This is a genomic window from Pseudomonas sp. MB-090624 (assembly GCF_003205245.1).
Taxonomy (GTDB): Bacteria; Pseudomonadota; Gammaproteobacteria; order Pseudomonadales; family Pseudomonadaceae; genus Aquipseudomonas; species Aquipseudomonas juntendi.
This window is the reverse complement of the sequence record NZ_QJRK01000005.1, coordinates 56,041-112,636: the sequence shown is the minus strand read 5'-3', so window position 1 is coordinate 112,636 and position 56,596 is coordinate 56,041. Positions and strand designations below refer to the sequence as shown.

General features: G+C 61.7%; 50 protein-coding genes and 5 pseudogenes (2 of these 55 running past the window's edge). 28 read left to right on the top strand and 27 right to left on the bottom strand.

Annotation, left to right across the window (positions count from 1 at the left end):
* From DMX12_RS04240 to DMX12_RS04225, 4 genes are all read left to right on the top strand, one after another.
* On the top strand, positions 1–91 hold the 3' end of the coding sequence (locus DMX12_RS04240; protein WP_054911559.1) for a histone-like nucleoid-structuring protein, MvaT/MvaU family. Its footprint begins 275 nt before the window's first position; the window shows 91 of its 366 coding nt (coding positions 276–366); its start codon lies beyond the left edge, outside the window; the stop codon is at positions 89–91.
* Between the two features lie 598 nt (positions 92–689).
* On the top strand, positions 690–1,205 hold the full coding sequence (locus DMX12_RS04235; RefSeq protein ID WP_029886101.1) for a sigma-70 family RNA polymerase sigma factor: 516 nt from the start codon (positions 690–692) through the stop codon (positions 1,203–1,205).
* A complete protein-coding gene (locus DMX12_RS04230) occupies positions 1,202–2,125 on the top strand; it encodes a FecR domain-containing protein (protein ID WP_110676434.1) in 924 nt (307 codons plus the stop codon). The genes DMX12_RS04235 and DMX12_RS04230 overlap by 4 nt, the downstream gene beginning before the upstream one ends.
* A 108-nt stretch (positions 2,126–2,233) precedes the next feature.
* Positions 2,234–4,657, top strand: a complete 2,424-nt coding sequence (locus tag DMX12_RS04225) for a TonB-dependent receptor (RefSeq protein ID WP_110676432.1) — start codon at positions 2,234–2,236, stop codon at positions 4,655–4,657.
* Positions 4,658–4,686: 29 nt separating this feature from the next.
* Here the strand turns inward: DMX12_RS04225 and DMX12_RS04220 are convergent, their stop codons facing one another.
* Entirely contained in the window at positions 4,687–5,691 is a 1,005-nt protein-coding gene (locus tag DMX12_RS04220; RefSeq protein ID WP_110676430.1) for a GntR family transcriptional regulator, read from the bottom strand.
* 299 nt (positions 5,692–5,990) lie between these two features.
* Between DMX12_RS04220 and DMX12_RS04215 the strand changes: the two genes are divergently transcribed.
* The 9 genes from DMX12_RS04215 (at position 5,991) to DMX12_RS04175 (ending at position 14,097) form a co-directional block, all read left to right on the top strand.
* Positions 5,991–7,349 carry an amidase gene (locus DMX12_RS04215; protein ID WP_110676428.1) on the top strand — a complete coding sequence of 453 codons (1,359 nt, stop codon included), beginning with the start codon at positions 5,991–5,993 and terminating at the stop codon, positions 7,347–7,349.
* Positions 7,350–7,412: 63 nt separating this feature from the next.
* The gene (locus DMX12_RS04210; RefSeq protein WP_009684840.1) at positions 7,413–8,294 is read left to right on the top strand and encodes a polysaccharide deacetylase; all 882 of its coding nucleotides are present in this window, start codon (positions 7,413–7,415) and stop codon (positions 8,292–8,294) included.
* A 56-nt stretch (positions 8,295–8,350) separates the two neighbouring features.
* A complete protein-coding gene (locus DMX12_RS04205; protein WP_054911555.1) occupies positions 8,351–9,709 on the top strand; it encodes an MFS transporter in 1,359 nt (452 codons plus the stop codon).
* Positions 9,710–9,724: 15 nt separating this feature from the next.
* Positions 9,725–10,486 carry an SDR family NAD(P)-dependent oxidoreductase gene (locus DMX12_RS04200; RefSeq protein ID WP_110676426.1) on the top strand — a complete coding sequence of 254 codons (762 nt, stop codon included), beginning with the start codon at positions 9,725–9,727 and terminating at the stop codon, positions 10,484–10,486.
* Between the two features lie 48 nt (positions 10,487–10,534).
* Positions 10,535–11,284, top strand: coding sequence for an SDR family NAD(P)-dependent oxidoreductase (locus DMX12_RS04195; protein ID WP_054911553.1), 750 nt, complete (start codon positions 10,535–10,537; stop codon positions 11,282–11,284).
* Between the two features lie 8 nt (positions 11,285–11,292).
* Positions 11,293–11,592 (top strand): hypothetical protein, encoded by a 300-nt coding sequence (locus tag DMX12_RS04190; protein ID WP_110676424.1) that lies wholly within the window; start codon positions 11,293–11,295, stop codon positions 11,590–11,592.
* A complete protein-coding gene (locus tag DMX12_RS04185) occupies positions 11,589–12,578 on the top strand; it encodes a GTP-binding protein (protein ID WP_047149573.1) in 990 nt (329 codons plus the stop codon). Before DMX12_RS04190 ends, DMX12_RS04185 begins: the two co-directional genes overlap by 4 nt.
* Positions 12,575–13,756 (top strand): PotD/PotF family extracellular solute-binding protein, encoded by a 1,182-nt coding sequence (locus DMX12_RS04180; protein ID WP_110676422.1) that lies wholly within the window; start codon positions 12,575–12,577, stop codon positions 13,754–13,756. Before DMX12_RS04185 ends, DMX12_RS04180 begins: the two co-directional genes overlap by 4 nt.
* The gene (locus tag DMX12_RS04175) at positions 13,753–14,097 is read left to right on the top strand and encodes a hypothetical protein (protein WP_009684848.1); all 345 of its coding nucleotides are present in this window, start codon (positions 13,753–13,755) and stop codon (positions 14,095–14,097) included. The genes DMX12_RS04180 and DMX12_RS04175 overlap by 4 nt, the downstream gene beginning before the upstream one ends.
* 43 nt (positions 14,098–14,140) lie before the next feature.
* On the opposite strand, the gene DMX12_RS04170 is transcribed toward DMX12_RS04175, so the two are convergent.
* Together DMX12_RS04170 and DMX12_RS04165 are read right to left on the bottom strand one after the other, a co-directional pair.
* Positions 14,141–15,166 carry a formylglycine-generating enzyme family protein gene (locus DMX12_RS04170; protein ID WP_110676420.1) on the bottom strand — a complete coding sequence of 342 codons (1,026 nt, stop codon included), beginning with the start codon at positions 15,164–15,166 and terminating at the stop codon, positions 14,141–14,143.
* Positions 15,163–16,839 carry an arylsulfatase gene (locus DMX12_RS04165; RefSeq protein ID WP_054911548.1) on the bottom strand — a complete coding sequence of 559 codons (1,677 nt, stop codon included), beginning with the start codon at positions 16,837–16,839 and terminating at the stop codon, positions 15,163–15,165. The genes DMX12_RS04170 and DMX12_RS04165 overlap by 4 nt, the downstream gene beginning before the upstream one ends.
* A 365-nt stretch (positions 16,840–17,204) precedes the next feature.
* Here DMX12_RS04165 and DMX12_RS04160 point away from each other — a divergent pair, with 365 nt between their 5' ends.
* Complete coding sequence (locus DMX12_RS04160; protein ID WP_110676418.1) at positions 17,205–18,443, top strand: OprD family porin; 1,239 nt, start codon at positions 17,205–17,207, stop codon at positions 18,441–18,443.
* Positions 18,444–18,601: 158 nt separating this feature from the next.
* Positions 18,602–19,093: a DUF1543 domain-containing protein gene (locus DMX12_RS04155; RefSeq protein WP_054911546.1), complete on the top strand. Its 492-nt coding sequence runs from the start codon at positions 18,602–18,604 to the stop codon at positions 19,091–19,093.
* 119 nt (positions 19,094–19,212) lie between these two features.
* Here DMX12_RS04155 and DMX12_RS04150 read toward each other — a convergent pair whose 3' ends face one another.
* Both DMX12_RS04150 and DMX12_RS04145 read right to left on the bottom strand, forming a co-directional pair.
* Positions 19,213–21,567, bottom strand: coding sequence for an FdhF/YdeP family oxidoreductase (locus DMX12_RS04150; protein ID WP_110676416.1), 2,355 nt, complete (start codon positions 21,565–21,567; stop codon positions 19,213–19,215).
* A gap of 125 nt (positions 21,568–21,692) precedes the next feature.
* Positions 21,693–22,817, bottom strand: a complete 1,125-nt coding sequence (locus DMX12_RS04145) for a mechanosensitive ion channel family protein (RefSeq protein ID WP_110676414.1) — start codon at positions 22,815–22,817, stop codon at positions 21,693–21,695.
* Positions 22,818–23,026: 209 nt separating this feature from the next.
* Here DMX12_RS04145 and DMX12_RS04140 point away from each other — a divergent pair, with 209 nt between their 5' ends.
* The 5 genes from DMX12_RS04140 to DMX12_RS04120 all read left to right on the top strand — a co-directional run bounded on the left by DMX12_RS04140 (position 23,027) and on the right by DMX12_RS04120 (position 26,419).
* Positions 23,027–23,740, top strand: a complete 714-nt coding sequence (locus tag DMX12_RS04140; RefSeq protein WP_110676412.1) for a DUF72 domain-containing protein — start codon at positions 23,027–23,029, stop codon at positions 23,738–23,740.
* 95 nt (positions 23,741–23,835) lie between these two features.
* Positions 23,836–24,249 carry a thiol-disulfide oxidoreductase DCC family protein gene (locus tag DMX12_RS04135; protein WP_033690796.1) on the top strand — a complete coding sequence of 138 codons (414 nt, stop codon included), beginning with the start codon at positions 23,836–23,838 and terminating at the stop codon, positions 24,247–24,249.
* The gene (gene folE, locus DMX12_RS04130) at positions 24,234–24,794 is read left to right on the top strand and encodes a GTP cyclohydrolase I FolE (RefSeq protein ID WP_009684855.1); all 561 of its coding nucleotides are present in this window, start codon (positions 24,234–24,236) and stop codon (positions 24,792–24,794) included. The genes DMX12_RS04135 and folE overlap by 16 nt, the downstream gene beginning before the upstream one ends.
* Before the next feature lie 34 nt (positions 24,795–24,828).
* Positions 24,829–25,287 carry a DUF3429 domain-containing protein gene (locus DMX12_RS04125; protein WP_110676410.1) on the top strand — a complete coding sequence of 153 codons (459 nt, stop codon included), beginning with the start codon at positions 24,829–24,831 and terminating at the stop codon, positions 25,285–25,287.
* 151 nt (positions 25,288–25,438) lie between these two features.
* Complete coding sequence (locus DMX12_RS04120) at positions 25,439–26,419, top strand: TerC family protein (protein WP_110676408.1); 981 nt, start codon at positions 25,439–25,441, stop codon at positions 26,417–26,419.
* Positions 26,420–26,501: 82 nt separating this feature from the next.
* On the opposite strand, the gene DMX12_RS04115 is transcribed toward DMX12_RS04120, so the two are convergent.
* On the bottom strand, positions 26,502–27,392 hold the full coding sequence (locus DMX12_RS04115; protein WP_110676406.1) for a LysR family transcriptional regulator: 891 nt from the start codon (positions 27,390–27,392) through the stop codon (positions 26,502–26,504).
* Between the two features lie 91 nt (positions 27,393–27,483).
* Between DMX12_RS04115 and DMX12_RS04110 the strand changes: the two genes are divergently transcribed.
* The 4 genes and pseudogenes from DMX12_RS04110 to DMX12_RS04090 form a co-directional block, all read left to right on the top strand.
* Entirely contained in the window at positions 27,484–27,984 is a 501-nt protein-coding gene (locus DMX12_RS04110; protein ID WP_110676404.1) for a lactoylglutathione lyase family protein, read from the top strand.
* The gene (locus DMX12_RS04105; protein ID WP_110676402.1) at positions 27,981–28,961 is read left to right on the top strand and encodes an alcohol dehydrogenase catalytic domain-containing protein; all 981 of its coding nucleotides are present in this window, start codon (positions 27,981–27,983) and stop codon (positions 28,959–28,961) included. Before DMX12_RS04110 ends, DMX12_RS04105 begins: the two co-directional genes overlap by 4 nt.
* A gap of 79 nt (positions 28,962–29,040) precedes the next feature.
* Positions 29,041–29,892 (top strand): ROK family protein, encoded by an 852-nt coding sequence (locus tag DMX12_RS04100; protein WP_110676400.1) that lies wholly within the window; start codon positions 29,041–29,043, stop codon positions 29,890–29,892.
* 329 nt (positions 29,893–30,221) lie between these two features.
* Positions 30,222–30,752: pseudogene (locus DMX12_RS04090) on the top strand (LLM class flavin-dependent oxidoreductase); the annotation flags it as partial.
* 36 nt (positions 30,753–30,788) lie between these two features.
* On the opposite strand, the gene DMX12_RS28920 reads toward DMX12_RS04090, so the two are convergent.
* Complete coding sequence (locus tag DMX12_RS28920; RefSeq protein WP_177411238.1) at positions 30,789–31,022, bottom strand: hypothetical protein; 234 nt, start codon at positions 31,020–31,022, stop codon at positions 30,789–30,791.
* Positions 31,023–31,145: 123 nt separating this feature from the next.
* Between DMX12_RS28920 and DMX12_RS04085 the strand changes: the two are divergent.
* Positions 31,146–31,414: pseudogene (locus DMX12_RS04085) on the top strand (ABC transporter ATP-binding protein); the annotation flags it as partial.
* Positions 31,415–32,361: 947 nt separating this feature from the next.
* Here the strand turns inward: DMX12_RS04085 and DMX12_RS04075 are convergent.
* From DMX12_RS04075 to DMX12_RS04015, 13 genes and pseudogenes are all read right to left on the bottom strand, one after another.
* A pseudogene (locus DMX12_RS04075) lies at positions 32,362–33,345 on the bottom strand (TonB-dependent receptor plug domain-containing protein); the annotation flags it as partial.
* A gap of 36 nt (positions 33,346–33,381) precedes the next feature.
* The gene (locus tag DMX12_RS04070) at positions 33,382–33,876 is read right to left on the bottom strand and encodes a RidA family protein (RefSeq protein WP_177411242.1); all 495 of its coding nucleotides are present in this window, start codon (positions 33,874–33,876) and stop codon (positions 33,382–33,384) included.
* A 20-nt stretch (positions 33,877–33,896) separates the two neighbouring features.
* A complete protein-coding gene (locus tag DMX12_RS04065) occupies positions 33,897–35,459 on the bottom strand; it encodes an FAD-dependent oxidoreductase (protein WP_110676392.1) in 1,563 nt (520 codons plus the stop codon).
* 558 nt (positions 35,460–36,017) lie between these two features.
* Entirely contained in the window at positions 36,018–37,118 is a 1,101-nt protein-coding gene (locus DMX12_RS04060) for an LLM class flavin-dependent oxidoreductase (RefSeq protein WP_110676390.1), read from the bottom strand.
* Between the two features lie 31 nt (positions 37,119–37,149).
* Positions 37,150–38,484, bottom strand: coding sequence for an LLM class flavin-dependent oxidoreductase (locus DMX12_RS04055; RefSeq protein ID WP_110676506.1), 1,335 nt, complete (start codon positions 38,482–38,484; stop codon positions 37,150–37,152).
* Between the two features lie 72 nt (positions 38,485–38,556).
* Positions 38,557–40,176: an ABC transporter ATP-binding protein gene (locus DMX12_RS04050; RefSeq protein ID WP_110676388.1), complete on the bottom strand. Its 1,620-nt coding sequence runs from the start codon at positions 40,174–40,176 to the stop codon at positions 38,557–38,559.
* Complete coding sequence (locus DMX12_RS04045) at positions 40,173–41,087, bottom strand: ABC transporter permease (RefSeq protein WP_177411241.1); 915 nt, start codon at positions 41,085–41,087, stop codon at positions 40,173–40,175. The genes DMX12_RS04050 and DMX12_RS04045 overlap by 4 nt, the downstream gene beginning before the upstream one ends.
* A 1-nt stretch (position 41,088) precedes the next feature.
* The gene (locus tag DMX12_RS04040) at positions 41,089–42,039 is read right to left on the bottom strand and encodes an ABC transporter permease (protein ID WP_110676386.1); all 951 of its coding nucleotides are present in this window, start codon (positions 42,037–42,039) and stop codon (positions 41,089–41,091) included.
* Positions 42,036–43,655 carry an ABC transporter substrate-binding protein gene (locus DMX12_RS04035; protein WP_110676384.1) on the bottom strand — a complete coding sequence of 540 codons (1,620 nt, stop codon included), beginning with the start codon at positions 43,653–43,655 and terminating at the stop codon, positions 42,036–42,038. Before DMX12_RS04035 ends, DMX12_RS04040 begins: the two co-directional genes overlap by 4 nt.
* 68 nt (positions 43,656–43,723) lie before the next feature.
* Positions 43,724–44,518 (bottom strand): class II aldolase/adducin family protein, encoded by a 795-nt coding sequence (locus DMX12_RS04030; RefSeq protein WP_110676382.1) that lies wholly within the window; start codon positions 44,516–44,518, stop codon positions 43,724–43,726.
* 17 nt (positions 44,519–44,535) lie between these two features.
* Entirely contained in the window at positions 44,536–45,480 is a 945-nt protein-coding gene (locus DMX12_RS04025) for a D-isomer specific 2-hydroxyacid dehydrogenase family protein (protein WP_110676380.1), read from the bottom strand.
* Positions 45,477–46,610 (bottom strand): acyl-CoA dehydrogenase family protein, encoded by a 1,134-nt coding sequence (locus DMX12_RS04020; protein WP_110676378.1) that lies wholly within the window; start codon positions 46,608–46,610, stop codon positions 45,477–45,479. The genes DMX12_RS04025 and DMX12_RS04020 overlap by 4 nt, the downstream gene beginning before the upstream one ends.
* Positions 46,611–46,780: 170 nt before the next feature.
* Positions 46,781–47,671: a LysR family transcriptional regulator gene (locus DMX12_RS04015; protein ID WP_110676376.1), complete on the bottom strand. Its 891-nt coding sequence runs from the start codon at positions 47,669–47,671 to the stop codon at positions 46,781–46,783.
* Between the two features lie 198 nt (positions 47,672–47,869).
* Here DMX12_RS04015 and DMX12_RS04010 point away from each other — a divergent pair, with 198 nt between their 5' ends.
* Both DMX12_RS04010 and DMX12_RS04005 read left to right on the top strand, forming a co-directional pair.
* Entirely contained in the window at positions 47,870–48,835 is a 966-nt protein-coding gene (locus tag DMX12_RS04010; RefSeq protein WP_110676374.1) for an ABC transporter substrate-binding protein, read from the top strand.
* 15 nt (positions 48,836–48,850) lie between these two features.
* Entirely contained in the window at positions 48,851–49,807 is a 957-nt protein-coding gene (locus tag DMX12_RS04005; protein ID WP_110676372.1) for an aliphatic sulfonate ABC transporter substrate-binding protein, read from the top strand.
* On the opposite strand, the gene DMX12_RS04000 is transcribed toward DMX12_RS04005, so the two are convergent.
* From DMX12_RS04000 to DMX12_RS03990, 3 genes and pseudogenes are all read right to left on the bottom strand, one after another.
* A complete protein-coding gene (locus tag DMX12_RS04000; protein WP_256598387.1) occupies positions 49,804–49,953 on the bottom strand; it encodes an alpha-hydroxy-acid oxidizing protein in 150 nt (49 codons plus the stop codon). The two genes, DMX12_RS04005 and DMX12_RS04000, sit on opposite strands and share 4 nt — an antisense overlap.
* Positions 49,954–50,042: 89 nt before the next feature.
* A pseudogene (locus DMX12_RS30230) lies at positions 50,043–50,378 on the bottom strand (alpha-hydroxy-acid oxidizing protein); the annotation flags it as partial.
* A gap of 116 nt (positions 50,379–50,494) precedes the next feature.
* On the bottom strand, positions 50,495–52,972 hold the full coding sequence (locus DMX12_RS03990) for a TonB-dependent siderophore receptor (protein WP_110676367.1): 2,478 nt from the start codon (positions 52,970–52,972) through the stop codon (positions 50,495–50,497).
* A 400-nt stretch (positions 52,973–53,372) separates the two neighbouring features.
* Here DMX12_RS03990 and DMX12_RS03980 point away from each other — a divergent pair.
* A pseudogene (locus DMX12_RS03980) lies at positions 53,373–53,992 on the top strand (transporter substrate-binding domain-containing protein).
* Positions 53,993–54,385: 393 nt separating this feature from the next.
* On the opposite strand, the gene DMX12_RS30225 reads toward DMX12_RS03980, so the two are convergent.
* The 4 genes from DMX12_RS30225 to DMX12_RS03965 all read right to left on the bottom strand — a co-directional run.
* Complete coding sequence (locus DMX12_RS30225; RefSeq protein ID WP_371928250.1) at positions 54,386–54,523, bottom strand: MBL fold metallo-hydrolase; 138 nt, start codon at positions 54,521–54,523, stop codon at positions 54,386–54,388.
* A 233-nt stretch (positions 54,524–54,756) separates the two neighbouring features.
* The gene (locus DMX12_RS29755; protein WP_256598386.1) at positions 54,757–55,206 is read right to left on the bottom strand and encodes an aldehyde dehydrogenase family protein; all 450 of its coding nucleotides are present in this window, start codon (positions 55,204–55,206) and stop codon (positions 54,757–54,759) included.
* A 28-nt stretch (positions 55,207–55,234) separates the two neighbouring features.
* Positions 55,235–56,161, bottom strand: a complete 927-nt coding sequence (locus DMX12_RS03970; protein WP_256598385.1) for an aldehyde dehydrogenase family protein — start codon at positions 56,159–56,161, stop codon at positions 55,235–55,237.
* Positions 56,162–56,189: 28 nt separating this feature from the next.
* A protein-coding gene (locus DMX12_RS03965; RefSeq protein ID WP_256598389.1) for a glutathione S-transferase N-terminal domain-containing protein crosses the window boundary here: on the bottom strand, positions 56,190–56,596 show its 3' portion. It continues 91 nt past the right edge of the window; only the last 407 of its 498 coding nucleotides appear in the window; its start codon lies beyond the right edge, outside the window; the stop codon is at positions 56,190–56,192.

Sequence of the window (56,596 nt, the reverse complement as noted above, 5' to 3'; positions counted from 1 at the left end):
TATCGAGACCAAAGGCGGGAATCACCGCCAGTTGAAAGAGTGGAAGCAGCAATACGGCGCGGATGAAGTCGAAAGTTGGGTCGCCCGCTAATCCGTACCGCACACAACTGAGCAATTGGGGCCGTTCTGTGCCCCATCGCCGGCAAGCCAGCTCCCACAGGGATCGCCTCAGGGCTGACAGGTGTTTGCCACAAGGTATGGCAGCGCCTGTTAGAGCGAGCGCCGCCCGCGCGGCGCATCGCGAGCTGCGCTCGCTCCTACGTTTGTTTCGGGCCAATTATTCCTGTGGGATTTGCGCGCGAACGCCTTGGCGCATGCCTCAAAATCGCGTCGTACGAACAAGGCGGCCGCGCGCGCCTGTCACAGGCGTTACTGGCCCGAAACAACGTAGGAGCGAGCGCAGCTCGCGATTGCGCCGCGCGGGCGGCGCTCGATCTCACAGGCGCTGAAGATGCTCCGGCTACCCTTGCCAGGAACCATAGAATCTCCCACAGGAACAGCACAGCCCTCAAGCATTGCACGGTCCTGTAGGAGCTGGCTTGCCGGCGATTGGCTGCGCAGCAGCCCCATTGGGTGTTACTCACACTCAAGTGAACTACCCGCTAGCGGTGGTGCACAGCTTCCCAGCGAGATACAAGCCCATTACAATCGCGATGAATTCCTATTCTCGTTTTCGCGTGGGTAACAAGATGTCCGGATCGGTCACGGAAACGACGCACCATCAACACCTGCACAGGCTGTATCAGGATCACAACGGTTGGCTACGTGGCTGGTTGCGCCAACGTTTGAGTAATTCGGCGGATGCTGCCGATCTTGCCCAGGACACGTTCGTACGGGTAATGGTCGCGCGCACCGCCCATTCGCTGCAGCAACCGCGTCATTACCTGGCGACCATCGCGCGCGGGTTGGTCATCGACCTGTATCGCCGCCGCAGCCTGGAGCAGGCGTACCTGCAAGCATTGGCGTCCAGGCCGGACGTTCATGCGCCCTGTGCCGAAACCCGGGCAATCATTCTGGAAAGCCTGCTGGCCATAGACCGCATGCTCGACGGCCTGGGGCTGCGTACACGGCAAATATTCCTTGCTGTGCAACTGGATGGGCTGACGTATGAGAAGACCGCCGAGCGTTTCAATGTGTCGGTCAGCACCGTGCGCAAGCACCTGGCCAAGGGCCTGATGCACTGCCTGTTGATGGACGGCGAATGAACCAGGTACTGGCCCAGGCGGTTGAATGGCATGTTCGCCTCAATGACAGCAGCGCCACCCAGGCCACCCGCGCGCAATGGCAGGCCTGGCTGGATGCCGACCCCGTGCATGCACAAGCCTGGCAGCGTGTAGAGCGGTTGCAACAACGTTTGAGCCTGGCACCCGCTGGCGTGGTCTCCACCACCATCGAGCAGGCACGCCAGCATAGAAGGGCGGTACTCAAACAGCTGGCCGTGCTGCTTGGGGTCGGTGCAACCGGCTGGGCAGGCTACCGGGCTTCGCCCTTCGCCGCCGACTACAGCACGGGCGTCGGCCAACGGCAGCGGCTGACGCTGGCCGATGGCAGTGTACTGGTGCTGGATACCGCCACGCGTGTGGATGTGCTGTTCGATGCCCAGCAACGGCTGATCGTGTTGCGCCAAGGTGCCATTCTGGTCGATACCGCAAAAGATCCTCGCGCCCTGAGCGTGCAGACTGCGCAGGGGCGTGTCGAGGCGCTCGGCACCCGATTCACGGTGCGTCAGGACGATGGCACTACCCGGGTTGCCGTGCAAGCGCATGCCGTGCGGGTCAGGCCGCAACTGGGCCTCGGCCAGGCACTGCGCGCCGAAGCGGGGCAGGCGGTGAGCTTCAGCGCAACCACCATAGGCCCCCTGCAGCCAGCGCCAGAGCAGGGCTCTGCGTGGGCGCGCGGCATGCTGGTTGCCGTGGACTGGCGCCTAGATGCGGTGCTGGCCGAGCTCTCCCGCTATCGCCACGGTGTGCTGAGCTGCTCGCCTGATATCGCCGGCCTGCGGCTCTCCGGCACTTTTCTGCTCGACGATACCGAGGGCGCGCTGGCCAACCTCGAGGCCTCACTGCCGGTTCGGGTCCGCCGCCTGACCCGTTACTGGGTAAGGCTGGAGCGCCAGGCGGCATGACGGTGAATTGTTCTGCATAGAGGGGTAACAGATTTTCATTCCTGTTTCGGCTCTACCTGCATGTGCGCATCAGACGCACCCATTGCCAACGCTGACAGGAAACCTTTCATGCAAGTACGCCCCCTCTTTTCTGGCCTTTGCGGCCAACCCACAGCACGGGCCCTGTGCTTTGCTGGCGCCGTATTGGCGGTGACGCCTGCCTGGGCCAAACCGATCGACTATGACATCCCCGCTGGCACGTTGGCTGCCGCCTTGAGTCAGCTCGCTGCCGCCAGTGGCGTGATGATCACCTTCAGCTCGGAACAGACGGCGGGCTTGAGCTCGCCAGGGCTGCACGGTAGCTATGAGGTGGACCAAGGCTTCGCCCATGTGCTTCAGGGCAGCGGGTTGCGCATTGTGCAGGCTGGCGAAAAACGGTTCGTTCTCGCCAGCATGGAAGCCGGCGGGGCCCTGCAGCTGGGCGCTACCACCATCGATGCAGCAGGCCTGGGTGCCATCACGGAAGGGACCGGCGCCTACACCACGGGTGCCACCAACGCCGCCACCAAGCTCGCCTTGTCATTGCGCGAAACCCCGCAAACGGTCAGCGTGATGACACGCCAGCGCATGGAAGACCAGCAACTCACCACACTGAGCGATGTGCTGAAACAGACGCCAGGCCTTTCCGTGCAGAACATCGACAGTGAACGCGTGAACATCTATTCGCGTGGGTATGCCCTGGACAGTTACCAGTTCGATGGCATCCCGACCACCTTGATCGTGCAAACCAGCGCAAGCCCGCAGAGCCTGATCGATACCTCGGTCTATGACCGGGTCGAAATCGTCAGGGGCGCCACCGGTTTGATGACCGGTGCCGGCGACCCCTCTGGCAGTGTCAACCTGGTCCGCAAGCGGCCAGCCGCCGGGTTCCAGGGCTCGGTCAGCGCCGGCGCAGGCTCGTGGGACACGTATCGCACCGAGGTGGATGTGTCTGGCCCGCTGACCACCGATGCGCGCTTGCGCGGCCGCGCTGTCATGGCTTACCAGCAGGGCAACAGCTTCATCGACCACTACCAGCAGGAGAAGCAAACGTATTACGGCATTCTGGAAGCTGACCTCACCGACAGTACGCTGCTGACGGTCGGTTTCGACTACCAGAAGAATGACCCGCGTGGCGTATCCTTCGCCAGCTTCCCGTTGTTCTACAGCGACGGCGGGCAGACTGACTTCCCACGCTCCATCAACGCCGGGGCGCGCTGGAGCTATCGCCAGCAGAACACGCTCAATACCTTCGCGACCCTCGAGCACGGCCTGGCCAACGACTGGAAACTGAAGGCGGCCGTGAACAACATGTACAGCACCCGGGACTATTCGCTGGCTTCGCTCAGTGGTGGAACACCCGACCGTGAAACGGGTGAGGGCGCTTACCTTTATGGGGGAGATGGCTATGGCTCCCAGCGCCAATTAGGGATCGACGCCATGGCCCAGGGGCCGTTCCAGCTCCTGGGCCGCGAGCATGAACTGGTCTTTGGCCTGAGCGCTTCGCAGTTTAACGACTACAGCGACCCGGACGATGACGACCTGGAGATGCGCCCGGCCAATATCCATAGCTGGGACAACGACACCGAGCGACCGACATCGGTCGGTAAACTGATGAACGACGACACCACGATTCGCCAGGATGCGGCGTACATGGTGGCACGCTTCAAGCCGGCGGACGATCTGTCGCTGATTGTCGGTGTCCGTGTCGGTGACTACAGCTACAAGAAGAAAGCCATCTACAACCCGCCTTACACGCGTTCGTCCAGCACTGCCGAAAGCCGTGAAAGCGGCTTCATAACGCCTTATGCCGGGGTGGTGTATGACCTCGACGACATTCATTCGGTGTACGCCAGCTACACGACGATCTACAAGCCCCAAGCCCTACGAGAGCAAAACGGCAGGAACCTGGAGCCGAGGGAAGGGGACAACTACGAAGTTGGCCTGAAAAGCGAGTTCTTCGACGGCCGCGTCAACACGGCCATTGCCCTTTATGAAATAAAACAGGACAACCTGGGGGTTCCCACGGGCGAAACCGTGGAAGGCACGGTGCGCGAGTCGGCCTACCGCGCGGTGGCCGGCGCGAAAACGCGCGGTATCGACATGGAAATCTTTGGCGAAGTGCTCCCGGACTGGAATGTCAGCGCAAGCTACAGCCATAGCGTTACCAAGGATGCCGACCATGAGCGCATCAGAACCGAAGCACCGGCTAACCTGATAAAGCTCTGGACGACCTACCGTCTTCAAGGGGACCTGAACCCATTGACCATCGGCGGGGGCCTGAACTGGCAAAGTGGCATGAGCCTGACGACGAGCCAGGGCAAGGCAACGCAGGAACAGTATGCCGTGTTCAACGTGATGGCGCGTTATGACATCACCCGGCAGCTGAGCGCTTCTGTCAACGTCAACAACGTGTTCGACAAGCAGTATTTCAGCGCCCTGGACCCGACCTTCTTCACCGGCTACTACGGTGAGCCACGCAATGTCATGTTCAGCACCCGGTACGCTTTTTAACGCGGGGAGGGTGCAGGCCCGCCGACGCCTCAGGTCAGCCTTTGCAGATAGCCCGGCGCGTCAGGTTCGGGCAGCACCGACAGCACCTTGAGCCGCTGCAAGGTCCGTTCGCGGGCCTTGCACAGGTGGTCACGCAGGCATGAACAGGCAGTGTCGACGGTGCCGTACAGCAAGGCTTCGAAGACCAGGCGGTGCTCCACCAGCATGGCTTCGTCATTGCTGGACTGCAGGGCTTCGTGCAAGACCCGGCCGACATTCATGGGGATCTGACATTGGCGAATGACTGCTGCCATGCGGGTATTGGCCACGCCGGCGATGCAGGCCACATGCAGGTCCTGCTCGAGTTGTTCGATGTCGGCGCGCTTCACATCACGGCCGGCGGCCTGCGCACTGACTACGCGGTGCAGCATCGCTTCAAGATCACTGCGGCTGACATGCTCGACGCCTTGGCGCAGGGCATCCGGCTCCAGCAGCATCCGTAGCTCGTAATCGTGCTTGACCGCCTGGGCCGTCAGCGGGCCGGCGAGCCATTGCGAGTATGGCTCTTTTTCCACCAGCCCTTTGTCGCGCAATCGCATCAACGCTTCCCTGACGACATTCCGGCTGACGTTGAGTTCTTCGGCGGCACTCTGCTCATCGATTCGGTAATGACCAAAGACCATGAACCGCACAACCGTCTGGGCAAGGTGGTCGTAAATACGCTCACCTACCGGGCGGTAATCGATCAGGTCTTCTTGTGGCTCCAGCCCCAGGAGCTTGCGCGTGAGCGGTACGCGCAACGGGGTTTCGCTGGTGCCCTGGGGGTCGACGAGAAAGCCCCGGCCCTCGAAGCGGCGGATCAGCCCTTCCTCATGCAGCAGGTTCAGGGCCTGGCGAACCGGTACCCGGCTGGTGCCGAACAGTTCTGCCAAAGGCCCCTCCACCAGCACCAGCCCTGGCGCCGTCTGCCCACCCAGAATCGCCTCGCGCAGGGTGTTACGTATGATCTCGTAACGAGAGGCCGGGCGGTCTTCAAGGGGCTGGGTAGCAGACATCAGAGGGTTCTCATGAAGCGTGGGAGGCCAGTTTCGCACAAGCGAAGCAAGATGTGACCGGTCGCCGGTGACACCGCTGTGAACGGTTTTGGGGCAGGCTGTTACCGAACACCCCAAAATGTATCATCCAGTAAAACATACATTTAAGAGGTTTGACCTTGCTTGGCTATCACCGGCCATCGCCAGCCCTTGGCCGACACGGATCCGCGGCATTTCTATGAATCGCTGCACAAGGTTGGCACGACGCATGCTTGTCTAAATGTACGTATTACACAAATGTACATTTAAGAGGTTTTGCCATGCGTGCCGATGCGCTTTCCCTGGCCGGGCAGTTTGCCGCGGGAACCCACGACCCTGTCACTGCGATGGAAGCGGCACTGGTGAGCGCTCAGCAGGTGCCGGCTGCATTCATCACCCTGTGCGAGGCGCGGGCGCTGCGCGAAGCGGCTGCGGCCAAGTGCCGCTGGCAAGCCGGGCAACCGTTGTCTGCCTTCGATGGGGTACCGGTCGTCTGGAAAGACCTGTACGACCTGGCCGACCACATCACCACTGCAGGCGCGAAGGTGCGCTTGCACGCGCAACCGGCGCCGCGTGATTGCGCACTGGCCACGGCGCTCAGCCGGGCGGGCATGGTCAGCGTGGCAAAGACCAACCTCAGTGAGCTGGCGTATTCGGGGCTGGGCCTCAACCCCCATTTCGGCACGCCAACCAACCCGGAGTTCGCCGGTGCCGCACGCGCGCCGGGTGGCTCGTCATCGGGGTCGGCAATAGCGGTGGCCCAAGGTGTGGCCCCTATCGCCATGTCGACCGACACTGCCGGCTCCATCCGGGTGCCGGCGGCGTTCAATGGTTTGGTCGGTTACCGCAGCAGTGCCAAGCGGTACTCATTCGAAGGGGTCACCCCCCTGGCACGGTCACTCGACTCGCTGGGGCCCATTACCCGTAGCGTGCGCGATGCCATCGTCCTCGACAACCTGCTGCTGGGCGACCGGCTTGGCATGCCGCTAGACTCCGTTGCCCTGCCCATCGCCGGGCTCAAGCTTTGCGTGGATGCGCAGCTGCTGGGTGACGCACGCATTCAGCCAGAGGTCAGGGCCAACCTTGTTGCCGCACTGGAGCGGCTGGCTGCAGCCGGCGCGGTGGTCGAGCACAAAGCTGTCCCGGCCTTCCAGCAAGCACTGGAGGTGATCGAGCAAATCGGTTGGCTGGGCGGCGCAGAGGCATTTGCCCTTTACCAAGGGCTGCTCGACAGCCCGCAGGCCGAGCAACTGGACCCCCGGGTGCGCAAGCGGCTCGAGGGCGCCCGTGCCTACCCAGCCAGCAAGCAAGTGCTGCTGTACCAGGCTGCCGAAGCACTGAAAGCACAGATCGCGCACGAGCTGGACGGGGCCTTCCTGGTAACCCCGACCGTCGGCCATGTGGCGCCACTGCTGGCACCGCTGGAAGAGGACGCAGAGCTGTTCGTTGCTACCAACCTGGCAACGCTGCGGCTGACCATGCCGGGCAGCATGTTGGACATGCCAAGCGTTGCGTTGCCAAGCGGCAAGGGGGAGGCAGGACTACCTACCAGCCTGCTGCTTTCGAGTTCGAGTGGTAATGACAAGGCCCTGCTGCGAGCTGCATTGGCGATCGAACCCTACGTGCGCGCTGGGCTTTGAGCCAGCCCACCGGGCAGGCAGCGGCGCGCCTGCAATCAATTGAATAACCAAGAGGTCGAGATAATGACAAAAGAAATTTTTGTATCGATTGGCGTTGACGTGGACGCGGTAGCCGGTTGGCTGGGCTCCTACGGGGGTGAGGACTCGCCCGACGATATCTCGCGCGGTCTGTTTGCCGGCGAAGTGGGCGCGCCGCGCCTTCTCAAGCTGTTCAAGCAATATGACCTGCGCACAACCTGGTTCATCCCGGGCCATTCGGTGGAGACTTTCCCCGAGCAGATGAAGGCGGTGGTTGAAGCGGGGCATGAAGTGGGCATTCATGGGTACAGCCATGAGAACCCGATCGCGATGACGCCGGAACAGGAAGAAATCGTTCTGGACAAGTCGATTGAAATCATCACCCGGTTGGCCGGCAAGCGGCCCACGGGCTATGTGGCGCCGTGGTGGGAGTTCAGCAACGTTACCAACGAACTGCTGCTGAAGAAGGGCATCAAGTACGACCACAGCCTGATGCACAACGATTTCCACCCTTACTACGTTCGAGTGAAGGACAGCTGGAGCAAAATCGATTACAGCCAGCACCCCGATACCTGGATGAAGCCCTTGGTGCGCGGTGAAGAGACCGATCTGGTCGAGATCCCGGCCAACTGGTACCTCGATGACTTGCCGCCGATGATGTTCATCAAGAAATCGCCCAACAGCCACGGCTTCGTCAACCCGCGCCACCTTGAAGAGATGTGGCGTGATCAGTTCGACTGGGTCTACCGGGAGAATGACTACGCGGTATTCCCCATCACCATTCACCCCGATGTGTCCGGCCGGCCTCAGGTGCTGCTCATGCTCGAGCGGCTTATCGAGCACATGAAAAGCCACCCAGGTGTGAAGTTCGTCACCATGGACGAAATCGCCGACGACTTTATCCGGCGCCAACCGCGCAAGCGTTGAGCCACTGCTTCGGTTAGCACGTTTTCAAGCGGATCCAAAACAAGAGAAGCGCCGATATGACCACTACGCAAGCCACCACCACGGCTCCTGTGACCGAGCCTGGTACCTGGAAACCGGTACAGCTGGAATCCAGAGATGTCAGATACGCAACCTGGATTGCTTTCTTCGCCTGGGTTTTTGCAGTTTACGATTTCATCTTGTTCGGCACCCTGCTGCCGGTCATGGGCGGGCATTTCACCTGGAGTGAAGCTGAACAGGCGGAAATTGCCACGTGGGTAGCGGTCGGCGGCGCTGTCGTGGCCTTCATTGTCGGGCCGCTGGTGGACAAGATCGGGCGCCGTGGCGGGATCATCTTCACCATTGGCGGCACCGCACTGTGCTCTGCGCTGACAGCGGTGTGTGCCGGCATGGGCAAGGGGCCGTTGATTGCCGTGCGTTCGGTGGCAGGGCTGGGTTACGCCGAGGAAGGGGTCAACGCTACCTACCTGACCGAGGTGTACGCAGCGTCGACCGACCCGAAACTGATCAAGCGCCGCGGCTTCGTCTACAGCCTGGTACAAAGCGGCTGGCCGGTTGGGGCGTTGATCGCAGCAGGCCTGACGGCATTGTTGCTGCCGCACATTGGCTGGCAGGGTTGCTTCATCTTCGCCGCTGTACCTGCGCTGGTAGTTGCCATCCTGGCGCGCAAGCTCAAGGAAAGCCCCCAGTTCCAGGTGCATCAGCGCATCCACCAATTGCGCAAAGCGGGCGACGAACCTGCCGCGCGCAGCCTGGCGCGCGAGTACAACGTCGACTACGACGAGCACGCCAAAGCCGGTGTTGCTGCTGCTTTCCGTGGGGCGGCCCTGCGACCGACCGTGGTCTTGAGCCTGGCGATCCTGCTTAACTGGTCGGCTATCCAGGTGTTCAGCGTGCTGGGCACCTCGGTGATCGTGAGTGTTCACAAGCTGTCGTTCGAGAACTCCTTGTGGATCCTGGTGTTGTCCAACCTGGTGGGCTTCATCGGCTACCTGGTTCACGGTTGGCTGGGTGACCGGATTGGCCGGCGCAATACCGTAGCGCTGGGCTGGATGTGTGGCGGCCTGGCGTTCTTCGCCATGATCCAGGGCCCCAGCGACCTGGTCACGGTCATCGCTTTCTACAGCCTTGGCCTGTTCTTCCTGACCGGCCCTTACTCCGCCATGTTGTTTTTCATGGGCGAGAGCTTCCCCACCAGTATCCGTGCCACAGGCGGCGCCATCGTGCATGCCATGGGGCCGATCGGCGCCATCGTCGCCGGGCTGGGGATTACCAGCGTGTTGTCCACTGGCGGTGAATGGCACAGCGCGGCGCTCTGGTTCGGCGCGCTGCCTTGCTTCCTGTCGGGCTTGATCATGCTTGCCGCCCGGCATGTCGAACCTCTTTCAGTCAAATAACCAGGAGTTGCACACATGTCTCGACCCGTAGCGTTGGTCACTGGGGCTGCCAGTGGCATTGGCCAGGCGGTCGCCGTCGCGTACGCCCGGATGGGTGTGCGGGTGATGGGCGGCTACCTGCCCGCCGACCCGCATGACCCCGCTGAAACGGAGCAGTTGGTCGCCCAGGCCGGCGGCAAATGTTCGATGATGGCGATGGACGTTACCGACAGCGCGTCACTGGATGCTATCGCCGCCGCGGCAGTCGAGCGCTTCGGTCGGCTCGATTATGCCGTGGCCAACGCCGGGCTTTTGCGCCGGGCGCCGCTGCTGGAAATGTCTGACGAGCAATGGAATGAAATGCTCAACGTCGACCTTACCGGTGTGATGCGCACCTTCCGAAGCGCAAGCCGCCACATCGGGGAAGGCGGCGCACTGGTGGCCATTTCGTCGATTGCCGGTGGCGTGTATGGCTGGCAGGACCACGCGCATTACGCAGCGGCCAAGGCTGGGGTGCCCGGGTTGTGCCGCTCCCTGGCGGTGGAATTTGCCCCCAGGGGCATCCGTTGCAACACCATCATTCCCGGCCTGATCGAAACCCCGCAATCGCTGGACAGCAAAAATTCGCTGGGCGCCGACGGCCTGGCCAAGGCGGGCAAGGCGATCCCGTTGGGGCGCGTAGGGCGCGCCAGCGAGGTTGCCGACCTGGTCTGCTTCCTGACCGGCCCTGCGTCGAGCTACATCACCGGCCAGAGCATCGTGATCGATGGCGGCCTTACGGTGCGCTGGCCTGAATAGGAAATTGCTGCGCCGCAAGCTCGCCTTGCGGCCGCGAGGAGAACAAGCATGAAACCATTGCAGAACCGCCGCGCCGTCATCACCGGCGCAGGGAGTGGCATCGGCGCGGCCATCGCCCATGCCTACGCCGATGCGGGCGCGCTGCTCGTGTTGTGTGACCGCGACCCCCAGCGCCTGGCGCTGGTCGCGAACCAATGCCGCGACCGCGGCGCGCAGGTGATCGAATCTGTCGCTGATGTGGGCAGCCGGGAGGGTGCGCAAGCCGGTGTAGATGCTTGCGTGGCAGCGCTGGGGGGCATCGACGTGCTGGTCAACAATGCCGGCATGCTGACCCAGGCCCCCTGCGTGGACCTGACCCAGGAAATGTGGGATGAAATGCTGCGGGTGGACCTGACCAGCGTGTTCGTCGCAAGCCAGCGCGCGCTGCCGTACATGCTGGCGCAGCAGTGGGGGCGCATCATCAACATCGCCTCCCAGCTGGGGATCAAGGGCGGTGCACAACTGGCGCACTATGCGGCAGCCAAAGCCGGCGTGATCGGTTTCAGCAAGTCGCTGGCACTGGAGGTGAGCAAGGACAACGTACTGGTCAACTGCGTGGCGCCAGGGCCGATTGAAACCCCGCTGGTGGAGGGGATCAGCCAGGCGTGGAAGGTTGCCAAGGCCAAGGAGCTGCCGTTGGGCCGCTTCGGCAAGGCTGAAGAAGTGGCACCGATCGCCGTGCTGTTGGCGAGCGAGCCTGGCGGCAACCTGTTCGTCGGGCAAACCCTTAACCCCAATTCCGGCGATGTAATGCCTTGAGGTGAGCCATGTGTGGACTTTGCGGCCTGATCGGTGAGGACGCCCACTGGAGCGACCCGCTGGACACGAGCCTTCCCGGCCGCCGCGAGCGCTTGCGGCGCATCGCCGCGATCAATCAGGTGGTAGCACCCTTCAGGCTCAAGGTCAGTGACGTGCAGGGTGCGTCGTATCTGGTGCAAGGCCCTACCGGCAAGCAAGGTGTTGCCGCGGGCCTGGATCAGCTCTGGCAGACCGCCGAAAGCATACTGGGGCGCACCCTTGACCCCCTGGATCCGCGAATCCTCGATCACCTGGAGGCGTCGGCATGAGCCTGCAGATCAATGTGCTGACGGGTTTTCTGGGCAGTGGCAAAACCACCTTGCTCAAGCGAGTGCTGGCCAATGCCGACATGGGCGATACGGCGGTGCTCATCAACGAGTATGGGGAGGTGGGGATCGATGACGTGCTGGTGCAGGAAGTTGCCCCCGACACGGTGTTGCTGCCGAGTGGATGTGTCTGCTGTTCGGTAAGGGGGGATCTGAAGCAAGCGCTGATCGACCTTCACGGCAAGCGTGCGCGCGGGGAGGTTCCGGCTTTTCGCCGCGTGCTCCTGGAAACCACAGGCCTGGCCGACCCCGCGCCCATTCTTGCCACGCTGCAGCGAGACCCACAACTGCGCGGCCGCTATCACGTGGGCCTGATGGTGACGGTGGTCGACGCCCAGCACGCCATGCTTCAGGAGCGGATTCACCCCGAGTGGCTGGGCCAGGTCACGGCTGCCGATCGGCTGCTGGTGAGCAAGGCAGACCTGGTAAGCGCTGCGGTGCTCGACCCGTTGCTGGCACACTTGCAAGCCCTCAACCCAACGGCATCCATCGCGTTGGCGAGCACGGTCGGGCAGGGCGATGAGCAGCTTCTGGGCGAGGGGCTGAGAAGCCTGGAGCCCGATGAGGAGGTCGCCAGGTGGCTGCTGTTTGCGCCCACCCGGCAGCCGCACCACGGCGGCGCCCAGGTGTGTGCACTGGAGTACGACACACCGCTGGACTGGCTTGCCTTCGGGGTTTGGTTGTCGATGCTGCTAAGATGCCACGGAGACCGAATTCTGCGGGTCAAAGGGATCTTGAATGTGATCGATGCTGAACAACCTATCGTCATTCACGGCGTACAGCACTGCCTGCATCCGCCTGTGCATCTTCGCCAGTGGCCAGGGCAGGCGCGGCGCTCGCGCCTGGTGATCATCGTGCGCGATCTGGATACCCAGCTGCTGCGCCGCTCGTTCCAGGCTTTTTTGCAGCGCCTGGGGCGTGCGGCATGAATGGCCCGGTCACGTTGCGGGTATTGGGCACATCGGTCACGCTGCTGGAGCCCATTCGCTTGCGCGCGGAAAAAGAACTGGGCATTCGCATCGAGTACCAGATCCACGACGTGCAGACGGTTCAACGCATTGCGTTGATGCACCCTGAACGCTATGACCTGTACGACCAATGGTTCCATAGCATGGATTTTGTATGGCCGGCCGGCGCCATCCAGCCCATCGACATCCGCCGGGTCGCCTTGTGGGACGAGATCAACGACCTGCCCAAGCGGGGCCGGCTGCACGCTGGGGATGAGCTGGCCGGCGGCAGCCTGCCCTGCGACCGGCTGTATGTTCAGCATGACCGGACCCTGGCCAACCGCCCGACAGACTGGATCAGCATGCTGCCGCTGACCCACAACGCGGACAGCTTTGCCTACAGGCCGGACCTTCTGCCGCCGGGGTTCGGTATCGAGAACGAGAGCTGGTCCTGGTTGGTTGACCCCAACTGGTGTGGGCATGTGGCGTTGCAGAGCGATGCAGCCATCGGGGCGCTGGACGCGGCACTGGCGGTGCAGGCCAAGGGGTTGGCCACGTTCGATGTGATCGCGAACCTGCGCCTGGACGAGATCGACCAGCTTGCGGCAGTGCTCATCAAGCTCCAGCGCCAAGGCCATTTCGCCGCGTTCTGGTCTGCTGACCGCGACGCAGGCAAGCTGATGCTGGGCCCCAAGGTGCACATCGAGAGTGTCTGGTCGCCTGCCTTGATGCAGCTGCACCGCGAAGGCATTCAGTACCGCCAGGCCGTGCCCAGGGAGGGTTATCGTGGCTGGTTTGGTGGCCTGTCGTTGTCCCGTGCCGTTGAGGGTGGGGTGAAGGATGCGGCCTATGCCTACCTGAACTGGTGGTTGGCAGGTTGGCCAGGCGCGATGATGGCCCGGCAAGGGTTCTACATTTCCAATCCACTGCGCGCGCGAGATCACCTGTCGGCGGCTGAGTGGGATTACTGGTACGAGGGCAAGCCAGCCCGCGAGCAGTTGCTGGGCAGTGATGGCGAACCGCTGATCGAGCCTGGGCAGCTACGCGAAGGGGGCGCCTACGCCGAGCGTGTGGGCCGTATCAGGGTCTGGAACTCGGTGATGGATGAGCATAATTATCTGGTGCGCAAGTGGGCTGATTTTTTGCGGGCGGGTAAATGAGCCGGTCGCAGACCGGCGCCAAATACCCACGCACGCCGGACGGGCGCTATTTCGTCGTCAACGGCCAGCTCTGGCGCTGCAGCAACCCTGCGCTTGCAGACGAAGCGCGCCAGCACCTGGTGGGCGCGTTGATGGAGGCGCGGCGGGCCGTGAAGCAGGCAAAAGCCTGCGACGATGCAGCCGCTTTGAAGCGGGCCAGGGCAGCGGTCAATGATGCCAAGGTTGCATTAGGCGAGCGTGGGCCGGTGTGGTGGGATGACGGTAGCCCTGATTACAACCGCTACAAGGCTACCAACACCCCTTATGCTGCCTGGTACGACCGGCTGGTGGCGCAGCCGTGAAGGCCTTTCACCGCGCCGCCAGGGCCGCGAACGGTGCCAGCGTTCAGCGCCGAACCGTTCTGAAGCCGACGTGGGAGGTGGCCATGAACACCGGCTGCGGCTGGCGTGCCGATGGCCGATAGCGCATGCAGACGTCTGCCGAGCACAGGTGTGACCCGCCTTTGATCACCGCCACCGGCACCCCTGGGTCGGCCGGGTCGTAACTGTCGGCGATGGCCGGGCCGGGTGGGTCCGGCTCGGCGTCGCGCTGGGCGTCGTGGCCCGGCCGGTAACCGCTGCGCGTCAGTTCCCAGACGTTCCCCCCGGCATCGAACAGACCAAAGCCATTGGCAGGGTAGCAACCCACGGGCGAGGTGCCGGTGAAGCCGTCCTTCGCGGTGTTACGGTAAGGGAACTGCCCCTGCCAGGTATTGGCCATGACCTTGCCATCAGGCAGTTCGGTGCGCCCCCAACTGAAGTCGGCATCGTCCAGGCCGCCACGCATGGCGTACTCCAGTTGCGCTTCGGTTGGCAGCTGGCGGCCGGCCCAGCGGGCGTAGGCCTGAGCATCTGCCAGCGTGACTTGCACAACCGGGTGGTTGCCCAAACCCTGCACACTGCTGGCTGGCCCCTGGGGGTGCTGCCAGCTTGCGCCCGGCACGAATTGCCAGCCCGGCTCGAGCACCCCTGGCCCTTGCTGAAACACCATCGCACCCGGCACGCGCAGATGCGCGGGCAGGTCGCCCGCGTCTTTCGCCGTGATCCCGCGCTCGGGGTAGGTTACGTAACCCGTAGCCTCCACGAAACGGGCGAACTGCGCATTGGTGACCGGGTGAACGTCTATCCAGAAGCGCGACACCTGCGCCTTGTGCGGCGGGCCTTCTTCATCGTAGAAGCGATCGGAACCAAAGCTGAATTCGCCCCCCGGCAGGCGCACCATACCCTCGCGCCACGGTCCTTGGCGTTGGGCAGGCAAGCCGTCGTAGTCGGTACACAACAGGACCGGCGCTGGCGCTTCAGGCCACGTAGCATACGCGCCAGCGAACACGCTGGCGGCGATTGCCGCGAAGCCCGCAACCCGTGCAATCATGGCCGCTTGGCCAAGGCCGGGCTGACTGGGCGCCCCTCGGCATCGATGGCGATGTTGCTGCGCTGGGCGTAGGCCTTCCAGTCACGCAGCATCTGCGCTACCTGCTCAGGCTGGCTGGCAGCGATATCATTGTGCTCACCTGGGTCCTTGCGCAAGTCGTAAAGGTGCCAGGTCGGTTTGCCATCGGTGGCATCCCACAGCAACTTCATCGGGCCTTTGCGCAACGAAGCATTGCCGTTGATTTCCCAGCCCAATGCTTCGTCACTGGCATGGATCCGCGTGTCTTTGCCTTGCAGGTAGTCCAGCGCCGAGGTGCCCTGAGGCGGCACGATATCGCGGTCGCGGTATTTGATGCCAGGCATCGGCGCGCCGGCCAACTGCAGCAACGTCGGCATGATGTCACGGACACTGGCCAGTTGCTCGCTGCGCCCGGCCTTGATCGTAGCGGGGTAATAGACGAACGCGGGCACGCGGATACCGCCCTGGTAGGTGGTCATCTTGTAACGGCGGCTGGGCAGGGCGCTGACTTGCGCCCAGGCTGAGCCAATCATCAGGAACGAGTTGGGGCGGCCATAGTTATCGAGGCGATTGTCGAAATTGGCCTTGATCCAATCGGCATCGACGCGCGTGGCGTTCTCCGGCCCATTGTCGGACATGAACATGACCAGCGTGTTGTCCAGCTCGCCGGTCTTGCGAAGGTGTTCTACCAGGCGACCTACTTCGGCGTCGAGCGCCGAGACCATGGCGGCATAGACCTCCATGGTGCGTGCCGACTGGCGCTTTTGCTCATCGCTCAGCGATGCCCAGCTCGGCACGCCCTCCAGTTGGGCCTGCAGCGGGAAGTCAGCCGGGATCAAGCCTGCCTTGCGTTGACGCGCCAGGCGCTCATGGGCGATCACTTCATAGCCTTGGTCGTAACGCCCGCGGTACTGTGCCAGGTAGCGGTCCGGTGCCTGCAGCGGCCAATGCGGTGCGGTGTAGGCAGCAAAGGCAAAGAACGGCTTGTTGCTGGCCTTGCCTTGGTCGATGACATCGATCAGGCGGTCGGTGTACCAGGTTGTGGAGTAAAAGTTGTCAGGTAGCTCGACCGGCTCGCCATTGTGCCGGTAGGTCGTGCTGTAATTGGGCAACTGCCCCATGTTGGCTTGCTTGAAATGTGCGGCACCGCCTTCCAACAGCACGTAGGCCTGGTCGAAACCACGATTTTGCGGTTGCTGGGCAGGCTCCATTCCAAGGTGCCATTTGCCAGCCATGTAGGTGCGGTAGCCGGCGTCGTGCAGCAGCTCGGCAAGGGTGGCAACGTTGGTGCCGAGTACGCCTTCATAGCCAGGGCGCACTACGGCATCGGCTGGCAAGCGCTTGTGGACTTCCGCCATCATGCCCAGGCCGGCCAGGTGCGGGTCGTTGCCCGACATCAACATGGCGCGGGTTGGCGAGCAACTGGGCGCGGCATGGAAGTCGAGCATCAGGCGGCCATCAGCCAGCAACCTGTCCAGGTTCGGCGTCTGGATCTCACTCCCCAGCGCGGACAAGTCGGAAAAGCCGAGGTCATCGGCAACCACCAGCAGAATGTTCGGTTGTTTGGGCGCCGCAGTAGGTGCAGGCGCCGCAACGGCTTGGCTGACACCCGCAACGAGCAGCGCGAGGGCGCCGAGAGAGGATAAGCAATTCATGAAGATGCTCTTATTGTTGTAGTGATTGGTCGCAAGGTTCAGCGCCTGCAAGAGGCTGACTGAACGCTCATAGGCTACCCATGCGGGCTCACTGCCGTTAGCCGATTAAGGCACGCGCTATCCGATTCCAGCGGATTTGTGGCACCCGCCTCGTAGACGGGCCGCCTGCTCGGATGACCGTTATAAATCCGCCGGAATTGGATAGTGCCTACGTTAATCGGCTACCGCCCTGTGTAGGCCCTCGCTAGCATCAGGCTCTGGCTTGTCGGTGGGCTAGTCGCCTTGGGTGAAATACCACAGACGCTTAATTTCCTTGGCCGTTCTGCCAGTCGGTCACCCGTATTCCGATAATAAAAACAATGAAAATGACCTTGAACGTTACAACCAAAGTGTTCGTCTGCTTGGGCGCAATTTCACTCTATGCGCCCGGCGCCAGAGCAAACTTCATCGAAGACAGCCACGGCACGATTGACCTGCGCAATATGTACGTCAACCGCGACTTGCGCAACGCCGGTAGTGCCGACCCCATGCAGGACTGGGGGCAGGGGTTCACCTTGCGGGTGAACTCGGGGTTCACCGAAGGCACGGTGGGCTTTGGCCTTGAAGCCATCGCGCAAATGGGGGTGCGCCTCGATGGCGGTCAACCCGGCAGCACCACGGGCCTGCTCGTTCTCGGTAGCGACGGCAAAAAGGAAAACGAATGGTCCGAAGCTGGGGTGACTGCAAAACTGAGATTCGCCAAGTCCCAGTTGTCGGTGGGATCGCTGCAACCGAGTTTGCCGGTCGTTCTCTACAACGACACGAGACTTCTGGCGACGCGATACACCGGTGCAATGATCACCTCCAAAGATATCGACAAGTTGAATTTCACTGCCGGCCAGTTGAGCCGGGTCAACTTGCGAGACTCCACCAACGATCAGAAAATGGCCTATGCCTACAATGGCGTCAGCGCGGGTGATTTCGACTTCGCAGGTGGCTCCTACAATGTGACCGATGCCGCCGCCGTCAGCTATTACTACGGCCGGTTGAACGACGCCTACTCCCAACATTTCGTTGGCCTGACACACAGTGCGCAGATCGCCCCGGGGACGAAGCTCCTGACGGATCTGCGGTATTTCCGCAGTGACGATGACGGCCGCGCAGTGGTGGGTGGTATCGCCAATGATTTCCTCAACGGCATGGTCACGCTCGAAACGAAGGGCCACGGTTTCAGCGCCGGCTGGCAAAAACTGTCGGGTGACGGCAACTTCCCGTTCCTGGCAGGCACCGACCCTTATTCGATGAACCTCGTCACTGCCAACTCCTTCACCAAGCAGAACACCCGGGCGTGGCAGCTCAGGTATACCTACAACTTTGCGGCCATGGGTATTCCAGGGCTGAACTTCATGACCCGCTATGTACAAGGCCGCAGTGTCGAGCAGGCGGGGGTCACTGATGGTCATGAATGGGAACGGGATACCGATATTTTCTATGTCGTTCAATCCGGCCCACTCAAGAACGTGAGCGTGCGTTGGAAGAATGCAACGCTGCGTTCAAGCAACGGGTTGACGACGGACGTGGACGAGAACCGCTTGATCATCGGTTATCAAATCGCGCTGTGGTGAGCGGCAGGTTGAGCCCGGCGCTTGCCCAGGTGGTTCCTGCCAAGGCAGGTCGTGGGTTAGAGTTCGTCTCGATAGCAGAGCATTATCGCCTGAACTGAGCCTCGCGCTTGCGGGGGTACTTCTGGCGCTCGGCGGACTTTACCAAGGTGGATGACCCGATGCTGTTCGTGGTGCTGCTTGGGGGCAAACACCCCCAGGCAAAGATTGAGGTTCACGACATTGTGTTTGCGGCCGCGGATACGCTGGAGCAGGCATACCCGCAACTGCGGGACGGTTGGTTTGGCAGCCCCAAAGGCGTGCACGTCGATGCCTGGATGGCCGTCGATGGGGTTGACAACTGGCGCGTCGAGCTCAGCCCGCTGGCGCCGTCGCCTGAATCCCTGCGGCTCTACTTCATCAACCTGGGCGGGTACGACGCCCAGGCCTTTGGCGAGGCGCACGATTATCTGCTGGTGGTCGCCAGGGACAAACGGGAGGCCATGGCAAAAGGCAAGAAACAGGCCATGGCGCACTGGTCGCAAGCACACAACGATGCAGTGCTGGATGTCGATGACTGCCTGCCCATCGACCAGGTGGGCGGGCGTTTCGTGCACCTTGTGGAGGGGCCGCATGCCGGGGTACGCAGCCGGAACCAGTACATTGTCCTTTGATAACGGTCGCGGCAGTCAGCTTGCTGGTTGAGGCATGGTCAGGCTCGTTGTGAGCAGCAGCGGGTCACGGATGACCATCGTTTCAGCCCCCTGGCTACTGGGGGCCGGTTTCAAGCGTGCTACACGACCTGATCTGTTGTGGGTACGGCGTGTGCCAGATCTTCAGCATCGGGCCGAGCATGCAAGAGCACGACAGGCACCGATTTCGCGGCGGGCACTTTGCTTCGCTTGGCATAGTGCCACAGGGGCACGAGCGCATTGGCCTCGGGGTAGTAAGCGGCGGCGCAGCCCACCGGTATGTCATAGGCGATAATCTGAAAAGGGCCTGCCTCGCGGCGAACCGTCGGTTCCACAGCTGTACGCAAGCGAACCCAGCCCCCCGGCACGAAGCCCAGGCGGACGATATCGTTGCGGTTGAGGAACACCACTTTGCGCGTGCCCTTTACGCCCCTGAAACGATCGTCGTAACCGTACACGGTGGTATTGAACTGGTCATTGCTGCGCAACGTCATCAGTTGCAGGACATCACGGCCGGCTTCGCCCGTCAGCACGTCGTCGTCTTCATCCAGCGTGCCTGGGGTAATGAACTGCGCTTTCCCTGAAGGCGTAGCCCATTGCCGCTGTGACACGCCCAGCGGGCGATGGAACCCGCCGTGCTCCCACATCCGCGTCTCGAAGTCATGGAAAATACTTGGATAAACCTTGCTGATGGCTTCACGAACCAGGGCATAGTCGTGCTTCCAGTGTGCCCAGGGAATGTCGACCGTGTCGCCCAGCGTCGCCAGGGCCAACTCTGCGATGATCGCCAACTCCGAGCGCAGCTGCTCTCCTGCGGGTTCGGCGTGGCCGCGCCAGGCGCGGATGCAGCCGGTGCTGTCTTCAGTGGTATAGGTTTGTTCGATGCCAAGCTGCCGGTCGATCTCGATCCTGCCCAGGCAGGGCAGCAGCCAGGTGCTTTCACCAGGGACCAGGTGGGTGCGATTGAGCTTGGTCGCGATCTGTACACTGAGGCTGAGCTGGGCCCAGGCGGGCTCCACCCGGCTGGTATCGGGCACGGCCCGCAGAAAGTTACCGCCAAGCCCGATGAACCCCTTCACACTGCCATTGAGAACGCCCTCGCAGGTGTCGACCGTCGCCAGGCCCTTGTGCTCCGGAATCTTGAAGCCGAACAGCGACTCGATCTTCTCCCCGGGTACTTTCGCAGGGTCCTCGGTGATGCCTACCGTGCGTTGGCCCTGTACGTTCGAGTGCCCTCTGACCGGGCAGATACCGGCCCCCGGTTTACCGATATTCCCGCGCAGCAATAGCAGATTGACCAGCATCTGCACGTTGGCTACCCCGTGCCGATGCTGGGTCATGCCCATGCCATAGACGATCATCACTTTCTCGCTGCGCGCATAAACGGTGGCCGTGGCCTCCATCGCGCTTCGGTTCAGGCCGGACCGTCGCTCCAGTTCAGCCCATGTGTATTGCTGCACACGTTCCATGAACTGGCCCAGGCCGTCCGTATGTTGTGCGAGAAAATCGTGATCGAGCACTGGCGGCTCGCCGTTGCTGTTGGCCCTTTCCTCCATTTCCAGAAGCGCCTTGGCCACCCCCATGACGGCAGCGGTGTCACCGCCGATGGCCACTTGGTGGTATTGAGTGCTGATGACTGTGGATTGCGGACCGAGCATTTCAGTGGGGGACTGGGGGTTTACAAAGCGCTCCAGACCACGTTCCCGGATCGGGTTGAAGGTGATGATCGGGACGTTGCGCTTGCGCACCTCCTGAAGCGGGTGAAGCATGCGCGGGCTGTTGCTGCCTACGTTTTGCCCGAAGAACAGAATGCAGTCGGTATGCTCGAAATCGGCCAGTGAGACCGTGCCAACCGGGACCCCGATGCTTTCCTGCAGGCCAACCGAGGTGCTTTCGTGGCACATGTTGGAACTGTCGGGAAGATTGTTCGTGCCATAGGCACGGGCGAACAACTGGTAGATGAACGATGTTTCCAGCGATGCGCGCCCTGATGCATAAAAAACGACTTCGTCGGGGCTGAGCGCGCGCAACTGCGCGCCGATGGCTTCATAGGCTTGCTCCCAGGTCACGACCTGGTAGCGATCAGTGTGCTTGTCGTAACGCATTGGGTGGGTTAACCGGCCATGCTGCTCCAGCTCGAAGTCCGACCAGCCGCGCAACTCGGTCAAGGAGTGGGCCCTGAAGAAATCGGGCGAGGTGCGTCGTGACGTCAATTCCCATGCCGTGGCCTTGGCACCATTCTCGCAAAATTCCAGGGCATGAGGATCGCCTGGCTTGGCCCAGGCACAGCTCACGCAGGCGAAACCCTTGGGCTTGTTCAGCTTGAGCAGGGCGGTTGTGCCTTTGATCAGTGCCTGCTCGCGCCAAAGGATATTCAGCACGGAGTGGGCCGACCCCCAGCCGCCCGCTGCAGAGGTATAGGGCCGAAAATGTGATGTGCCATGGATCATCTTCATGTCGACCTCGCCTTGCCATTCAGTGTGTCTAAACGCTACGAGTACTGGGGAGCCTCTAAGTTCGAAGCGATTCAAGGGGCGGCTGGGACCCCGCGCACGCAACGGGGGGCGAATGGGGTGGGCGCTCACGCGCCCCTGATGCCCAGGCCCTCGCGCGCTGGCACCGACAAGTTGGCTTCTTGCGGCAATGCGGTGACCTTGATCGCCCGCACCGGTACCGCGAACTTGGCGCCCACTTTGGAGAAGCGGTCGAGCAGGTGGAAGTTGATCGCCTGCTGAATGTCCATGTACAGGTTGTAGCCTGGGTCCTGGACGATGTATACGCACTCGAACTCCAACGCTTCCTTGCCAAAACCACGCAAATGAGCACGGTCGAAGCGCACCTGCGATTGCGCCTTGATAGCCTCCTCAACGATGCCAGGGGCTTTTTTCACTGCCTCGGTGGGCGAGTCGTAGGACAGGCCAAACTCAAACACAATGCGGCGTTCCTGCAGGCGTTTGTAGTTCTGGATCGTGCTGCTGATCATGCTGGCGTTGGCCATGACGATCTGCTCGCCACCCAGGCTGCGGATGCGTGTGGTTTTCAAGCCCACATGTTCAACGGTGCCCGCCAACGGGCCAATGACGATGAAGTCGCCGACCTCGAAGGGTTTGTCCACGGCGATTGACAGGGAGGCGAACAGGTCGCCGAGTATGTTCTGCACGGCCAGCGCCACGGCGATACCGCCGACGCCGAGGCTGGCGACGAACGCAGTGATGTTGACGCCCAGGTTGGACAGCATCGCCAGTACCACCACCGACCACAGCAGCACCCGCGCCCCCCACGCCGACAGGGTGGCCAGTGCGCTGGCCTGGGTAAGACCATCGGTGCGTTGACCCGCGAAGTAGCGATCCAGCCCCAGGCCGATGGCGCGGTTGGCCCACAGCCCGATTTGGAGGGCGGCGACCACGAACCACAGGCTGCTGACCCGTGTCAGCCAGCGCTCGGGCAGGTCGAGCATGCTCAGGCCTACCAGCAAGGACGCGAGCAGTAGCAGGGAATTGCTGGTGCCGGCCAGCACCTTGGCCAGCACATGGCTGAGCACGCCGTCGTGTTCGGCCCAGCGCCGGATGCGGTGCAGCAGGAAGCTAATGGCGGCGCGGGCGACCAGGAAAGTCGCGATGGCCACCACCATGGCCAGCAGCCAATTGAGTATGGAGATGCCGAACAAGGTAGTCTCGGTGAACAGGGCTATCAGGCGGTCATTCATGAGCAGTGGGTCTCCTGGGTGACTGGATTGATATGACGGTCTTTTCATGGGATGCCCTGACGGCGCCATAGGTCGATCGGATTTCAAAAACCGCACGGCGGCATGCTGAGTGATCGCTAGGTGAGCCAGCGCGCCGAGGGTAGCGTCCATGGAACGACAAGTGCACCTGGCGACTCCATTACAGCAACGGCGATCCATGGAGTGCCATGATGATCCACGTGGGATGCGCGGGCTGGAGCTTGCCGCGCCAGTATGCCGAGGCGTTCCCGCAGCAGGGCAGCCACCTGCAGCGCTACGCCGCGCGGTTGGGTGCCGTCGAGATCAACAGCTCGTTCTACCGGCCGCACCTGCCGGCGACCTATGCCCGTTGGGCTTGCGCTGTACCAGCGGATTTCCGCTTTGCGGTGAAGCTACCCAAGCACATCACCCACGAGTTGCAACTGGAACGCTTTGAGGCAGCGCTTGATGCGTTTCTTGGGCAATGCCAACACCTGGGTGACCGCCTTGGCTGCCTGCTCGTACAATTACCGCCATCGCTGGCCCATGATGATGGCCGGGACCGGCGTTTCTTTGAACGCCTGCGCCAGCGCCATGCCGGGCCGGTGGCGGTCGAACCCAGGCACGCCAGTTGGCAAGCGGCGCAGTCGATGCTGGTCGACTTGCATATCGCTCAAGTGGCGGCGAGCCCTTCGCGTTTTGGCGCCGACGCACAACCCGCGGGCTGGCCAGGCTTGGTCTACTGGCGCCTGCACGGCGAACCGCGCATCTACCGCAGCGAGTATTCCCAACAATACCTGCAACAGCTGGCTGCACGGCTGCGGCGCAGCCACGCTGCCGGTGCGGCTACATGGTGCGTCTTCGACAACACGGCTTCGGGTGCTGCGCTTGGAAATGCGCTGGCGCTCGAAGGGTGTCTAAGTTAGGGCATTCTGCGGCCGTCGCAACCACCTTGCCTATTGCGTATTTTATTGCTTCAGCTAACTTGTACAGAAACCTGTACATGAATGAGGTTTTGTACATGTATTGCGAGTGGCCTCTGACGCTTTACTTTGACGGGGCCTGCCCATTGTGTGCCAGGGAGGTCGCATTTCTGCGCAGGCGTTGCACGGCAGCAAAGCTCATCCTGGTTGATATCGACAGCGATGAGTTCGATCCCACACCGCTGGGCCTGACGATTGAGGAACTACGGTCCTGTTTGCACGCAAGGTTCGCGAACGGGCAGTGGGTCACCGGCTTGGACGCGACCCTGTGGGCCTGGCGTGCTGCCGGTTTGGGTTTTTGGGCAGCACCCTTGGCGTGGCGCCCGTTGCGTCCAGTGCTTTCGGTTCTTTACAAATTGTTCTGTCGCTTGAGGCCAAGTCTGGCCTGGTTACCCCATCCCGATGGCGGGCAACGTTGCAAAGGTGAGGCCTCCAAATGTCACATTCGCTAGCCGAACACTACCGTGAAATCCTTGTTGGCGTGGGTGAAAACCCGCAGCGCGAAGGGCTCCTGGATACGCCTCAGCGTGCTGCCAAAGCGATGCAATACCTATGCAATGGCTATACCCAGAGCTTGGGTGAGATCGTCAACGGGGCGCTGTTCGAAAGCCAGAATGACGAGATGGTTGTCGTTCGCGACATTGAACTGTACTCGTTATGCGAGCACCACATGTTGCCGTTTATTGGGAAGGCACATGTCGCGTACCTGCCAACAGGGCGAGTACTAGGGCTTTCCAAAGTAGCGCGCTTGGTGGACATGTTTGCCCGCCGTTTGCAGATCCAGGAAAACCTGACCAGGCAGATTGCCTGTGCCATGCAGGAAGTGACCGATGCGGCAGGGGTTGGGGTGGTCATCGAAGCCAAGCACATGTGCATGATGATGCGTGGTGTGGAAAAGCAGAACTCGGTGATGATTTCCTCGGTCATGCTAGGCGAATTCAGAGACTCGCCAACGACGCGGCATGAATTCCTCACGCTGATTGGCCGACACACCTGAAGTTTGGTTTTGAGTCGTGGAGGAGGGCGCACCCATGGGTTCAGTGTTCGATACGTTATCTCCGAGCCGCTTTACGATCCTGGGCTACGGTGGCTTGCTTCCATTTCTGGGTCTGGCACTGCTGGTTTGTTTTGGCGGTGAGTATCGAGATAACCTGGCTGAAGCGTTGGTTGGCTATGGGGCCGTGATACTGAGTTTTGTCGGGGCCCTGCATTGGGGTTTCGCGATGACGTTGCCAGCCTTGCCTGCTATTGAGCGACAACAGCGGCTTGTGTGGAGTGTCATGCCAGCCCTGATCGGCTGGGTTGCCATGTTGTTACCGGTGTCATGGGGCTGTTGGGTACTGGCTTCAGGATTTACCGTGCACTTTTGGCAAGACCGTAAACTGGCCAACTTCATGCCCGGCTGGTATATGCCTATGCGGGTACGTTTGACGGTCGTGGCGAGCTTGTGTCTGGTATTGAGTGCCATTGTCATGGCGTTCGGAAACTGAAGTCACAGAAGAAACAAATAGCAAAATTTTCCCCCTTGCAACATTTTCGCGCTGGATAAAATCTGATGGTGTGACGCCGGGCCCCTCTGACGGTAAGTAGCCGCCATGTCGGAGTCATAGTTGTTAAACTACGACTATATAGGAGGGGCTCATGTCTGCCCTTAATACGTATCTCTCCCAAGACGTGCTTGGCACTGATCTCTGGCTGTGGCTTTCATTTTTCGCTGTCGTGTTGACGCTGCTGGCGCTTGACCTAGGGGTTCTCCATCGTGGGAATCGAGAAATCGGTGTCAAGGAAAGCCTGCTCCTGTCTGCTGGCTACATCAGCATGGGCCTGCTATTTGCAGTCTGGGTCTATTTTCAGAAAGGCAGCGACGCAAGCATGGACTATGTGACTGGCTTTCTGATCGAGAAGTCGTTGTCCATGGACAACGTGTTCGTTATTGCCCTCATTTTCAGTTTTCTTGCCATTCCCAGAGAATTTCAGCACCGAGTGCTGTTCTGGGGGATCATGGGTGTCATTGTATTGAGGGCCATCATGATAGGCCTGGGCGCGGCGCTGATTACACAGTTCAGTTGGATTCTTTACTGCTTCGGCGCCTTCCTGGTATTCACGGGTGTGAAAATGCTGTTCGCTCGACTGGACCATGAGCCCGACTTGGAAAACAATCGCTTCGTCAAGTATCTGCGCAGTCATCTACGCGTGACTGACGAGTTGCACGGTCAGCATTTCCTGGTGCGTATACCTGATGGCTCCGGCAGGCGGGTAATATGGGTGACGCCGCTGTTTCTCGCGTTGATTCTGATTGAGTGCGCCGACTTGGTGTTCGCGGTTGACAGTGTTCCAGCGATCTTTGCCATCACGCAGGACCCCTTCATTGTCTATACGTCGAACATTTTCGCGATACTCGGTTTGCGCGCACTGTATTTTGCATTGGCTGCGATGATAAGCCGCTTCGCCTATCTCAAATACGCCTTGGCCCTGGTACTGGTTTTCATAGGCGCGAAAATATTCCTGCACGATATCGTTGGCAAGGTGCCTGCTGAAATTTCTTTAAGCGTTACAATTGGCCTGCTGATTGGCGGCGTGCTGCTGTCACTCTGGAAAACCAGAGCGCCGGTCAAGGTTTGAAGGCTTGCATGGCGCTCAGCAGCGCGGGTGGGGTGGGCTGGTCGAGGTAACATCGCCCAGCACGCCAATCCCAGGGTGAAGGTCACGTGCGGTCAACGGCTAGATACAGGTTTTGCTGCATCTGATCAATGACACGCCTGGCTCTCGACGAAAGCGGCCACTCTGATCGGTAAATGAGCCAGAGCGTGTCTACAACGGCGTTCCCACACTCCACCACCTGCAAAGCATTCTGTGCATGGAAGGCGCGCCTGGCGAACCTTGGCAGCACAGTAAAGCCCAAACCTCGTGAAACCGGCTCCAGAATGAGGCTCACCTGATTACTGAAGCCGCGTTTCTTGATTGCTTGGATGCCGGCGGCGTCTGGATATCTCCGGCTAAGCCGGCGTGTTGCCATTCCGACCCCATCGGGGTGGTCGATGAAGCCGAGTTCTGAAAGCGTTTCGAAGCCAACATAAGGTGTAGTGGTGGGCAATATCAACTCCAGGGGTTCCTCGCCAAACCGCTGCGCTGTGATCCTCATGTTGTCTGGCTTGTGAGTCACGATTCCCATTTCAAAGCGATTGGTCAGTACTGCATCGAGCACCTCCGCGTCGGGGGCGAACCTGTGGCGGATAATGAGGCCAGGATGGTTTTCTTGATAATCCAGCAGGAGCGGATACAAGGCCAGCCCTATACTGCCGGGGGACACCAGGCTGATATCGCCTACGTCTTGGTCTTCTGAACTCAGGCGGGCATCGAGTGCACGGCCAGCTCGTTCCATTTCTCTGAAGTAGTCCAACACGGCACTCCCGGCAGGGGTCAGCTCAACATGCCGGTGGTGGCGAACGAAGAGGCTGCCGTAGTGCTTTTCCAGGCTCTGGATGTGCTGGCTCACTGCGGCCTGGGTCAAATTCAGATGTTCTGCAGTGCGAGTGAAATTCCCAAGTTCGGCCAGCACTGCAAAGGATCGGAGCCACTGCGGATTAACCATCATGAAGTCTTATCGTAACCATAATGTGGGCACGGTTTTCATTATATATGACCGGGCGTAGGGTAGGGACCAATCTTTCTGGAGACTGTCCGTCATGTCCGTTTACCCCCGTAATTTCTCCCATATAGGCCTCTCGGTCACCGACCTGGATGGCGCTGTCAAGTTTTACACAGAGGTGCTTGGGTGGTACCTGATCATGCCGCCGACCACCATCGCTGAAGATGACAGCGCGATTGGCGTAATGTGTACGGACGTCTTTGGTGCCGGATGGGGATCGTTCCGCATCGCCCATCTGTCTACGGGCGATCGTATCGGCGTCGAGATATTTGAATTCCGCAACGCCCAGCGCCCTGACGACAACTTTGAATACTGGAAAACCGGTGTCTTTCATTTTTGCGTGCAAGATCCGGATGTCGAGGGCTTGGCCGCAAGGATCGTGGCTGCAGGTGGCAAGCAGCGAATGCCGGTACGTGAGTATTTTCCAGGTGAGAAGCCATTGCGCATGGTTTACATGGAGGATCCCTTCGGCAATATCCTGGAGATCTACAGCCACAGCTATGAGCTCACCTATTCTGCAGGCGCATACCAATCATGATTTTGCCAACAACTCACCGCGCGTTTACCTGGCAGGGCAGTGCTGACCCGGCTGATCTATTGCTCACTGAAACTCAGATTCCCAAACCGGAAGCGGACGATGTTCTTATCCGCAACGTCGTGATCGGCCTCAATCCTGTGGACTGGAAAGTCTTGGGTGGGCAACTGGTCAACTGGCAGCCCGGGCACGTACCCGGGGTCGATGGTGCGGGGGTCGTGGTTGCTGTAGGCGACAACGTCTGCGCTTCCTGGGTCGGCCAGCGCGTCGCTTACCATCAAAGCCTTGGTCGGCACGGCAGTTTTGCAGAATATACCCCGGTGAGAGCCAGCGCAGTGCTTCGTGTACCAGCCATGGTTAGCTGGGAGCATGCAGCCAGTCTCCCTTGCCCAGGCTTGACCGCTTGGCTGGCGCTGGAAAAGCTGCCGCAATCATGTCGGACTTTGCTGGTGAGCGGGGCGGGCGGCTCCGTTGCCAACCACCTGATTCAGATAGCGGTGCGGCGCGGGTTGAAGGTCACTTCACTGAGCCACCGACGACATGCACAACGCCTGGCGGATCTAGGGGTGGCAGAGTGCATGGAGGGTCCACTGGATCAGGCCTGGAGCGGCCCCATGGTGTTCGATGCTGTTATAGACACCGTGAACGCTGAACATGCTGCGCGACTCGAACCCGCGCTCAGAGCCAACGGCCATCTGGTATGTGTTCAAGACCGGCTCCACGCCTCGCCCATACCACCGTTCACCCGGACCATTTCGCTGCACGAGGTCGCTCTCGCGGCATTGCATACGTTCGGTGATGATCGTGCCTGGCAAGCGCTAGTGGACGCGGGCGAGGGCATGCTTACCTCAATGGGGCGGGCGCAGTGGACGCCTGACAGTTACAGCGTAGCCTCGTTCGAGCGTCTTCCAGATCACCTCACCGGGCTGCAACAACGCACGTTCAGCGGCAAAGGCGTGATTCGGGTCGCAAACGACTAATTGCGTGGCATGCGTGAACCACCCAGACTCGGGCCCTGAAGAATTCGCATTCCGTTTCATTCATAGCCAAGGTATACCAATGCACAGTGCCCCCGAAGGAAATGAGATCATCGTTGGCGCCGACCTGGGGGGAACCAAGCTCCTGCTGGTATGCGGAGCCTATTCACGACGTTGTGAAACCGGGCCCGGCTATACGCCTGACGATTTTGCCGCCCAGCTCCGCGCCTTCATCGAAGATTTGGGGCCACGTCCGGCTCTTATCGGGATTGCGGTACCGGGGCTGGTCGGTTGCGATGGCATAGTCGTTAGTTGCGACGTGCTGCCTGGCCTGACCGGCTGGCGTCCGGCGCTTGCACTCGAAGCACTTGGGTGCCGGATAGTTGTCATCAATGATGTAGAGGCCGCCCTGCTGGAAGAAATGCAGGATGCCAGCGCTGAGTTCACGGGCGGCGTCATCATGGCCGGCACGGCCATTGGTGCTGCCTTCATGACGCACGGACGGGCGTTGCGGGGTGCCAATGGCTGGGCTGGCGAGCTTGGTTACCTGCCGCTGCGTGTTGGTGGTTCAGTCAGGCGGCTGGATGAGGTAGCCGGCGGTGGCGCTATGGCCAACCGGCTTGGCATCAGTGGCGATAAGCTCGCACGTTTGGTAGAGGCTGCAGACCCTGGCGCCATCGGTACAGTCAGGGCCGGCGGCCAGGCCCTGGGTCTTGGCATTGCCACTATCATCAACTTGCTCAACCCCTCGCGTCTGGCCGTGGGTGGTGGAACTTTGAAGCTCGAAGGGTACTGGGAGGCTGCTTTGCAGGCAGCCGAAGCCCATGCCATTGCACCCCTCTGGGAGGCTTGTACTGTCGAACGCGTGAAGTCGGAAGATTTCGTAGTGGCACTAGGGGCGATTCGAGCCGTTCAGAGCACCTTGAAACCATAGGTGCCTTCGCGTTCTAGTTGAGCGATCAGACCGCACTTCCAGTGCAGATACCCCAGCATGGCCTCGCTGGGAAATGTCCGCTTTCTCGTAAGGGCGCTGGCAGCGTTAGTACCGCTACTGTTGAGTGCTACCGTGAGACGCGGCCAAGCATGCCGGCCATTCAATGCTGGACGAGGTCGAGCGGCGCATCCGGCACTTCATCGTCGCGCAGTGTGCCGGGCTGGTTAGAAAATGGTCTTGGAAGCGGCGCATTGAGGACATCGTGTGAGCGTCTTGCGGTGGAGCGCCGAGCTTGTGGACGCACCCGGCAGATGAACGCTTGGCCGCCAACACCTTCGAAACAGCGCGCGCCACTGCTGGTTCAGGCGGGTTGGTCTGGGAGAGGGCGGAAGTTTGCGGCCAAGCATGCTGAACTGATCTTCATAGCCAAGTCGAACCCGCACGAAATCCGTCAAGGGCTGGAAGAGATTTGGACGATAGCTGAGGCACGTGGCCGTGCTCGCGATGACGTAAAGTCGCTGACAGTGCTGCGCATCCCTTTAACCGCCAGAGATGTCAGAGAGCGCTTTGCAAATGTTACACGGGGCACCTATCTGATCCTGGTAGGTACTGCGGAGCAGGTGGCAGGCAGAATCGAGGCGCATGCCCGGATATCGGGTACGAGTGGCTACATGCTCAACCCTTTGACAAGCCCTGGCACATTAGAAGATTTCGTGGAGCTGGTGGTGCCGGCGCTGCAAAAGAGAGGTCTTTACCGAACCGGTGCTCAGAGCGGAAGCTTGCGTTCCAGATTGAGGGCTGACAGATCTGACCGCCTGCCAGCGTCGGCCTACGGATCCTCCTTCCGCTTTCCCGCATAAACAACATCAAAAACAGGGCCCGTGGGCTAATGCCAGTCAGTTAAGTAATTTGGGGCCGCTTTGCGACCCTTCGCGGGCACGCCCGCTCCCACAGGTGATCGCGCATTTCTTGAGTTCAGCGCCAAACGTGGGAGCGGGCGTGCCCGCGAAGCGCTGCAAAGCAGCCCCAGTCTTTGGCTTCTCGAAGCCGACGTTGGCGCCGAAAATCGTGTAGGAGGGCGCATAGAAGGTGTTGGCATAGTCGACAGCCGTGCGCGAGGCCGATTGCACATCCAGTCTGCTTGTTGGCGAGGGTGGAATTGACCTCGCCCTTGAGGTGCTCAGTGGACGTGAATGCGGAGTTGGTGCGGCTTTCATGACCGAACAGTTGGTCGATGCTGCTGTGGGCGTACGAGGATTCTGGTGATGGACGAGGCCACTTCAAGCCTGGACTCGATCACCGAGCGCTTCATCCAGGACAAACTGGACGAAATTATGGAAGACAAAAGCGTCGTGGTGGTCGCGCATCGGCTGTCGACCGTGGCCCATCTGGACCGCATTCTGGTGTTCGACAAGGGCGGGTGGTTGAGGGTGGCCGTCATGACCAGTTGCTGCGCCAAGGCGGTTACTACGCGCGTTTGTGGAATCAGCAGTTCAGCGCTGAACTGGGCGAGGCGGTTTGAGACAGGCCCTGCAAGCACCGTTGCTGGTGCTCGCGTGATGCTCAGATCGACAGGTGCTGTGAGCTGCCTCTGAAACCCGGACTCGCCCATCCGCCCGGTGGCTTGGCATTTTCAGCTATGTCAGATCTAGAAACCAGAAAAAACTATAATGAATTTCTTGTTTATTATTAATGTCCGATTGGTCAGGTATTACAACGTAACCTATTGTATTAAACCGCCATCTTGATCTCTACTGTTTCAGGGTCGGAATTTCAATTTGACTTTCCCTAAGGTTCTGTTATAGGTGTGTACTCGGGCACCTAGAAGACACCATGCACAAGCGTTACGTGAAAGCACTCGCAAAGCGTTTCGTTTAGTCATTTAGTGGCGCTTCCCTACTGATCTCTTCTTAAATGCCTGTCTATAGGGTTGGAATGAGGAGAGCATCATGTGCAAGAAAACTCTCAAGGTAATTTCTAATCTCTCTCGGCATAAGACTCCGGGTTATTCTCTCTGCGCTAGCTTTGAGTGGGGCCTCTGTATGACTGGGTGCGGATAATTTTATTGTCCGTGGTTTATTTTAGGTTCGCCGAATTATTTTTGGCGGCCTTAATATTTACCCAAGTAATAGCGGGAGGTCATCATGTTGCAAGCATGCATGTATGAGAAGAAGCTTTGGATAATACATTCAGTTGATCCGAGCAGTCATAAATTTGTGCTTCGACAATTTGACAGTGAGAAGACTATTTTGGTCGAGCCTTCTTTGGTCAGGATGGTTGATGCACACGTTTTGGCGGATACTTTCCAGAAGCAGGCGGAAGAGCATGCTGAGATTCTTGATCCTGTCGATACTGATAATGTAAGCCTGAAGCGACAGAAAAAGGCTCAAGAGCGTTATAATGCTATTTCAGCCGAATTGGCAGGGGATATTAGTGCCAAGGCGGCCGCCGAAAAATGCAAACTGTCTCGCCGAAGGCCGCCTGGTAGTCGTATTCCTCGATGTACCAGGTGGGTGTGTAGCCGGACGGACGTCCGTTCGGCCCGGTGGTGATGGTGTTGACGATGGTCGGCAGTCGGAAGTTCTGGCCCTGTTCGGCCTTGCGGTACGACCAGGTGCTGAACGAGTACAGGGTCAGGTCGTCCTGCAGCGGCAGCTCGGCGTTGTAGCCCAGGGTCAGCAGGTTGATCTTCGGCGTGCCGTAGCCGCCATAGGTGACCTTGCCGGCGCGGTCGAGGGCTTCGGCCTGGCTGTAGCCGTTGGCGCTAGCCTTGTTGTCGTCGTTCTGGCTGCGGGCGTCGAGTGCCAGTTGGAGAATGCCGTCGTGGCCGATTTCAAAGCCCTTGTTCAGGCTTTGCTGCACGGTCTGTTTCTTGCCATCGTAGCCCTGGCCCGCAGTGCTTACGGCGGTGCCGCTGGTGTCGGCCTTGAGGATCACGTTGATCACCCCGGCGATGGCGTCGGAGCCATACTGGGCCGCCGCGCCGTCACGCAGCACCTCGACGTGGTCGATGGCACTGATGGGGATCAGGTCGAGGTCGCTGGGCGCGGCGCCGGCGTTGATGCCGCTGATGTTCAGGGTGGCGCTGGTGTGGCGGCGCTTGCCGTTGACCAGCACCAGCACCTGGGCAGCGTTGAGGCCACGCAGGCTCGGTGCATGGGCCATGCCGCTGGCGTCCCAGCCGGTTTTCTCCGGCAGGGTCAGCGACGGTACGCTGGCGCTGAGCGCCTCCATCAGGCCGGGCTTGCCGGTTTCCTGCAATTGTTTGGCACTGATCACGTCGATGGGCACCGGGCTGCTGGTGACGGTGCGTTTCTCGCTGCCACGGTTGCCGGTGACGATCACCGTGCCAAGCGCCTGGGCGGCGGGTTCCTCGGCCAGGCCGGGGGCGGTGTGCAGGCCGGCGGCCAGGGCCACGCTGAAAAAGGGAGCAGTTTTGAAAGCTTTCTTCATGCACGCAGTTCCTTGTCTGGCATTGGTGGTGCGCGCTTACGGCGCCTTGGCGGCGATCGCGTCGATTTCCACCAGCGCGCCCGGCAGCGGGAGGGCCACCACCTGGATCGCCGTGCGGGTCGGTTTGCGGGGTTGCTGAGCGGTGGCGAAGAACTCGGTGTAGGCCGCTTGCAGCCCGGCGAAGTCGAGGGCGCCGCCATTGGCCGGGTCGCCCACCAGAAACACCCGTAGCTGGACGATGTCACCCAGGTCCAGGCCCTGGCCTTGCAGCGCCGTGCGCAGTTTGTTCAGCACCGAGCGGGTCTGGGTTTCGGTGTTGCCCAAGGCGGCGATGCTGCCCTTGGCCGCCTTGGGATCTGCGATGTCCGGCAGGGTCCCGCTGACGAAGGTCAGCTGACTGCCGGCCGGCACGGTGACCAGTTGCGAGATGGGAAAGTTGGAGTCGGGCGGGGCGACGCGCTTGATGCCATCGGCGTGGGCGTTGAGGGTCAGGGACATGAGGGCTCCGGCAAGCAGAAGAAGACGAGGCATGGCGAGGATTCCTTGGGGGGTCAGGCGGCGACGCCGCGGGTGGTCTGGCTGGCATGGCGGGCGATCAGGCCGACCACCCGGCGCGCGGATTCGGCGGCACTGTTCTGCCAGATGCCAACGCCGCCATGGGCCAGGGCGTCGCTGGCCAGCCAGGTGCGGCCCTGGGGCTGGTTGAGCAGGTCGTAGCCGGGTTGGGCGACTTCGTCGTGGACGATCCACGGCGCTTCGCTGAACGGGATCTTCGACCAGTTCACCACCACCGGCCGGCCCAGCTTGCCGCTGTGGCCGGGGTGCAGCGATTCCACCGCCTGGCGCGAGGAGGCGATCTGCGCCTGCAGCGACTTGCCGGCGAACTGCTGGGCCACAGCACCCGTGTTGTAGGTGGCGACCAGCACGCCCTGGGCACTGTTGAGGTGGTCGCTGGGGTACCACAGAGTGCGGGCTTCGTGGTTGATGTAGCTGAGCCCGCCGTAGATCTGGAAGTCGGTCTCCCAGAAGCGCGGTGATTGCCAGGCGACCTTGTTGGCCTTGTCGCCTTCGGCACTGGCGATGGCTTGCTTGAAGGCGTTGTCGAAGTTGTTCGGTATCTTGGCCAGTAGCGGCAGGGGCAGGGTGACGATGGCGTAGTCGGCGTGTTCGACATGCTGCTGACCTGTCTTGCGGTCGCGCCACTTCACCTTGGCGCCAGCGTCACCGGTCTCCACCGCTAGCACTTCGGCGCCCAGGCGCACGCTGTCGTGGACGTGGCGGTAAAACGCCTTGGGGATCTGGTCCATGCCGCCAACCGGCTGGAACATGGTCGAGGAAAACTCTGGGATCTCGTCGAACACCAGCGGCAGCAGCAGGTTGCTGTCGAGCAACTGGTCTAGGGGCACCGGCTGGCGCTGCACCGGGGTCTGGTCGCCGGCGCCGGCGTAGCGGGTGTAGCCGGCGCGCACCGAGCCGCGGTATTGCTGTTGGCTGTCGAGGTCGCCGTAGACCTTGAGGAATTCGAGCAAGGCCTTGCGCTGGCTGCTGCTGAGTTCGGCATCGAGGCTGTTGCGGCTGACGCTGCGCGCCAGCAGTTCGCTGAAATGCCCGCGGGTGTCGTTGACCGCCTGGCGCAGCAGCAGCGGTGGGCGTGCCAGGTCTGGCTGGGCCAGGGCGTTGCGGCTGCTGTTGACCAGCACCTGCAGCTCCACGCCCAGCTCGCGGCAGTAGCCAAGGATGGTCAGGTGATGGCTGGGCAGGCGTGCGGCGCCGGCGTTGAAAAAATGGCCCGGGTCGAACTCTACGGTTTGCGAACTGCCGTCGTTGTGCTCGATGCGGTCGCCCTGGCGCACGGTCCAGACCCGGCCGCCGACGCGCTCGCGGGCTTCCAGGACAGTGACCGAAAAGCCGGCCTTGCGCAGCTCATAGGCGGATACCAGGCCGGAAATGCCGGCACCGACAATCACAACGCGCTTGCCGTTGCCGCCGTTTGCGGCCAGTTGCAGGGGTTGGAAGGTGGCGGCCAGGGCATTGTGCCCCAGCGCGCCGAGGGCTGCCGAATAGCCGCCGATGGCGGCGAGGCGGGTAATCAGGTCTCTACGGGACAAACCCATGTCGCATGCTCCGAAAAGGTTGGGTTCGGATGTGCGCAACGGGCGGGCGGATCGAGGGAAGGACCCGATGGCGGCTGGCACAAATCCATTTGCCTCCGCCATGTTGGGGTCGGTTTACAGAACTTAATGGACTTTCAGCAGGCTGTGAAAGGCTATTTGCTTCTAAGTTAATTATGTTTACGCTTCATAAAGGAACTAATGTTAAATGCGTAGATAGAATTTTGTATTGGGTCAATGATGGGTCTGCCATAGCATTTTGGGCGCCTGTGTGATCGAGCGCCGCCCGCGCGGCGCATCGCGAGCTTTGCTCGCTCCTACCTCTGTTTGGGCCAATGTTTCCTGTGGGATTTGCGCGCGGACGCCCTGGCGCATGGCGTGATATCGCATCGTACAAACAAGGCGGTCGCGCGCGCCTGTCACAGGCCTTACTGGCCCGAAACAGACGTAGGAGCAAGCAAAGCTCGCGATGCGCCGCGCGGGCGGCGCTCGATCTCACAGGCGCCCGAACTGCCTTGGCGAGCACTATGCGCCTTGACGCACTGCCGTGGCGACAAGGCCCTAGGCAGAGCGGGTGCTGCGTTCATCCTCACGCTGCGCAACCAGCGCACGAATCCGCGGAATCAGCTCCTGCCCGTACTCCACGGCATCGCGCAACTGCTCGAACCCGCGAAATAGGAAAGTGCTCACGCCCAGTTCGTAGTAGGCCAGCGCGGCCTCGGCCACCTGCTCAGGGGTACCCACCAGCGAGGTGGAGTTGCCGGCGCCGCCGCCCCAAGCCGCGATCTCGGTCCACAGCCGGGTGTCATGCACCTTGCGCTGGCCGGCCAGCTGCACCAGGCGCTCGGAACCGGCGTTGCTCTTGCCGAAGTTCTTCTCGCGGCGGTTGCCCTGGCGGATGCCGATGCGTTGCTGGGCGTCGGCCAGGATGCGCTCGGCCCGCGCCCAGGCTTCATCTTCCGTTGCACCGAGGATCGGCCGTAACGAGAGGCTGAAGCGGATATGATGCTCCCGCCCGTATCGGGCAGCCGCCTTGCGTACTTGGGCAATGCGCTCGCGCACTTGCTCCAGCGGTTCACCCCACATCATGTAGACGTCGGCGTGTCTTGCCGCGACTTCCACTGCCGCGTCCGATGCCCCAGAGAAATAGACCGGCAGCTTGCCCACGGGTTTGACCAGGGTCAGGTTGTCTTCCACCCGGTAATGCGCCCCGTGGTGGTCGAACGGCGTGGTCTGCGTCCAGGTTTTGTGCAGCACCTCCAGGTATTCGTCGGTGCGGGCATAGCGGGCATCCTTGTCGAGGAAGTCGCCGTCGCGCTGCAGGTCGCCGCTGTCGCCGCCGGTGATTACGTTGATCGAGGCCCGGCCACGGCTAAGCTGGTCGAGCGTGGCGAACTGGCGAGCGGAGAAGGTCGGGGCCTGGAAGCCGGGGCGGTGCGCCACTAGCAGGCCGATGCGCTCGGTCAACGCAGCGACGTAGCTGGCCAGGATCATCGAGTCCGGGGCACTGGTGTTGACCGCCAGCAGGGCCTTGTCGAAGCCGGCGTATTCCTGGGCCTGGGCAAAGGCCTTGATGAAGTCCAGATCAACCAGCGGGCCCCGGGGCGCCTGGGATTCACTGCTTTCCTGGGGGCCGATGAGGCCAATGAATTCGAGGGTCATGTAGTGGAACTCCTTTTCAAGGGGGCAGCCGTCAGGCGACGGCGGTCTGGCTGCGACGTTGGCTATTGCGGTTGGTCGGTATGCTCAGGCCAAAGCTGTCACGCAACGTGCTGCCGGTGTATTCGCTGCGCACCAGGCCGCGCGCCTGCAGCAGGGGTACTACCAGTTCGGTGAAGTACTGCAGGCCATCGGGCAGCAACGAGTTGATGATGAAACCATCGGCGGCGGCGCCCTCGAACCAGGCCTGCAAGGCATCGGCAACTTGCTCTGGGGTACCTGTGAAGTCCCGGCGCGGGCGCGAGAAGCGCAAGGCTGTTTCGCGCAGGCTCAGGCCCTCGTCGCGGGCCAGTTGTTTCAACTGGTCGGCAGTGCCTTTATGGCTGTTGTCGCCGAGTGTGCCAAGATCGGGGAAGGGCGCATCCAGGTCATGCAGGCTGAAGTCGTAGTCGTTGAACGGTCGGCCCAGGGCAACCAGGGCGTCTTCGATGCTGACCAGGTCTACGGCCTGCTGGTAGCGACGCTCGACCTCGGCTTCATCGCGGCCCACGATCGGGCGGATGCCCGGCAGGATGAACAGTTGCTCCGGGTCGCGGCCATGGCCGGCGGCGCGCTGTTTCAGGTCCTGGTAGTAAGCGCGGGCATCACCGAACGACTCGGGGTTGACGAAGATTGCATCGGCATTCTGCGCGGCGAAATTGCGGCCGTCCTCCGACACCCCGGCCTGGAAGATCAGCGGTTGTCCTTGGGGGGAGCGCTGAATGTTCAGTGGGCCCTTGACCTTGAAGAACTCGCCCTGGTGGCCCAGGGTGTGCAGCTTGGCCGGGTCGAAGAACTCGCCGGTCAGTTTGTTGCGGGTGAAGGCGTCGTCTTCCCACGAGTCCCACAGGCCCTGCACTACCTGGACATGTTCACGGGCGATGCGGTAGCGCACGGCATGGGGTGGGTGTTCCTCCTTACCAAAGTTGTCGGCGGTACCCGAGAGCCACGAGGTGACCACGTTCCAGCCGGCGCGACCGCCGCTGATCAGGTCCAGCGAGGCGAACTGGCGGGCGACCTGGAAGGGCTCGGTGTAGCTGACCGTGACCGTGGCGACCAGGCCGATGTGGGATGTGACAGCTGCCAGCGCCGAAAGAATGGTCAGCGGCTCGAAGCGATTGAGGTAATGGGGGCTGGAGCGGGCGTGGATGTGCAGGCTGTCGGCAATGAAGGCGAAGTCGAACTTCGCAGCCTCCGCCAGTTGCGCCTGTTGCTTGTAGTAGCCGAAATTGACGCTGGCGTCAGCCAGTGCCTTGGGGTGACGCCATTCGCCCCAGCCGTGGCCGACACCATGGATCATTGCACCGAGATGGATCTGTCGTTTGCTCACGTTCATTACCTCTGGCCAGATAGGCCTCAATGTCTGATCCACGCGGCACGCCCGTGCCGCGTGGCACAACGGTCAAACCGCCACGGGCAGCACGCTGCGCGAATGCCCTGGTATTGCCTCGATCAGCGCTCGGGTGTAGGTGCTGGCCGGTTGGCCGAACACCTGCATCGCCGGGCCTTGCTCGACCACTTGCCCGCGCCGAAGCACCAGCACCTGGTCGGCCATGCTTGCCAGCACCGCCAGGTCGTGGGAGACCAGTACGTACGCCATGCCCAATTCGCGCTGCAGTTCATCCAGCAGGGCGAGGATCTGTGCCTGCACCGATACGTCCAGTGCGCTGACCGGTTCGTCGAGCAGCAACACCTCTGGCTCCAGGGCCAGAGCCCGGGCAATGGCCACCCGTTGGCGCTGGCCTCCGGACAACTCACGCGGCAGGCGGTCGAGGAAGTGCACCGGCAAGTGCACCCTGGCGATCAGGTCGCGGGCTTTGCTCTCCAGTGCCCGGCCCTTGAGCAGGCCGAATGACACCAGCGGCTCGACGATGCTGTCGAACACGGTGAAACGCGGGTCGAGTGCGGCAAACGGGTTCTGTTGCACCAGCTGGATGCGCCGACGCAGGGGCCGGAACTGCCGCCAGCTGAACGCGCTGACATCTTCGCCAGCGAACTCGACATGCCCTTGGCTGGGTTGTTCCAGCCCTAGGGCAATACGCAGCGCTGTGCTTTTGCCTGAGCCAGACTCGCCTACGATGGCCAGGGTCTGACCGGCGTGCACTTCAAGGTTCAGGTCATGCAGGGCAGTGAAGTGAGCATGCTGCCCTGGCAGCGCAAAGCGTTTGCCGATGTTGCGCAGGCGCAGCAGCGGCACCTGGCCCGTCACCTCGCCGGGCCTGCGCCGCGGCACGAAGGCCGGCGCCGCATTGAGCAGATCACGTGTATAGGGGTGCTGCGCCCCCCAGAGTATTTGCCCGGGGGATGCATGCTCGATCAGCTCGCCCTGCTTCATCACCAGCAGGCGGTCGGCGCGGTCGCATGCCATGCCCAGGTCATGGGTGATGATCAGCAACGAGATGCCACGCTCGGCCACCAGTTGTTGCAGGTGATCGAGAATGCGCCGCTGCACCGTGACATCCAGCGCGCTGGTGGGCTCGTCGGCAATGATCAGCCGCGGCTTGCCCGCCAGGGCGATGGCAATCAGCACCCGCTGGCGCATGCCGCCAGACAATTCGTGGGGGTACTGGCGAGCCCGCAGCGCCGGCTCATCCAGGCCAACCTGGGCCAGCAATGCGAGGACTTCGCTGTCCACCTCGGGGTAGCGTCGGCCGCGGGCCAGCACCAAGGCCTCGGCGATCTGGCGGCCAATGCGCAGGGTGGGGTTGAGGCTGACCATCGGGTCCTGCGGCACCAGGCCGACGGTACGCCCGCGCAACTGGCGCCTGGTGGGCTCGTCGGCCTGTGCGACATCGACGCCGTCGACCCACAGCTGGCCCTGGTCGATGTCGGCATTGCCCGGCAGCAGGCCGAGCAGGGCGTTGGCCAGGGTCGACTTTCCGGAACCGGACGCGCCGACGATGGCCAGGGTTTCGCCTTGGGCCAGGTTGAACGACAGCCTCCTTACCGCCTGGGTGCGTTGCCCGGCGAAGGCGTAGCTGACACTCAGGTCGCGTACCTCGATCAAGGGCGACTGGCTCATCGGGCATGCTCCTCGGCGCTGCGCGCCAGGTGGTTGAGGCTGAACACCACGGCCACCACGAACAGCCCCGGCAGCAGAGATACCCAAGGCGCAGTGATGAGGAAGTGGCGGCCGTTGGCGATCAACGTGCCCCATTCCGCTGCTGGCGGAGCCGCGCCGAAGCCTAGAAAGCTGAGCCCGGCGGTGGCCAGGATGGCGGCGCCGAAGTCCAGGGTGGCGAGTACTGCTACCGGGCCCCAGGCATTGGGCAGCACGTGGCGCAGCAGTGTGCGCGCCCAACTGGCGCCTCCCAGGCGTGCAGCTTCGACGTAGGGCAGGGTCTTGATCCGCAGCACTTCGGCACGGGTGGTGCGGGCGAAGCCCGGGATGATTCCGACGCCCACGGCGACGGCCACAGGCACCGTGCCGAAGCCGATGGCAGTGACGATGGCCAGCGCCAGCAGCAGGCCGGGCAGGGCCAGCAACACGTCGATCAGGCGCATCAGCGCAGCGTCGACGCGCCCACCAGCAAAACCCGCCATTACACCAAGGCCAAGGCCACCGAACAGGGCGATGGCCACCGCCAGCAGTGCGGCCATCACCGACAGGCGTGCGCCGTACACCACCCGGGTATAAAGGTCGCGGCCCAGCTCGTCTGTGCCGAACCAGTGCACCAGGCTGGGGGCGCCAAGCTTGTCGGCGGGCGACGTGGCATACGGGTCGAAGCTGGTCAGCAGTTGGGGTGCAAGCGCGGCGAACAAGGCAAACAGCACGATCAGCAGCGCCAGGCTGAAGCCGGGCCGGCGCAGCAATGGGATCAAGGTTTGCTGGGCGCGCTGCAAGCGTGTGCGACGCTTCCAGGTGAGCGCAGGGCGTGCCTCGCCGCCGGCATTCGCGGTGTCGCTCGGGGTCAGGGGGATATCGATGGTCATCTCAGTTCACCTTGGCCGTATGGGTGATGCGCGGGTCGAGGTAGGGGTAGAGCAAGTCGACGATCAGGTTGACCACTACGAATGCAGTGGCCGATACCGCGACGATCGCCAGCACTACCGGGATGTCCTGGCGCAGCACGGCCTCCTGTGCAAGGCGGCCGACACCATTACGCGAGAAGATGGTCTCCACCAGCACTGCGCCGGACACGGTGTTACCGACCTGCAGACCGACCAGGGTCAGCAGTGGCAAGGCGGCGTTGCGCAGGCCGTGACGGGCCTGTACCTGGGCCCTACTCAGGCCTTTGGCGAAGGCGGTGGCGATGTACGGTTCCTGCCACACCCCGTGGAACCCGCGTTGCAACACCTGGGCGTATACGGCGGCGCTGGGTATCGCCAAGGTGATCGCCGGCAGCACCAGGCTGGCGAGGCCCTGGCTACCGGTAGCCGGGAACCAGCCCAGGGCGAAGGCGAACACCTGGATCAGCAGCAGGCCCATCCAGAACACCGGCACCGAAAAGCCCAACGAGGGCAGGCGGGCAAGTGCCGTTTTCAGCGGCCGCCATTGTAGGTAGGCGGTCAGGTAGGCCAAACCGACCCCGGCCAGCAACGACAGCACGATGGCAGAGCCCGCCAGCGCCAAGGTCTGCGGCAGGCGCTCGGCCAGCAGCGCGGTGACCGGCCGCCCCAGTGACAGCGACTGCCCCAGGTCGCCGTGCAACGCGCGCCACAGCAGGTCGAAGTACTGCTCGAACAGCCCTTTGTCCAGCCCGTAGTAGGCGCGGGCCTTGGCCAGGTCCTCGGGCGACAGGCCGTCGGCCTCCATGCCGGAGGCGCTGAGCATGATCGCCAGGGTATCGCCGGGCAGCAGGTAGAGAATGAAATAGGTGATGGTGTAGGCGCCCCACAGCACCAGCAGCGCCTGGCCGATGCGGCCGGTCAGGTAGCGCTTCATGGCTGGCCGACCTGGATGTCGCTGAACAGGGCGAAGCCTTCTGCGGTCCAGCGGAAGTCCTTCACCCGCGGCGCAGTGGCGGCCTGCCAGACGCGCTCGTACAGCGGGAACGCTGAGGCTTCGTCGATCAGCAGGTCCTGCAGCTGGCCATAGGCTTGAGCCCGTTGCGGATCGGCAGTGGCGGTGATGCCGTTGTCGAACAGTACCTGAGCCTTGGCCAGTGTGTGTGGCTCGTAGGTGTTGGTGGCTACCGTGGCGCTGTTGGCCGAGCGGGGGTCGAGGATGGTCTGCAGGATGATCGGGTCGGCGCGGGTCATGTAGGTGGACGTCAGGTCATACGTGCCGGCTGCGTTGCCCGCCACCCATTCGGCACGGGTCAGCACATTCAGCTTGAGATCGATACCGACCTTGCGCAGTTGGTCCTGGACCAGCACGTCTCCAGCGCTTTCGGCCGGCGTAAGGTTGTAGCGCAGGGTCAGGCGCTGGCCGTTCTTGTGCCGGTAACCATCCTCGCCCTTGCGCCAGCCGGCGGCGTCAAGCAGTTGCTCGGCGCCTTTGGGGTCATAGGCCAGCTTGCTGACCTGGGGTTTGAAATACGGGGTGGTGACGTCATACACGCCGCTCACCACCGGGAACGCTGCGTTATACACCGTGTGCGCGTAGCTGGTGCGATCAATGGCTTTCTGCAGCGCAAGGCGTACCTGGCGGTCGGACAGCAGGCGGTCGTTGCGGGTGTTGGGGTAGAGGTTCAGCGCCGGGCCTGGCAGCGAGCGGCTCTGGATGGTCGCGCCCTTGGACTGGAACAGTTTGAGGTCGACTTCCGAGAATGGGTTGCGTGGCCACAGGATGTCGGCCTTGCCCTGCAGAAACAGGCCATTGCGCACGCTTTCTTCGGGGATGTAGCTGATGTCCACGGCCTCCACGTGTGCAGGGCCCTGGTTGCGCACGTTGGCCGACGGCCAGGCGTAGTCGGCACGCTTGACCAGGCGCGCGCCGACCTCAGGGGTGTAGTGGTCGAGGATGAACGGGCCGGTACCGATGATTTTGCCCAGCGAACGTTCTTGCGCGGTCAGCTGGTACGAGGCCGGGGCGAGGATCGCCAGGTTGGTAGTGGACGTGGCCTGCAGAAAGCCTGCATTGGGCCGCGACAGCACCAGCCGTACGGTGAAGTCGTCGATGACCTCGGCGTGGTCGTAGCCGGCGAGGTAGGTGGCACCAAAAGTGGCGGGCAACTGGGTGGCGAAGGCTTTGTTGCTGTCAAAGGCAGCTTTCACGGCGTGCGCATCGAAGCGCTCGCCATTGCTGAACGTGACGTCCTGGCGCAGGTGGAAGGTGTAGTTCAGGGCGTCGGCACTGATCTCCCAGCTTTTCGCCAGCCACGGAATGATGCGCCCGCTGTCCGGGTCCTGGTCGGTGAGGGATTCAGCGACGTTGCGCAGCAGCACGCGGTGTTCCAGCCAGTAGACCTGGAAGGGGTCGACGCTGACCAGGGTGGTGTTGTCGCCCCAGAACGCAACGCTGAGGGTTTTGCTGGTGTTGCTGTTATCGGCGGGCGAGCATGCGGTGAGGGCCAGGGCAAGGGAGCCGATGGCGAACAGGCGGTGCAGTGGGGGCATGGGTTGGTCCTTCATGAAAGTGGGGTATCCGGCCGCGCGAAGAATCCGGCACAGCCAGCGAGCAGCTGTCAGTCCTGGTAATCACGGCCCTCACGGTCCAACTGCCGGATCAACGCATCCCAATGCCGCTGTATGCCTTCCCCCTTGCCATCGGCAAACCGCTTCGATTGCTCATGCACCTTGGCAATCGCCGCTTGCGGCGCATGCAACAGCTGGTCATTACCCCCGGCCTGTGCCGCCACCTGGATGTTGCAGGCCCGCTCCAGCCCATGCAGTTCGCGGAACGCGTGCTCGACGCTGATCCCTCCGGTCAGCAGCCCGTGGTTGCGCAGGATGAGGATGTTGCTGTCGCCGAGGTTGGCCACCAGCCGCTGCTGTTCGTCCAGGTCCAGAGCCACGCCTTCGTAGTCGTGGTAGACCACCCGGCTGTAGTAGGCCAGGGCATGCTGGGAGATCGGCAGCAGGCCGTCGCGCTGGGCCGACACCGCTGCACCGTCGCGGGTGTGGGTGTGCAGCACGGCCTTGAGGTCGGGCCTGGCGCGATGAATGGCGCTGTGGATCACATAGCCGGCCTGGTTGATACCCAGGCCCAGTGGGTCGTCGATGATAGTGCCGTCGACGTCCACCTTGACCAGGTTGGAAGCGCTGATTTCATCGAACAGCAGACCGAAGGCGTTGATCAGGAAGTGCTCGTCCGGCCCCGGCACGCGGGCGGAGAAGTGCGTGTAGATATGGTCGGTCCAGCGGAACAGGGCCGCCAGGCGGTAGGCTGCAGCCAGCTTGACGCGCACCTCCCACTCTTCGGCGCTGACCCGGTCGCGCACATTATCGGAACGGTGGGTAATGGCAGACAGTGAACTCATGGTGTGCTCTCCGGTAATCAGTAGCCGCGTGCGGTGTCGACCAGGTTGGCCAGGGGCGCCTGGTCGCGGTAGCGGTGGAAGTTGGCGATGAAGGCTTCGAGGAAAGCGGGGTAGCCCTCCTCGGAAATTGCCGAGGTGTGTGGCGACAGGAACACCCGTGGGTGGTGATACAGCGGATGGCCGACGGGCAGCGGCTCGGGGTCGGTGACATCCAGGCTGGCACGGCCGATCAAGCCGCTGTCCAGGGCCTCCAGCAGGGCCTGCTGGTCGAGCAGACCACCCCGGGCGATATTGATCAGATGCAAGCCAGGGCGGGCGTCGCTCAGCACCTGGCGGTCGATCAGGCCGCGAGTGGCGGGGGTGAGCGGGGCGGCCAGCACCAGGTGGTCGCTGCCAGCGAACAGTTGACGCAGGTCGTCGGCACGTTCCACGCCAGGCACTTCGGCGATCGGCTGGCCCGGGCGACTCAGCGCCAGCACCCGCATGCCGAGTGCTACGGCCTTGCGCGCCAGGCTCTGGCCAATGTTGCCGAAGCCAAGAATGCCCAGGGTGCGGCCGCGCAGCGGCGCCAGGGGAGTCAGGTGCCAGTCGGCGTCCTTGACCCAAAGCGTTGGTAGTTGCTTTGCAGCGGCGAACACCAAGGCCAGCGCGAACTCGGCCACTTGCTCGGCATTGGCGCCCTTGCCGCTGGTCACCGGCGCGCCCTTGAAGACCCAGTCGGGGTAGAAGTCGATGCCCGACGATACCAGCTGCACCCATTTCAAACCCCAGGGCCAACCTGGCGGCGGGTTGTCGACGCGCTGCCCACGCACATTTACAGGGCGCAGGATGAACACATCGGCGGGCGCTTCGAGGGCCAACTGGCCTGGGGCGATATCGATCACTTCATGATCTGGCAGATGTTCGCGCAGATGCTGGTTGGCCTGGGCGTCGAGCTGGCTGGCGATGATCGAATGGCTCATGACCGAACCTCCGTCAGCGCGGCGCGGCCGACCTGGCCGAATACCACGTCGTCCTGCGGGGTGTGAATGCGGCTGCAGAGTACGTCGCGGTAGTGCCGCTCCAGCGGGTTGCGCCTTGAAAGCCCGGGGTTGCCGGCGGCCTCGATGGCTAGAGCCACGGCCTGGATGGCATTGGCGCTGACCAAGTGCTTGAGCTGGCCGGCATGCTGCGCAGCGGTTTGCCCGGCGACGGCAGCATCGAGCAGGCTCTGGTTGGCGAACAGCAGCGTGTCGATGCGGCCCAGCACATCCTGGAACCGCGGCAGGCTGGCCAGCGGGGCGCCCAGGTTAGAGGGTGTGCGATGCTTGAGGAAGCCCGCCAGCCAGTCGCGGGCGGCGCGAGCCACGCCGTCATACACGGCCGGCAGCAGCACGGCCATCCACAGCAGGCCCTGGCCATCGAGTTCCGCTTGCGGGGCACTGGCGGGGCTGACGCTGACGGCGTGGTCGAGCGGGATCAGCACGTCATCGAACTGCACCTCATGGCTGCAGGTGGCACGCATGCCCAGGTGGTCCCAGTCGTCGACGATGGTGATTCCAGGCGTGTCGCGGTGCACCAAAAAACCACCCACGAGGGGGTCGACATCGTCGCTGCGCCCCCAGACCAGGTACCAGGTCAGGCCGTGGCTACCGGTGGAATAGATCTTGCGCCCGTTCAGGCGCCAACCTTCGGCGGTGCGCCGGGCGACGGTGGCGGGCAAGCCGCCGCGGGCAGGGGTGCCAAGTTCGGGTTCGACGCGCAGTGCGTTGATCAGCGCGCCATGTTGCACGGCATCGCGGGCTACGCGATGGCGCAGGTGCTCGGGCCAGCGCGCTTCGTCCTGCAGGCGGAAATGCTGCAGGTACTGCATCACCAGGATCAACGCGGTTGCCGGGTCGCCTTTACCGACCGCGCCGATCACTCGGCGAGCGCTGGCAAGGTCAGCGCCGCTGCCGCCCAGACTGCGGGGTACGGTGAGGGCTAGCAGGCCGTGACGTTGCAGCAGGTCGAAGTTGTCTCGGGGGAACTGACCGCTGCGATCATAGCGCTCGGCATTGGCTGCGAGCGCATGCGTCAGCTCGGCGAGGGCGCTGTCGGAGGGGTGACTCATGGGGTTTCATCCCTGAATGACGGTGAGTTGCTTAAGACCGTATTCGTATGGATGAACGCTGTAAAAGTCTTTTTTGTTCTATGCTAATTATTTGTTTTAAGAATTTAGTGATTAGCACGTTATGCGCAAATTGCATTTAGCGTTGCCGACTAACGCAGGCTACGGCGACCTCAGCTCAGCAGCCTATGCCCGGCCACGTCACCGAAGAGTTCCACGGGCTCCTGCAAATTGCCCAGGTAGCGCGGATGGAACAGCCACAGATCCACCTGCGGCTTGAAATCGCTGACATTGAGCACGTCCAGCGCATCGCGATGCCGGCTGGCTAGCAGCAGGGGTTCCGGAACCAACCCCAGGCCCTGGTCGTTGGCGACCAGCCCCAGTTGCAACTCGGTGCCGAAGGTCTCCAGGTTAATTGACAGGCTTAACCCTTGTTCGCTCAGTGCACGCTGCAGTCCTGCGCGGAAACCGCAGCCGTCAGGGTTGAGCACCCAGCCACGGGTATAGCAGTCCTTGAGTTTGTAGCTACGCTTGCCCGCGCTGCCCTTGGCAGCCACCACCTTCAGCGGCATGCGCGCGATGGACTGGCTGGCGATGCCCTCGGGGAAGATCTTGCCTGGCGGGAACAATGCGGCAGCAGCGTCCAGTTCACCGTTCTCCATGCGCGCGATCAAGCTGCTGCCCCAACCGCTGCTGACCTGGGTACGCAGTTGTGGGTAGGCTTCGCGGATCTGCGCCAGGGCGTCAAGCAGCACCACATCACCCAAGGTCTGAGGCACGCCCAGGCGCAGTGTGCCCGACGGGGCGCCATCGTTGGCCACCAGCTCGCGCAGTGAGTCGATCTCGCGCAGGATCGCCTTGCACTGCTCGTATACCCGCAGCCCCATGGGCGTGGGCTTGAGGGGCTTGGTGTTGCGGTCGAGAAGGGTGGCGCCGAGGTCTTCCTCGAAGTTCTGCACTCGGCGGGTAATGGCCGGTTGCGTCAGTTGCAAGGCCTCGGCGGCAAGGTTGGTCGACTGGCAACGGATGACCGCGACGAAGGCGTCCATATCATCGATTTTCATATTCGGCGCTCACAAGATCGAACGGGAAAAAAAGGCATTAGCATAATCGCAATGGCGGGTAATGCCATACGCATGGCTTTATGTGATTAAAGCGCATATTAGGTTATTCCTAAAATGAATTTAGTTTATTTGATGGTTGTCGCTAGAGTCGCCTGACCGGGCCGCATGACGCTGCCCGCCCAGGCAGCGAGGAGCGCCATGTCCATTCGAACGAAACTGCTGACCCTTGCCGCGGCCCTGGTGCTGATTGGCCAGGCAGGCGCCGCAGAACGCCTGACCCTGCGCATCGGTGACCAGAAGGGCAACATGCGGGCTCAGCTGGAGGCTGCCGACGCCTTGCGCGATTTGCCCTATGACATCCATTGGGCCGAATTCCCGGCTGCCGCGCCGCTGGCCGAGGCGCTCAATGCCGGGGCGATCGATGCCGGCATCATTGGGGATGCGCCGCTGTTGTTCGTGCTGGCTTCGGGGGCGCCGGTCAAAGCCGTCGCCGTGGACAAGTCAGACCCTTACGGGACAGCGCTGCTGGTTCGGCCTGATGCGCCGCTGCAAGGTGCAGCAGAGCTCAAGGGCAAGCGCATTGCTACCGGCCGAGGTTCGATCGGGCATCATTTGGCGCTAAAGGCACTGGAGCAGGTCGGGCTTGGCGAGAAGGACGTGGAGTTCCGTTTTCTGGGGCCGGTAGACGCCAAGATCGCCCTGGCCAATGGCTCGGTGGACGCCTGGGCAACTTGGGAGCCTTACACCGCGTTGGCTGAACTGAGTGGTCAAGGCCGTGTGCTGGTCAACGGTCGCGGTCTGTCCAGTGGTAACAGCTTCCTTGCAGCCACCGACAAGGCGCTGGACGAGCCTGCGCGGCGTGCGGCACTGCAAGACTACTTGAACCGCCTTGCCGAGGCGCAGGTGTGGGCCAACCAGCATCTGGACACTTACTCGAAAGCCCTGGCCGCAATCATTGGCTTCCCAGAGGACGCCGCCCGTCTGCAGTTCGAGCGACGCCACCTGCGCTGGCAAGTGATCGACCCACAGACCGTGGCGGAACAGCAGGACACCGCCGATTTTTATCATGCCCACGGCCTGATTAACGAACCTCTCGATGTGGCACCGACCTTCGCCAGCGGCTTCACCCTTCCCGATACCGCCAAACTGGCGGCGCAACCCTGATCTGGAGATACATTCATGCAATTGAAAGCCTTACGCCAGCTTGGTCTGGCCCTGCTGGCCAGCGCCTTGCTGCCAAACCTGGCCAGCGCCGACCAGACCCTGCGCATCGGTTACCAGAAGTCATCGACCCTGCTCACCTTGCTCAAGGCTCGTGGCAGCCTTGAACAGCGCCTGCAGGCTGAAGGCATCCGCGTCAGCTGGCATGAGTTCCCCAGCGGGCTGCCGCTGCTGGAGGCACTGAACCTGGGCAATGTCGACCTGTCGGCGGATGTCGCCGACACCGTGCCGGTGTTTACCCAGGCAGCGGGTGCGAAGCTGACCTACTTCGCCCGCGAAACACCCTCGCCAACGGCCCAGGCAATTCTGGTGCCGGCGGACTCGCCGCTCAAGACCCTGGCCGACCTCAAAGGCAAGCGCGTGGCAGTGACCAAGGCGGCCGGCAGTCACTATCTGCTGATCCAGGCCCTGGCCAAGGCCGGGCTAACTTTCAAGGACATCACCCCGGCCTACCTGATTCCTGCTGACGGCAGAGCCGCCTTCGAGAACCACAAGGTCGATGCCTGGGTGACCTGGGACCCTTACGTAGCCAGCGCCCAGCGCCAGCAGAACGCGCGCATCCTGGCCGATGGCAGCGAGCTGGCCAGCTACCAGCGCTACTACCTGGCCGGCAGCGACTATGCCAAGGCCCACCCCGAGGTGCTGCAGCAGGTGTACCTTGCCTTGCGCGAGGCCGGGGCCTGGACCAAGGCAAACCCGGCGGAGGCCGCGCGTATCCTGGGCCCGTTGTGGGGCAACCTGGACAGCGCCACGGTGCAGCAGGCCAACGCCCGGCGCAGTTATGACGTGCAGCCGGTGAAGCGGGAGAACCTGGCCGAACAGCAGCGCATCGCCGATGCGTTCTATCGCGAGGGGCTGCTGCCAAAGGCAGTGGATGCCAAGTCGGTAAGCCTTTATGAGCCGGCGCAGAACTAGCCGTCGCAAACGGGCTGCTCAGGAGAAACGACCGTAGCGGCCTGAGGCGTACTGCAGTGCCCTATGGCCACCAGGTCGACGCCAGCCGCAATGGCTTTGACCACGTCCAGGCCACGTCGGATGCCACTGTCGAAAAGGAGGGGCACCTGCCCCCCAGACTTCGTACCCGGCAGCTTTGGCGCCTTGCAGCAGCCCGCGTCAGGTAACACTGGAACCACTTGGCACCCTGGCTGGTAGAGGCGATCTGCCTCAGGTTTTGCGTGGCAGCTGTACTGACGACCAACAAGGTTCCATAAGCTGGGGCTCCGCGTGCTGTTTCAGACTCTGCCGCAGGGTGAACCAAACCGTGGGCCGTCATCGCGCAACCATGATCGGTGCCCTTGATTGGTTGCCGAAGACCTGGGTCTGAAGGCTCTGCACCGTTTTGCCATTGAGGATGCGCTGGTCGACGAAGACCCTGCAGAACGCGCTGCGGTGTTTCTCGCAAGGTCTGCTCATCACCTGCACCTCGGGCGATGTAGTCGAATGCTGGGCGCGCTATGAGGCCCGCGGCAAGGTCTTCCAGCTCCATCAGATTGAAGAATTTCGCAGACGGCTGTTGCATCTGGCCTCCGGTGAAGAGCGTGGTTGTCGCGCAAGGCTTGCAAGCCAGGCGCGCATGATGCGTTTGGCAACCTGGGCATGGGGTCAGAAGTCGTAGGCGATCTTGCTGTACCAGAATCCGCCGCCCGGATGGAAAGGCGGGGATCCATAGTTGTACTTGTAGGCCGCTTGGGTGATGCCATTGTTGTCAGGGCGCACGTTGAAGATGTTGGTGCCGCCGATGCTGAGGGTGAGGCTGTCGAACAGCAGGTAGGACAGGTCGAGGTCGGTGATCCACTTGGCACCGAAGCTGCGGTCTTGCGCAGGGTTCTGTTGCCAGGTCTCGACCTTGCCGTAGCGGGTGGTCTGCAAGTTGGCGGCGAAGTTGCCAAGCATCCAGTTCGCGCCCAGTATCCATTTGCTGCGCGGGGAGGCCGCTACCAGCAAGCCCTCTGCAGCGTGACCCACGACGCTGACGCCCGCATTCTGCAGCGCGGCTGGCGTGCTGCGGCTACCTTCGACGGTCGTCTTGTTGTAGTTGAAGGCCGCACTCCAGCGTACATCGCCCCAGGCGCCGAATTGGCTGCTGTGATCGGCCACCAGGTCGATGCCGCGAGTACGGGTATCGAAGGCGTTGGTGTAGTAGCTGACCCAGGTATTGCGTGCCACGCCGACGGATTCGAGGATGTCGCCAATGGCGCCGTTGCCATTGCTGCGGTCATACAGGTTTTCGCTGAGCAGGATGCGGTCGTCGATGTCGATGACATAGGCATCGGCAGTGAAGCTGGTCCGCGGCGCTGGCTGCCAGGTGATACCCAGGCCCGCGTTGCGTGACTTCTCCGGTTTCAGGTCCGTTGCGCCCAGCGCCTGGGCCACGGGGCTGTCGGGCGTTGCGGTATAGCGCAGTGCGGGCACCGCGTTGCCATTGGCATCCGCTGCCGTGCGGTTGTCGGTGACGGTGTAGCCGAGCTGGGTCAGGGAAGGCGCCCGGAAGCCCGAGCCCAAAGTACCCCGGACGGCAACCTGGTCTGTGAGTTCGTAGCGGGAATTGAGCTTGAAGCTGTAGGTGTTTTCCTTGATGTCGTCATAGTGTTCGGCACGCCCGGCGATGCCGACATACCATTTCGGCGTGAGGTCAAAACCCAGGTCCAGATAGGCCGCATAGTTGTTGCGCTTCAGATCCGCTTCGTCTTGAGGGCGGATTGCAAGTACGCCTTGAGCGCCTGTCGACGGTTGCGCGCCGTTAGCGACATACAGCGGGCTACCGACCGGGAAGGTGTACGGCCCGACACTGTAGGCACGCGGGTCATTGCCGGCAAATGTGCGGAAACGCTCCCAGCGGTGTTCCACGCCCAGGGACACCTGGGTGGGCACGGAGACACCGAAAAGCCCATCGAAGTGGCGCGTGATATCCAGGTTGTTGACCCACTGCTCGAACTGCAATGTGGCCAGGTCATCCCACTTGGTGGGTGACTCTGGGCCATAGGTCGGGTTGGCCGTCAGGTCGCTGGCATGCTCGATCTTGTCGCGGCCATAGGTGGTGGACAGATCCCAGTCCCAACTGGCCGCGCTGCCTTTACCGCCGAACAGGAACTGATAGTCGGTATCCTTAAGGTTGTTCAAGGGGTAGTAGCCATCCGGAAACAGGGCCGGGATCGACGCAGCGCCGTTGGCCGCCCGCAGCTGATTGTTCGCTTCGGTCTTGCGCTCGCCATAGGTGGCATAGGAGTAAAGCTTGAGGTCGTCGGATAACGGCAACTCGGCATTGTAGGCCAGGTTGAAAGCCTTCAGATCAGGGTCGCCGTTCCTGGTGCTCATGTGATCCCACGCGGCCTGGCGATCATCCTCGAAAAAAGCACGGACGCTATCCGGCGACTTCCCGACCCAGGTGGCGGTACCGCGTTTGCGGGCATCCGCAGACAGGTGCAGGAAGCCCCCGTCGCCCAGTGCAAAGCCATGGTCAGCAGCGCTCTTGATGGTTTCGCCCTGGCCCGAGAACAATTGACCGTAGCTGGCCTCGACATGACCGCCCGAAGCATTGCTCTTGAGGATGATGTTGATTACCCCCGCTACTGCGTCCGAGCCGTATTGGGCAGCGGCGCTGTCCTTGAGCACCTCGATATGGTCTACGGCACTGATCGGGATCATGTCGATGTCGACAGCGTTGGCACCACTGGTGTCGGTACTGCCATTGGCGGGGGCAGCGCCGTTATGGCGGCGTTTGCCGTTGACCCGTACCAGCGTGTAGGCCGGCCCAAGGCCGCGATTGCTGAGCGGCCGCACTTGTGAGTTGACTCCGGCGATGTTGGTGCCGAAGTTGAACGATGGCAGCAGTTTGGATATGGCCTCCGACAGTTCAGCCCGGCCGGTTTTGAGCAGTTGTTCGCTGTTGATTATGTCAATGGGTGTCGGGCTGTCGGCGACAGTACGTTGCTGCCCACGCAGGCCAGTGGAAATCACTGAGACGGTGTCGAGCCGAGTCTCTTCCTGATCGGCTGCCTGCACTGAGGGTTGCTGTAGCGCCAGGCAGGCGACGAGTGTTGTCAACGCCGATCGTAATGGAAAGGGCGGGCGTTGGTTCATGGTCAACTTTCCTTGTGTTGGCAAGCGGCAATCAGGAGCCGCGTCTTGTTAAGCCAGCACTGGCCCTTGGTACGGGTACAGGATGCTCGCCCCGATTTCAGGATCGGAGTCGTGGAGCGCAGGGGTGGGTGCGAACGTGAGGGCGTTGGCATGCAGCGTCGGTCTCTCATCACTGGCGTAGGGCGGGGTCGATCGGTGTTGATCGCCTTGGCGCCCCAGCGTGATGAGGTAGCCGAGTAAGACCGTATTCTTATATTTTTTCGGTGTAAAAGGTTTTTTCGTTCTAAGCTAATTATGATATTTGCTGATTTATAAGTGATTAAAGTATGCATTAATCGTATTTTTGCATTGAGCGGCGCTATCAGCCAGGCTGGTAATTTACACCAGGTTCTCCGGGTTTATGCCTGCAATTCCCACCCTGGGATGGCGCAGGCGATCGGGGACATCGAGCACAGGGATATTGCCGGCAGGCCTGGCGCTCCTTGCTGCCTATTCATCTGCCTTTGCTGGCTCGACCCTTGAACGTGTTGAAAGCAAAGGCGAGCTCACCGGCGTGCTGATGGAAAACTACCCTCCGTTTTCGTTCCTGAATGAACAGAACCAGCTCGACGGGTTCGACGTTGATGTCGCCAAGGCGGTAGCTAAACGGCTCGGGGTGAAGCTCAAGCTCGAAACACCTTGTTTGCTCCATGACGCCAAGCAAGGCGCGGGCAGAGGTATTCGATCCCGTTTGACAGCGTCCAGGTCGCACCCTACGACAACGAAACTGTGGCGTTTCAGGATCTGGCGCTAGACACTGGGGTAAGGCTGGATGCCATGGTCACCAATCTGATTACGGCTAAAGAACGCATCGCCCAGGACCCTCGCTTCAAGATTGCTGGTGAGGCCCTTTATGCCGAGCCCAACGTAGTCGCGGTTGAGAAAAACGATCGCCCGTGGAGTGAAAAGGTCGCGCAGGTTGTGACTGAGCTTAAGGCGGATGGGACATTGGCCAAGATCTCTGAAAAGTGGATTGGTTGAAGTGCATACCGGTGACTTTCAACTTGTCCGTAGCTACTTGGTCAAGCAGGCGATTGCGCGTGGCTGCAGCTTGTACCGGGTCGCTGTCGAATGCGATGGTGACCTCGGGTTGATTGATCTGAATGTGGGGGAAGTGAACGATGTCGCCCCATACCAGAATCGAGTCTTTGCCATCGCCGATCAGATAGCCTGTGTGACCTGGGGTATGACCTGGAAGCGGCACCGCCTGAATGCTCGGCAGGATGTCTCACCGCTGAAGGTAACGATGCGCCCATCGTAAGCATCCAAGGCATTCTGCGCCACTTCGAAGAATGGCTTGAACCCATCACGGGCATTCGAGCGAATGGTTTCGTTGCGCCAAAACGCAAGCTCGTTTTCGTGCACGAACAGCTGCTAGACATTGCTGAAGATTGGAGTCTTCAGTGGGCCAGCCAATCCGCCGATGTGGTCTGGATGCGCATGGGTCAGCAGGACAGTATCGATCTGCAGAGGATCGATGCAGCTCGAAGGACACGTCAAGGTAGCCGTCACTGAGCATGGTGACAGTCATATCCCCAACCCGTTTGCGGTTGATGGCGGGTGCTTGGAACGTCTGAATCAGACTCATAGGAACCTCTCGTGGCTAAACGGCTTGTCTCATGATGAGCGCCTCATGACGTAGAGCTTAAGGGTGTTCAGTTGTCTGTTTCGCTCAACCTCGTTCGTGTAACGCACAAATCTGGCACAGAGGAAAGGGCGCCTATGCGCCCCTCCCGATGGTGCTGCTACACAATGGCCTTTGCACGCCAGACCATCATTTTTTCGGTCTGCATCTCTTTCATGATGTGAGGGATACCGCCGACGCCATGACCAGAGAGACCAGCCCCCGCGAACGGCATCCAGTCCACGCGGAATAACGTGTTTTCATTCACCATGACGGCGGTTGGATCGAAGTTCTGGTAGCACAGCATCGCTGTGTCGAGGCTTGCAGTGAACACCGCGGCTTGGAACGAGTAAGGTAGCGCGTTGGAGAGTGAGATTGCTTCCTCGACATCATCGAATGCATAGACGGCGACTACCGGGCCGAAGACTTCTTTCTGCATGACATTGGAGTCGATTGGGGGATTGAACAGCACGGTTGGCGCGTAGCAGTTATTGCCCAGATCACGGCCACCGGAGATCAGCTTGGCGCCGCGCTCAACGGCTTCGTTCACCCATTGGGAAACACGCTGCACCTCTCGCTCACTGATAAGCGGGCCCACATCAGTCGACATTTCGGCTGGGGTTGCCCACCACCATGGCATCCCCAAGCGCACCGAGGCGGCTAGCCACTTCTTCGGCAATGCTCGAATGGCAGAAAATTCTCTGCACGCCCACGCAAGCTTGGCCAGCGTGCCAGAATCCACCGCGAGCGATGCGAGGCAGCGCATCGTCCAGATCTGCATCATGCGCGATGATGACAGGGGCGACGCCACCATGCTCCAGCGCGCAACGGGCACCCGGTGCCAGCTTGGAGCGCAGCATCCAACCCACGTTTGCGGAGCCGATGAAGGTAAAGAATCCTACACGCGGATCCGCGACCATGCTGGTGATGATTTCATTGCTGGTTGGCAACACCATCTGTGCCCAACCTTCTGGAAGACCCGCCTCATAGAGGATATCCACCAGGGTCTTGCAGCTCAGCGGAGTGTTGCGAGCAGGTTTAACGATCACCGGGGCACTGACTGCAATAGCAGGAACGACCTGGTGCACGATGAGGTTGAAGGGATGGTTGAAGGCGGACACCGCAACCACGACGCCGATAGGTTCGTACTGAATAAACGCCACACGGTTGGCCGATGTCGCGTTCAAACCCATGGGAATGACATGACCGCCCTCGGTGCGCAGTACTTCGATGCAGCCGTGGATGCCGTCGATACCGCGCTCTACTTCGGCAATGGAATCCTTGAGTGGTTTGCCGCCTTCGCTGGCTGCCTGCAAAGCGATCTCAACCTTGCGCTTTGTAATCAGGGTTGCAGCTCGCTCCAGGATCTCGATTCGCTTGGGTTTGGAGAGCCACTGCTTGCGGTTACTAAAAATCGCGTGTGCGGTCTGCAGCGCCTGCTCGACCTCGATTTTGGTTGCAGATTCCACCTGGCCTACCAAGCTGCCGTCGTAAGGGGAATTTACGGTCAGAATTTCATTGGACATGGGTGTTCCTCTGATCAGAAGCCCGATTTTAATAGGGCTGGGTGTTTGCAAATGGCTGAAGCATGTTCAGTTCGCGGGACAATGCATCTAGGTTCGCCATCTCAGGCACCCAGTCAGCATCAGAAAACCGAAACCGGATAGCGTCCACGAGCACAACGGTGATGATGGACAACAGTGATGCTCTGCCTGATGTGGGACGAGCGGGTGCATCATTCAGACGCGTCAACCCTTCGATAAGAGCCCGCCGGCGCCGCAATCCCACTGAACTGGTATCGAAGTCTGGAAGCGACCTGCGCCCGATAATGATTGACGCGAAGGCTTCGAGCAGGCTGAACGCCAGCCCGACCTGCGCCAGTTCTGAGGCTGATGGAGTTGGCAATGCCGATTCTGGATAGGCCGACTCAAGGTATTGAGCAATGACCAACGTGTTGCAGA

Excerpts from the sequence above, each read along its gene's own strand:
- DMX12_RS04235 (WP_029886101.1), top strand. The coding sequence starts at position 690 with ATGTCCGGATCGGTCACGGAAACGACGCACCATCAACACCTGCACAGG.
- DMX12_RS04230 (WP_110676434.1), top strand. The coding sequence starts at position 1,202 with ATGAACCAGGTACTGGCCCAGGCGGTTGAATGGCATGTTCGCCTCAAT.
- DMX12_RS04225 (WP_110676432.1), top strand. The coding sequence starts at position 2,234 with ATGCAAGTACGCCCCCTCTTTTCTGGCCTTTGCGGCCAACCCACAGCA.
- DMX12_RS04220 (WP_110676430.1), bottom strand. The coding sequence starts at position 5,691 with ATGTCTGCTACCCAGCCCCTTGAAGACCGCCCGGCCTCTCGTTACGAG.
- DMX12_RS04215 (WP_110676428.1), top strand. The coding sequence starts at position 5,991 with ATGCGTGCCGATGCGCTTTCCCTGGCCGGGCAGTTTGCCGCGGGAACC.
- DMX12_RS04210 (WP_009684840.1), top strand. The coding sequence starts at position 7,413 with ATGACAAAAGAAATTTTTGTATCGATTGGCGTTGACGTGGACGCGGTA.
- DMX12_RS04205 (WP_054911555.1), top strand. The coding sequence starts at position 8,351 with ATGACCACTACGCAAGCCACCACCACGGCTCCTGTGACCGAGCCTGGT.
- DMX12_RS04200 (WP_110676426.1), top strand. The coding sequence starts at position 9,725 with ATGTCTCGACCCGTAGCGTTGGTCACTGGGGCTGCCAGTGGCATTGGC.
- DMX12_RS04195 (WP_054911553.1), top strand. The coding sequence starts at position 10,535 with ATGAAACCATTGCAGAACCGCCGCGCCGTCATCACCGGCGCAGGGAGT.
- DMX12_RS04190 (WP_110676424.1), top strand. The coding sequence starts at position 11,293 with ATGTGTGGACTTTGCGGCCTGATCGGTGAGGACGCCCACTGGAGCGAC.
- DMX12_RS04185 (WP_047149573.1), top strand. The coding sequence starts at position 11,589 with ATGAGCCTGCAGATCAATGTGCTGACGGGTTTTCTGGGCAGTGGCAAA.
- DMX12_RS04180 (WP_110676422.1), top strand. The coding sequence starts at position 12,575 with ATGAATGGCCCGGTCACGTTGCGGGTATTGGGCACATCGGTCACGCTG.
- DMX12_RS04175 (WP_009684848.1), top strand. The coding sequence starts at position 13,753 with ATGAGCCGGTCGCAGACCGGCGCCAAATACCCACGCACGCCGGACGGG.
- DMX12_RS04170 (WP_110676420.1), bottom strand. The coding sequence starts at position 15,166 with ATGATTGCACGGGTTGCGGGCTTCGCGGCAATCGCCGCCAGCGTGTTC.
- DMX12_RS04165 (WP_054911548.1), bottom strand. The coding sequence starts at position 16,839 with ATGAATTGCTTATCCTCTCTCGGCGCCCTCGCGCTGCTCGTTGCGGGT.
- DMX12_RS04160 (WP_110676418.1), top strand. The coding sequence starts at position 17,205 with ATGACCTTGAACGTTACAACCAAAGTGTTCGTCTGCTTGGGCGCAATT.
- DMX12_RS04155 (WP_054911546.1), top strand. The coding sequence starts at position 18,602 with ATGCTGTTCGTGGTGCTGCTTGGGGGCAAACACCCCCAGGCAAAGATT.
- DMX12_RS04150 (WP_110676416.1), bottom strand. The coding sequence starts at position 21,567 with ATGAAGATGATCCATGGCACATCACATTTTCGGCCCTATACCTCTGCA.
- DMX12_RS04145 (WP_110676414.1), bottom strand. The coding sequence starts at position 22,817 with ATGAATGACCGCCTGATAGCCCTGTTCACCGAGACTACCTTGTTCGGC.
- DMX12_RS04140 (WP_110676412.1), top strand. The coding sequence starts at position 23,027 with ATGATCCACGTGGGATGCGCGGGCTGGAGCTTGCCGCGCCAGTATGCC.
- DMX12_RS04135 (WP_033690796.1), top strand. The coding sequence starts at position 23,836 with ATGTATTGCGAGTGGCCTCTGACGCTTTACTTTGACGGGGCCTGCCCA.
- folE (WP_009684855.1), top strand. The coding sequence starts at position 24,234 with ATGTCACATTCGCTAGCCGAACACTACCGTGAAATCCTTGTTGGCGTG.
- DMX12_RS04125 (WP_110676410.1), top strand. The coding sequence starts at position 24,829 with ATGGGTTCAGTGTTCGATACGTTATCTCCGAGCCGCTTTACGATCCTG.
- DMX12_RS04120 (WP_110676408.1), top strand. The coding sequence starts at position 25,439 with ATGTCTGCCCTTAATACGTATCTCTCCCAAGACGTGCTTGGCACTGAT.
- DMX12_RS04115 (WP_110676406.1), bottom strand. The coding sequence starts at position 27,392 with ATGATGGTTAATCCGCAGTGGCTCCGATCCTTTGCAGTGCTGGCCGAA.
- DMX12_RS04110 (WP_110676404.1), top strand. The coding sequence starts at position 27,484 with ATGTCCGTTTACCCCCGTAATTTCTCCCATATAGGCCTCTCGGTCACC.
- DMX12_RS04105 (WP_110676402.1), top strand. The coding sequence starts at position 27,981 with ATGATTTTGCCAACAACTCACCGCGCGTTTACCTGGCAGGGCAGTGCT.
- DMX12_RS04100 (WP_110676400.1), top strand. The coding sequence starts at position 29,041 with ATGCACAGTGCCCCCGAAGGAAATGAGATCATCGTTGGCGCCGACCTG.
- DMX12_RS04070 (WP_177411242.1), bottom strand. The coding sequence starts at position 33,876 with ATGCCTCGTCTTCTTCTGCTTGCCGGAGCCCTCATGTCCCTGACCCTC.
- DMX12_RS04065 (WP_110676392.1), bottom strand. The coding sequence starts at position 35,459 with ATGGGTTTGTCCCGTAGAGACCTGATTACCCGCCTCGCCGCCATCGGC.
- DMX12_RS04060 (WP_110676390.1), bottom strand. The coding sequence starts at position 37,118 with ATGACCCTCGAATTCATTGGCCTCATCGGCCCCCAGGAAAGCAGTGAA.
- DMX12_RS04050 (WP_110676388.1), bottom strand. The coding sequence starts at position 40,176 with ATGAGCCAGTCGCCCTTGATCGAGGTACGCGACCTGAGTGTCAGCTAC.
- DMX12_RS04045 (WP_177411241.1), bottom strand. The coding sequence starts at position 41,087 with ATGACCATCGATATCCCCCTGACCCCGAGCGACACCGCGAATGCCGGC.
- DMX12_RS04040 (WP_110676386.1), bottom strand. The coding sequence starts at position 42,039 with ATGAAGCGCTACCTGACCGGCCGCATCGGCCAGGCGCTGCTGGTGCTG.
- DMX12_RS04035 (WP_110676384.1), bottom strand. The coding sequence starts at position 43,655 with ATGCCCCCACTGCACCGCCTGTTCGCCATCGGCTCCCTTGCCCTGGCC.
- DMX12_RS04030 (WP_110676382.1), bottom strand. The coding sequence starts at position 44,518 with ATGAGTTCACTGTCTGCCATTACCCACCGTTCCGATAATGTGCGCGAC.
- DMX12_RS04025 (WP_110676380.1), bottom strand. The coding sequence starts at position 45,480 with ATGAGCCATTCGATCATCGCCAGCCAGCTCGACGCCCAGGCCAACCAG.
- DMX12_RS04020 (WP_110676378.1), bottom strand. The coding sequence starts at position 46,610 with ATGAGTCACCCCTCCGACAGCGCCCTCGCCGAGCTGACGCATGCGCTC.
- DMX12_RS04015 (WP_110676376.1), bottom strand. The coding sequence starts at position 47,671 with ATGAAAATCGATGATATGGACGCCTTCGTCGCGGTCATCCGTTGCCAG.
- DMX12_RS04010 (WP_110676374.1), top strand. The coding sequence starts at position 47,870 with ATGTCCATTCGAACGAAACTGCTGACCCTTGCCGCGGCCCTGGTGCTG.
- DMX12_RS04005 (WP_110676372.1), top strand. The coding sequence starts at position 48,851 with ATGCAATTGAAAGCCTTACGCCAGCTTGGTCTGGCCCTGCTGGCCAGC.
- DMX12_RS03990 (WP_110676367.1), bottom strand. The coding sequence starts at position 52,972 with ATGAACCAACGCCCGCCCTTTCCATTACGATCGGCGTTGACAACACTC.
- DMX12_RS03970 (WP_256598385.1), bottom strand. The coding sequence starts at position 56,161 with ATGTCCAATGAAATTCTGACCGTAAATTCCCCTTACGACGGCAGCTTG.